This is a genomic window from Streptomyces sp. NPDC054770 (genome assembly GCF_053611985.1).
Window position 1 is genome coordinate 1 of the sequence record NZ_JBSHBL010000028.1, and the last position, 57207, is coordinate 57207.

Below are 57207 nucleotides of genomic sequence, written 5' to 3' on the forward strand. Positions count from 1 at the left end.
CGTCTGATTTTTTTGCCCACCCGCCCACCCGACTCGGTGGGCTGGAAGGCTCGCGTCATGTCCTCAAACGCCGGACGGGCTGAGTTGGTCAGCCCGTCCGGCGTTTGCATGGTCACCTCCTCCGCAGCGTCACCGCCGCCCCCACCGCCGCCAGCACCAGCAGCACCGCCCCCGCGATCGCCGCCCCCTGCATCCCGCTGGTGAACGCCTCCCGGGCGGACCGGGTCAGGGCCTCTCCCGCGGGCCCCGGCAGCCGGCCCGCCGTCGCCAGCGCACCGCCCAGCGTCTCCCGGGCCTCCGCCGGAGCCGTCGCCGGCATCTCGTGGCGGTAGACCGCCGTACCGATCGACCCCAGCACGGCCATGCCGAGCGCACCGCCGAACTCCGCGGCCGTCTCAAGGAGCGAGGACGCTGTCCCGGCCCGTTCCACCGGCGCGGCGGTCATCGCCAGGTCGGTCAGCTGGGAGACGATCGCGACCATCCCGCAGGCGAGGACGCCGGCCCCGGTCAGCACCAGCCACAGCGAGTCGGTGCCGATCAGGGCGAGCAGCACGAACCCCGCCGCCATGGCCGCGAAGCCGCCGGCGACGACGTAGCCGCGGTCGGCGCCCCGCTGCACCAGCTGCGCCGTGAGCGGCCCCGCGCCCCCGATGAACACCGAGGGCAGCAGGCTCCACAGCGCCGCCGCGAGCGGGCTCATGCCGAGGACCGACTGGAGGTACTGCGTGGTGAAGATCGCCGAGCCCATCATGGCGAGCGTGGCGACGAGGTTCAGGACCAGCGCCGGGGTGAAGCCGCGGCCCCTCAGCAGGGCCGGCGGAACCAGCGGGGAGCCGGTGGTGCGCTGGCGGTGGACGAAGAGGGCGGCGAAGAGCAGGCCGACGGTGACCGAGACGACGTAGAGCGGGTGCCAGCCCTCGGAGGGGATCTCCTTGACGCCGTAGACCACGGGGAGCACGGCGGCCATGGAGAGCGGGACGCTCAGCCAGTCGAAGCGGCCGGGGGAGGGGTTCCTGGACTCCGGGAGCAGGACCGGGCCGATGAGCAGGAGCAGCGCCATCGCGGGCAGGTTGACCAGGAAGACCGAGCCCCACCAGAAGTGCTCGATCAGGATCCCGCTCATCACCGAGCCGAGCGCGATCCCGCCGGTCATCACCCCGGACCACAGGCCGATCGCCTTCGCGCGCTGGCCGGGGTCGGTGAACATCGTGCGCAGCAGGGCCATCGTCGACGGCATCAGGGTCGCACCGCCGATGCCGAGGATCGCGCGGGCGGCGATCAGGGTGCCGGCGCTGTCCGCGTACGCGGCGAGCAGCGAGGCGCCGCCGAAGGCCGCGGCGCCGAACAGGAGCAGACGCCGGCGGCCGATGCGGTCGCCCAGCGCGCCCATCGTCATCAGCAGGCCGGCCAGGACGAAGCCGTAGATGTCCAGGATCCACAGCTGCTGGGTGCCGCTCGGGGCCAGGTCCGCGCTGATCGCCGGGAGGGCGAAGTAGAGGACCGAGACGTCCATCGAGACCAGGAGCAGCGGAAGCATCAGCACGCCGAGCGCGATCCATTCGCGCTTCCCGGCCCGGGAGTTGGTCTCACGTGGGGTCGTGCTCGTCGGGTTCGTCATGCCAGGGAATATACGAGCGTCTTAAACGAGTGTCTAGAACGCTTGTATAATTCATCCGTCTAGGACGGTTGTATGGATCCGGGTAGGGTGGTCCGCATGGGACACCGTGAGGATCTGCTGGAAGGCGCCAAGCGCTGCCTGCTGGAGAAGGGGTTCGCGCGGACGACGGCGCGCGACATCGTCAGGGAGTCGGGGACCAACCTCGCCTCGATCGGCTACCACTACGGCTCCAAGGACACGCTGCTCGCCCAGGCCTACATCGCGCTGGTGGAGGAGATGTCCTTCGAGGGCGGCGACGGGGGGCTGACCGGAGCGCCCGGCTCCCTCGAACGGTTCCGCGAGGTGTGGTCGAACATCGTCGACAGCATGCGCGGGCCCGGCTCGATGTGGCGGCTCAGCGTGGAGATCGTGACGATGGGCGACCAGATGCCGGAGGTGCGGGAGCAGTTGGCGCGCGCCCAGCGCGAGGGCGGCCGGGGGCTGACCTCGCTGATGATGGGCGTGCCCGAGGAGGAGGTCTCCGACGAGACCGCCGACACCCTGGGCCGCTTCTACATGACCCTGATGTCCGGCCTCATCTCGCAGTGGACCTTCGACCCGAAGACGGCGCCCGACGGCGACGTGCTCACCGAGGGGCTGCGCCAGATCATCGAGGCCGCCACCCGTACGTGACCCGCCCGGCCCGGGACTCCGCCACGTCCGCTCAGCGGCGGAGGTCGCCTACGGCCGGCACCAGCGCGCCCAGCATCAGCACCGCCGTCACCGCGAAGGCCCACGGGTAGCCGGTCAGCCCCGCGAGGACGCCGAAGCCGGCGGCGCCGACGCCCATCCCGCCGTCGTAGGCGAGATTCCACAGCGCGCTGACCGTGCCGTAGGAGGAGGCGGGGACCCGGGCGTACATCAGGGCCAGGGTGGCGTTCTGCGCGATGCCGAAACCGGCGCCGAACAGGGCGCTTCCCCCGATCACGGCGACCGGGTCGCCCGTCGCGGCGGTGATCAGGACGCCCGCCGCCGACAGCAGCAGGCCGGGCAGGACGAGCCGGGCACTGCCGTGCCGGTCGCCGTGGCGCCCCGCCAGCCAGCGGGTCACGGTCGCGGCGGCCGGCTGCACGAACAGGGCCACCGCGACCACGCCGGAGGACGCCGAGCCGACGGCCAGCGGCAGGAAGGTGACCAGGATCCCGGCGGCCGTCGCGGTGGCCGCGAACACGAGGACCGGCCGCAGCAGGGCTCCGGTGCGCAACCCGGCGACCACACCCACCGGCTGCTCCGACCGCGCGGAGCGTGCGTCCCGGTCCGGCAGCCCGAGCACGGAGGCGATCGCGGCCAGCGCCGCCCCGCCCCCGATCACGGCGACCGTCCCGTATCCCGCGTGCCCGGCCAGCCACAGCCCCAGCGGCAGGGCGACCAGCGACGGCACGCCGGACACCACGCCCACCACCGCCAGCCCCTCGCCCCGGCGCTCCGCCGGGATCAGCGACGCGGTCAGGGCGCCGCCCGCGACGACCGTGAGCGCGAATCCCAGTCCGCGCAGCAGACACACCGCCACGATCCAGACCATGCTCCCGGAGACGGTCAGCACCAGCGCCGGGGCGCCGAGGAGGAAGAGGCCGGCCATCAGGGTCGCCCGGTACCCGTGGCGGGCGACGAGCCGGGGAGTGGCGAGCTCGCCGAGGACCGTGGCGAGCATCAGGGAGCCGGTGGCCAGGCCCGCCGCGCCTTCGCCGCCCGCATCGGCGGCGTAGGCGGGCACGACGGACAGCAGCAGGAAGAAGCTGACGCTCGCGCCGATCAGGCTCACGAAGCGGAGCAGCAGCGCCCGGCTCAGCAGGGGCGGGCGCGGGGACGGGGACGGGGCCAGGACCGGGCGGTTCGCCGAAGTCGTCATGCCGTCGACGCTACGGAGCAACCGGCTCCCGGCTAAGCTCCAATTCCGTGTCCGTTCAGTGGTCCGGTCTGTCGCCCGAGCTCCTACTGACCGTCGACCGCGGGAGCGGGGAACGGCTGTGCGCGCAGCTGGAGGGGCAGCTGCGGGACGCGATCCGCTCGGGCCGGCTCCAGGCCGGCGAGCGGTTGCCGTCCTCGCGTGAACTCGCCCGGCTGCTGGGGGTGTCCCGCGGTCTCGTCCAGGACACCTACGCCCAGCTCCAGGCCGAGGGCTACCTCGTCACCCGGGTCGGCTCGGCCACCCGGGTCGCGTCCTGCGCACAGCCGGCCGCGGCCCCCGCGCCGGCCCCGCCCCACGCCGGCCCCCGGCTGATCGCCGACTTCCGCCACGGCGTCCCGGACCTGGCCTGCTTCCCGGTCGCCGACTGGCTCTGGGCGACCAGGGAAGCGGCCCGCCGCATGCCCACCGCGGACCTCGACTACGGGGACCCACGCGGGAGCCAGGCCCTGCGCGACGTCGTGGCCGGGTATCTGCGCCGGGTCCGCGGAGCCGCCGCCGACCCCGCCCGGACCGTCGTCTGCTCCGGCTACGCCCAGGGCCTGAGCCTCGCCCTGCGCGCGCTCGCCCGCACCGGAGCGGACGTCGTGGCGTACGAGGACCCGGGCGGCCCCGGCACCGCGGAGGCGGCGGCGCAGGCGGCGGGCCTGACGGCCGTACCGGTCCCGGTGGACGAAGCCGGCCTCGACGTGCGGGCGTTGGACGCCACGGGCGCCCGCGCGGTGATCGTCACGCCCGCGCACCAGTGGCCTACGGGTGTGGTGCTGGCCCCCGACCGCCGGCACGCCCTGCTCGACTGGGCGGCACGCAGGGACGCGTACGTCATCGAGGACGACTACGACGCCGAGTTCCGCTACGACCGTGAACCCGTCGGCGCCCTGCAAGGGCTGGCCGCCGACCGCGTGATCTCCGTCGGCACCGTCAGCAAGTCCCTCGCCCCCGCCCTGCGCCTGGGCTGGCTGCTGTGCCCGCCCGCGCTCACCGAACCGCTCACCGACCTCAAACGTGTCACGGACCGCGGCTCCCCCACCCTCGACCAGCTGGCCCTTGCCCGGCTGATCGAGTCCGGGCGCTACGACCGCCATCTGCGCCGCATGCGTACGACGTACGCCGCCCGCCGCACCGCCCTCGTCACCTCGCTGGCCCGGCATGCTCCCGCCGTACGGCTGACGGGCCTGGCCGCGGGTTTCCACGCCGTGGCCCATCTGCCCTCCGGCGCCGACGAGGCGGGGGTGGTGGCGCGGGCCCGCGCCCGCGGGGTGGGCCTGTACGGCATGAGCGCGTGCCGTGCCTCCGGCGCGGTGTCCCCGCCGCAACTGGTCCTGGGATTCGGAAACGTGACGGAACATCGGATCGCGGAGGGGATCGCGGCCGTGGCGGATCTGCTTCGGGCGCCGGGCGGGTGAGGCACGGCTACAGCCGGGCCCTCTTCAGCGCCATGTGCAGCAGCAGGCGGTCCTCGCCGTCGTCCAGGTCGAGGCCGGTGAGCTGTTCGACGCGGGACAGGCGGTAGTACAGGGTCTGCCGGTGGATGCCGAGTGCGGCGGCCGTGCGGCCGGCCTGGCCGGCGTGGTCGAGGTAGACCTCGGCGGTGCGGGCCAGTTCGTGCTGGGCCGGGGTGAGCAGGGGGGCCACGGCGGGGTCGTGGGACGCCTCCGGGGGCAGCGCGGTCAGCAGGCGGTACGGGCCGATGTCCGCCCACTGCGCGACGGGCCCGAACCGCGGTTCCGCCAGCGCGGCCCGGGCGGCGGCCGACGCCTCCTGCCAGACCGCGCCCAGCTCGGCCAGCCCGGTCCGGGCCCCGCCCACACCCGCCGCGCAGTCCGGCGCGGCCGCGACCGGCCCCGCGAACCCCGCGGCCACGGCCGCCGCCGTCCGGGCCCCGGCTCCGCGCGCCGCCGCCGACCGGGCCTCCTCCGCCTCCCTGAGCAGCCGGGCGGCGGCCGTCAGAGCGGGGGTGGCCGTGTCCGTGCTGCGCAGCCGGACCAGTACGGCCAGGCCGTGGCCGGCGGCTCCCCAGGGCAGGGCGCACAGCGCGGTGGCGTGCGGGACCGCGCGCGGGGAGGGGGCGTCGTCCGGGTCGGGGGAGGGCCAGGGGGCGACACAGACCAGCGTGTGCGGGCCGTCCGCGCGGGAGCCCAGGGCCGTACGGAGCTCGGCCACCGCCATGTCCCGCTGCCAGCCGCTCTCCGCGACCAGCACCGCCCGCAGCTCCCGGCCGAGGCCCGCCCCCGCCTGCGCCTCGTCCGCGAGCAGCGCGCCGATCCGCCCGGCCACCCCCATGGCGGCGGCCAGCTGGGCGTCCGTGGGACCCGGATCGGAGTCGAGCAGCCACACATAGCCGAGGACGACACCCCGATGGCGTACCGGAAGGCAGATCCGCCCCCGGTACACCCCGGCCTCCGGGGTCGGCGGGATCCGGACCGGTCCGGTCGCCCGGGTGATGCCGAAGCCCTCGAACCAGGCGCGGACCGCCGCCGTGGAGCGCCGGGTCAGGATCGAGCGGGTACGGACCGGGTCCAGCGCCGACGGATCGAGGTCGCCCTCACTGTCGTACGCCCCGAAGACGATCAGCTCGAAGTCGCGGTTCTCCAGGGTCGCCGGGACGCCCAGCAGCTCCGAGATCTCGTCGACCAGCTCCTGGTAGTCACCCTTGAATTCCGACGTCACCCGGGCATTCTCCCGCAATTCCCGACCGCCTTCATACATATGTCTGAGATCTGCGGAACGGATGCGTGACAGCTGTCGATGGCCCACGATCGGAGGGATCCTTGACTATCACGGTGGTTCCCCGTGCCGTATCCGAATCGTCGGATCGCGGCCTGTCCGGCATGTGTTGTGGAGGTGCCCCGTGCTGGGTCCCGTGATTCTCGCCGCGTCGCGAAGCGACCGGATGCGACGTCTGATCTCGGCGGCCCCGGTGACGAAGCAGGTCGTCGACCGCTTCATCCCCGGCGAGTCGGTCGCCGACATCGTCCCGATCATCGAGGAGCTCACGGGCCGCGGCCTGGAGCTGACGATGGATGTCGTCGGCGAGGACATCACCACCCCCGAGCAGGCCGCCGCCGCCCGGGACGCCTACCTGGCGCTGATCGACCGGCTGCGCGAGCTGGGCCTCGGCGAGCGCGTCGAGATGTCGGTCAAGCTGTCGATGTTCGGCCAGGCGCTGGACGGCGGCCACGAGCTGGCGCTCGCGAACGTCCGCCCGGTCGTCGAGGCCGCCGCCGCGATCGGTACGACCGTCACCCTCGACGCCGAGGACCACACCACCCTCGACTCGATGTTCGCCATCCACGAGGAACTGCGCCGCGACTTCCCGCAGACCGGCTGCGTCATCCAGGCCTACCTCTTCCGCACCGAGGCCGACGCCCGCCGCCTCGCCGCGGCCGGCAGCCGGGTGCGCCTGGTCAAGGGCGCCTACAAGGAGCCCGCCGAGGTCGCCTACCAGCAGAAGAACGAGATCGACAAGGCGTACGTGCGGATCCTGCGGACTCTGATGGAGGGCGAGGGGTACCCGATGGTCGGCTCCCACGACCCGCGCCTCATCTCCATCGCCCAGGAACTCGCCCGGCGCGCCGGCCGCAAGCCCGACGAGTACGAGTTCCAGATGCTGTACGGCATCCGCAGCGACGAGCACCTGCGGCTCGCCGCCGAGGGCCACCGGATGCGCGTCTACACCGCGTACGGCACCGACTGGTACGGCTACTTCATGCGCCGTCTCGCGGAGAAGCCGGCGAACCTGCGCTTCTTCGTCCGCTCGATGATCAGCAAGGGCTGAGCCCACCAAGCCGCGACAGGCCCCAACACCCGCTCACGTACAAGGAGTTACGGATCTCATGGACGCTGTGACCCAGGTCCCCACCCCCGTCAACGAGCCGGTGCACGGCTACGCCCCCGGCTCGGCCGAGCGCGCCCGGCTTGAGGCGAAGCTCAAGGAGCTCGCCGAGAACCCGATCGAGCTGCCGATGACCATCGGCGGCGAGAAGCGGCTCGGCGGCGGCGAGCCCTTCCAGGTGGTGCAGCCGCACAACCACAAGGCCGTCATCGGCACCGGCCGGCACGCCACCCGGCAGGACGCGCAGGACGCCGTCGACGCGGCCCTCGCCGCCGCGCCCGCCTGGCGCGCGATGTCCTTCGACGACCGCGCGGCCATCATCCTGCGCGCCGCCGAACTGCTCGCCGGCCCCTGGCGCGAGACCATCGCCGCCTCCACCATGCTCGGCCAGTCCAAGACCGCCCAGCAGGCCGAGATCGACTCGCCCTGCGAGCTGGTCGACTTCTGGCGGTTCAACGTCCACTACGCCCGCCAGATCCTGGCCGAGCAGCCCCCGGCCAACTCCCCGGGCGTCTGGAACCGCCTCGACCACCGCCCGCTGGAGGGCTTCGTCTACGCGATCACGCCGTTCAACTTCAGCGCGATCGCCGGCAACCTGCCCACCGCGCCCGCGCTGATGGGCAACGTCGTGGTCTGGAAGCCGTCCCCGACCCAGACCCACGCGGCCGTGCTCCTCATGCAACTGCTGGAGGAGGCGGGCCTGCCCAAGGGCGTCATCAACCTCGTCACCGGCGACGGCATCGAGGTCTCGAAGGTGGCGCTCACCCACCGCGACCTGGCCGGCATCCACTTCACCGGCTCCACCAAGACCTTCCAGTACCTGTGGAAGACGGTCGGCGAGAACATCGAGAACTACCGCTCCTACCCGCGTCTGGTCGGCGAGACCGGCGGCAAGGACTTCCTGGTCGCCCACCCGAGCGCCGACCGGGCCGTCCTCAAGACGGCGCTGACCCGGGGTGCCTTCGAGTACCAGGGCCAGAAGTGCAGCGCGACCTCCCGCGCCTACATCCCGGCGTCCATCTGGAACAGCGGCTTCCGCGAGGAGTTCGCCGCCGAGGTCGACTACCTGACCATGGGCGACGTCACCGACCTGTCGAACTTCGTCGGCGCCGTGATCGACGACCGCGCGTTCGCCAAGAACAAGGCCGCGATCGACCGCGCGAAGACCGACCCGTCCTGCGAGATCGTCGCGGGCGGCTCCTACGACGACTCGGTCGGCTACTTCGTCCGCCCGACCGTCGTGGTGTGCGACGACCCGGAGAACGAGGTCTTCCGCACCGAGTACTTCGGCCCGTTCCTCGCCGTGCACGTCTACGAGGACGACCAGTACGACGAGATGCTGACCCAGATGGAGTCGGTGTCGGACTACGCGCTCACGGGTTCGGTCGTCGCGGGCGACCGCGCGGCGGCGGCGTACACGATGGAGAAGCTGCGCTACGCGGCCGGCAACTTCTACATCAACGACAAGTCGACCGGTGCCGTCGTCGGCCAGCAGCCCTTCGGCGGCGGCCGTGCCTCCGGCACCAACGACAAGGCCGGCGCCCCGCAGAACCTGCTGCGCTGGACCCTGACCCGCGCGATCAAGGAAACCCTGGTCCCGCCGACCGACTACGCGTACCCGCACATGGGCTGACCCTCAGCCCCCCGAGCAACGGCCCGGGAAGCCTGACCCACGAGCAGGCTTCCCGGGCCGTTCCCATGTCCTGCCACCTCGTGTGTCCTGCCACCTCGTGTCCGGCCGCACCGGCGTCCGCGGCCTGCCCCCTGTGCCGCCCGGTGGCCCCGTACGACACTGGGGCCATGTCTCTCCGCGTGGCCCACACCGCCGACCTCGACCCCGCCGACCTGCGCGCCGCCCGCGCCCTCCTGCACGAGGCGTTCGGCGGGGACTTCGCCGACTCCGACTGGGAGCACGGACTGGGCGGCCTGCACGCCCTCGTCCACGACGAGTCGGGGCTCGCTGCCCACGGCTCGGTGGTCATGCGCCGGGCCCGGCACCGGGGCCGCTGGCTGCGCGTCGGCTACGTCGAGGCCGTCGGCGTACGGCCCGACGCCCGCCGCCGGGGACTGGGCGGGCAGGTGATGGCGGCGCTGGAACGGGTCGCCGGGCGGGCGTACGACTTCGGTGCGCTGTCCGCCAGTGCGGACGGGGCCCGGCTCTACACCGCCCGGGGCTGGCGGCGCTGGGACGGCCGGGTCTGCGCCCTGTCCCCGGAGGCGGGGATCGTGCGGCTCGCGGACGAGGAGGGGGACGTGTACGTGTGGCCCGGGCCCGCCGGGGACGTCCTCGACCCCGCCCACGAGCTGGTCTTCGACTGGCGCGACGGAGACGTCATGTAACCCGTTCGCCCCATCCGTCTCAACCGTCAAAACCCCAGCTCACGGGCGGGTGACCGGCGTCGCCGTCTCAGATAGTAGGAAGTCCGAGTAATTGTGCAGACAGAAGCGGGCCGCTCCCTTACTTTTGTAGGAGCCGAACGTCTCGCTCGATCAAGCGAATGGCGGTCGTGAGCCGGGCCCCGTGCAGGCAACCCCTGCGGCACCGCTCCCCGCCCCTTCCGGCGTCTCGTATCCCCCCTGCCGTACTCCACGTATGTCGAAGGAGTCGATTCCCATGGCCGAGACGACCGTCCGCCGCCGGGTCCGCCACGTGTCCCGCACGAGCGAGTCCGAGCGCAAGAACGCCGCCGCCGCCCTCCAGCGCGCCCTGGACCGCCGGGACAACGGCGGCGAGACCGGCCACTGAGCCGTTGACGAGAGAGACGTTGACGCACCGCCGGTAACACGTGTAACACCCCCTCGACGGGAGCCGCACCCGCACGGGGTACGGCGCGGCCGGGACAGCCGCGCCGTACCCTGCGGTTCACCGCCCGCGCCGTACCTCGAAGTGGTCGATCCGCGCCCCGCTCTGCGCCAGCGCCGACACCGTCAGCTTCGGGGCCGTACCCGCCTCCGCCTCGACCCTGAGGAAGGAGAAGCCGGCGTACCGCACCCGCGACCACTCCACCGTCTCCGCCACGTTGTGCTGCCCCTTGGCCCAGTGGAAGCTGTCCACCGCGCCGTGCCGGGTGACGTGCCCCTCGTAGCTGTCCCCGACCCCCGAGGGGAACCCGTACAGGTCCCGCCCGCCGCCGCCCGCCGTGACGTACACGATCCCGTCCCGCGTCGGGTCGGTGGCGCCGCCGACCGGGACCGCGCGGCCGACCGTCCCGTCCCGCACCGCGTCCGTGCGCTCGTAGACGTGGTTGTGCCCGTTGATCACCAGGTCCACCTGGTGCTCGGCGAACAGCGGCAGCCAGGCCGCCCGGATCCCGCCGTCGGAGGCGTGCGAGGACGTCGAGTACGCGCAGTGGTGGAAGAAGACGACCACGAAGTCCACGCCCTTCGCCGCCCGCAGCTCCTTCAGCTTCCGCTCCAGCCATGCCGTCTGCCGGCCGCCGCTGTAGCCGAGGTTGGCGGGGATCTCGTAGGACACGTCGTTCGCGTCCAGCGCCACGAAGCCGACGTTGCCGTAGGTGAACGCGTAGACGCCGGGGGCGCCGTGCGGGTCGAAGCCGTTGTCCGGGAGGGCGAAGCGGGCGTACTGGCCGCCGTAGCCGTCGGGGGAGTACCAGGCCTCCATGTCGTGGTTGCCGGTCGTCACCATCCACGGCACCGACCGCGCCACCGGGTCGTTCTGCTTCAGGAACCGGTCCCACTCCCGGGCGTCGTAGCCGTCCGAGGTCTTCCCGGTGCCGTTGCCGTCCGCGTAGCAGATGTCGCCGGCGTGCAGATGGAAGGCGGGGTCCTGCTTCAGCAGCGCGTTGTCACTGGCCTTTCCGGCCCGGCTGACGCCCTGGTCGCCGAAGGCCGTGAACACGAACCGCTCCGGATGCGCGGGCGCGGTGCGGAACGGGGTGATGGCGGAGCGGTGGTCAGGGGCGGCCGGGTCCCAGCCGTCGTGGCCGACGCCGTAGTAGTACGTGGTACCGGGGGTGAGGCCGTCGAGGGCCGCGTGGACGTAGTACTGCTCCACCACCGGGCGCACGCCCCGCACCCCCGGCGTGTGCAGATGCCGTATCTCCGCGGCGACGCGCCGGCCCAGGTCGTCCGGTCGCGTTCCGATCCGCACGAACGGCTTGCGCACCGCGAACGGCACCTGCCAGGAGATCCGCAGCTGCGTCCGCGGATCGGCACCGAAGGCGAGATGACGTCCGAACGGCACCACCGCCGCGCCGCGGACCGCCGAGGTGGCCGGTGCCGGGCTCGCCGACTTCGTCTTCGTCGAGCAGCCGGCGACCAGCCCGCCGCCCGCCACCGCGCCCGCCGTCACCAGGGTGCGGCGGCTCACCAGCCGGGCACGCAGGTACTCGTACTGCTCGGCCATGCTCATCCGGGCGGCCAGCCGCGGCGGGATGCCGAAGTCGGGGATGTCCATAATCGAGAAGCTGCCCAGCGCAGGCCGACACCAGCCGTACGCACGGGTGAACGCCCGTTGACGGAACACCCCCTGTCGTCCGTATGGCGGACACCGCATGTCATCCCATGGGACGAGGGGTAGGGTGCCGGGCATGTCTCGGAGCATCGATCTCGCAGTGATCCCCGGTGACGGCATCGGGCAGGAAGTCGTGGCCGAAGGCCTCAAGGTCCTCTCCGCCGTCCTCCCCGAGGACGTGAAGCTGGAGACCAAGGAGTACGACTTCGGCGCCAGGCGCTACCACGACACCGGTGAGACCCTCACCGACGCCGACCTCGCCGCGCTGAAGCAGCACGACGCCATCCTGCTGGGCGCCATCGGCGACCCGAGCGTCCCCTCCGGCGTTCTGGAGCGCGGCTTCCTGCTGAAGCTCCGCTTCGCCTTCGACCACCATGTCAACCTGCGTCCGTCGAAGCTGCTCCCGGGTGTCGCCACCCCGCTGGCCGGCGAGCCGCAGATCGACTTCGTCGTGGTCCGCGAGGGCACCGAGGGCCCGTACACCGGCAACGGCGGCACCATCCGCAAGGGCACCGAGCACGAGGTCGCCACCGAGGTGTCCGTCAACACGGCCTTCGGCGTCGAGCGCGTCGTCCGGGACGCCTTCGCCCGCGCCCAGGCCCGCCCGCGCAAGAAGCTCACGCTGGTCCACAAGAACAACGTGCTGACCTTCGCCGGGCACCTGTGGACGAACATCTTCAACAAGGTCGGCGCGGAGTTCCCCGAGGTCGCGACGGACTACATCCACGTCGACGCGGCGATGATCTACCTCGTCACCGACCCGGGCCGGTTCGACGTCATCGTCACCGACAACCTCTTCGGCGACATCATCACCGACCTCGCCGCGGCCGTCTCCGGCGGCATCGGCGTCGCGGCGAGCGGGAACATCAACCCCTCCCGCGAGTTCCCCTCGATGTTCGAGCCGGTGCACGGTTCCGCGCCCGACATCGCCGGCCAGGGCAAGGCCGACCCCACCGCCACGGTCCTGTCCGTCGCCCTGCTGCTGCGCCACCTCGGCTACGAGGCCGAGGCCGCCCGTGTCGACGAGGCCGTCACCGCCGACCTCACCGAGCGCCAGGGCAAGCCCGCCCGCTCCACCTCGGAGATCGGCGACGCGCTCGCCGTACGAGTAGCCGGCTGACCCGCCAGGCTTCTCCACAGAACTCCGAAGCCGCCGGGTCGCACACGCACCCGGCGGCTTTCCCATGCCTCCCGCCGGGTGTCACCATCAACCCCGGGTCCGCATTCACCCCGATTCCTTCCGCCCCGGCCCCCGCGCGATAATCGAACGCGGAGCCGCGGTGTGAGGGAATGCTCGGACGTCCTATGACAAGGGTGAGCGCGGCCCCATCACTACAACCGGTGCTGCATCTCCCGGGGGACGACCCCCGGACCCCCGGCCGAAAGACCGCAGCCGCCCCGGCCCCAGCCTGGAAGCGAAGGACCCTACTGATGACGACGCCCACGATCGAGCTCAAGCCGTCCGCGCACCCGCTCGCCGCCGCCGAGCGCGAGGCGATCCTGGCCAGTCCCGGATTCGGCCGCCACTTCACCGACCACATGGTGACGATCAAGTGGACCGAGGGCCGCGGCTGGCACGACGGCCAGCTCGTTCCGTACGCGCCGATCCCCCTCGACCCGGCCACCAACGTCCTGCACTACGCCCAGGAGATCTTCGAGGGCCTGAAGGCCTACCGCCGCCCCGACGGCTCGGTGGCCACCTTCCGTCCCGACCAGAACGCCAAGCGCTTCCAGCGTTCCGCCCGCCGCCTCGCCATGCCCGAGCTGCCGGTGGAGACCTTCATCGAGGCCTGTGACGTCCTGGTCCAGCAGGACAAGGACTGGGTCCCGGCCCACGGCGGCGAGGAATCCCTCTACCTGCGCCCCTTCATGATCGCCACCGAGGTCGGCCTGGGCGTCAAGCCGGCCAACGAATACCTCTTCCTGGTCATCGCCTCCCCGGCCGGCGCCTACTTCCCCGGCGGCGTGAAGCCGGTCTCCATCTGGGCCTCCGAGGACCGCGTCCGCGCCGTCCCCGGCGGCATGGGCGACGCCAAGACCGGCGGCAACTACGCGGCCTCCCTGCTCGCCCAGGCCGAGGCGGCGGCCCAGGGCTGCGACCAGGTCTGCTACCTCGACGCGGTCGAGCACAAGTGGGTCGAGGAACTCGGCGGCATGAACCTGTACTTCGTGTACGGAGACAAGATCGTCACCCCGACGCTCACCGGCTCCATCCTCGAAGGCGTCACCCGCGACTCCCTCCTCACCGTCGCCCGCGACCTCGGCTACGAGTCCGAGGAGGCCCGGGTCTCCATCGAGCAGTGGCAGCGCGACTCCGAGAACGGCACCCTCACCGAGGTCTTCGCCTGCGGCACCGCCGCCGTGATCACCCCGGTCGGCACGGTCAAGCGCACCGGCGCCGAGTGGCAGCAGTCCGGCGGCGAGCCCGGCGAGGTCACCCTCAAGCTCCGCGAGGCCCTTCTCGACATCCAGCGCGGCAAGACGGCGGACAAGCACGGCTGGATGCACCGGCTCGGCTGATCCCGCCCCGAGCCGTACCACCGGTCGATCTTCGGCTCTCCGTTCGACGCGTATCGCCTCCCCCGTGCGGGTATCTCCTGATTCCACGGGGGAGGGAGCACGCATGAGCGGACGATCGCCGATGCCACGGCTGCGCTGGCTGATGCGCACGTTACGCACCCCGCGCCGCCCCCAGAGCCTCACCGTGCTCGCCCTGCTCACGGCCGTCGCCGCCCTGCTGCTGTGGCGGGCCTCGACGATGGGCAACTACGGGCAGAACCTCGCCCTCAACCTCGGCACCGACATCGTCGGCGTGGTCGTCACCGTGTTCGTCATCGGCCCGCTGATATCCCGGGCCCAGGAGGGCCGGGTCCGCGAGCACACCCGGCTGGACTACGAGTGGTTCGCCGCACAGGTGTACGGCTCCACCTCCAACGTGAAGGTCCTGGACACCTTCTCCAACCTGTTCGGGCCGCAGTTCTCCGAACGCCTCTTCCGGGGTGTCAGATCCGCCACCGCGAGCGGCGCCCGGGTGCAGATCCTGCTCCTGGACCCCGACTCCCTCGCGGTGATCCTGCGCGGCCGCGAACTGGGCGAGCAGAGCGCCGACATCCGCCGCGACATCATGCGCAACCTGCGCACCCTGGACGCCTTCGCCCGCCGCCTGGACGCCACCGCCCGGGAACTCCTCGAAGTACGGCTGTGCTCCACCTCCCCCGGTGTCACCCTCTACCGCTGGGACGAGCGCTGCCTGGTCTCCTTCCTGACCGTCGGCCGGCTCTCCGGCGAGGGCGTCCAGCTGGAGGTCGCGGTCCGCTCCCCGCTCGGCACCTTCGTGGAGCAGCGCTTCGACGAACTGTGGCAGCAGGGCAAGCCGATGGAACGGTTCACCCGCCTTCCCGTCACCCTCGTCGACGCCACGGACGGGCGACGGGAGTTCGTCTGCCGCTTCGTCTACCTGGAGGACCGCCTGTACGTCGCGGCCCCCGACCTCGTCACCTACCTGGCCCGCCACCGGCTCGACCAACTCAGCGCCTACAGCGACGCGCTGACCGGGGCCGGCGCGCACGACGTCATCGTCGTCGACGACGAGGGCGAGCTGCATCGACGGCTCATCCATCACTTCGGGGAGAAGTACGATGCGCAGGCGGCCGCCTTCGTGGAGTTGCGGCCGTCCACGGTCCTGGTCTCGGAATGAACAGAGGGCCCCGCCACACATGAGCTCAGCGCACCACCCCCGCTTTCGCGCCTTCACGCCCCGTGACCTGGACGGTCTGCTGCGGCGCATGCCTCTGACGGACGACCAGCGGCTGGCGCTGCGGGCGGTCTCCTCGGTCCTGCCGTTCCGTACGAACGCCTATGTCGTCGACGAGCTGATCGACTGGTCGGCGGTGCCCGAGGACCCGGTCTTCCGGCTGACCTTCCCGCAGGCCGGGATGCTGCCCGCGTCCGATGTCCGCCGGATGGGTGACCTGCTGCTCAGGGACGCGCCGCGGGCCGAGGTCCAGCGGGCCGCGCACGAGATCCGGATGCGGCTCAACCCGCACCCCTCCGGCCAGCTCGACGCCAACGTCCCGGTGCACGAGGGGCGGCGGCTGACCGGCCTCCAGCACAAGTACCCGGAGACGGTGCTGGTCTTCCCGCGCCAGGGCCAGACCTGCCACGCCTACTGCACCTACTGCTTCCGCTGGCCGCAGTTCGTCGGCGAGGCGGACCTGCGCATCGCGACGGACGACATCGCGGCCACCACCGGCTATCTGAAGGCCCACCCGGAGGTCGCCAGCGTCCTGGTCACGGGCGGCGACCCGCTGGTGATGAGCACGGCGGTGCTGCGCCGGTACGTCGAGCCGCTGCTCGCGATCGACACCGTCCGCTCGATCCGCATCGGCACCAAATCCCTCGCCTTCTGGCCGTACCGCTTCACCACCGACCGCGACGCCGACGACCTGCTGCGCCTCTTCGAGGAAGTGGTGGCGAGCGGCCGCACGCTCGCCCTGATGGCCCACTTCACCCACCCGCAGGAACTGCGCCCGCCCGTCGTCCGGGAGGCGATGCGGCGCGTCCGCGACACCGGGGCCGTGATCCGCTGCCAGGGCCCGCTGGTGGCCGGGATCAACGACAGCGCGGACGCCTGGGCCGAGCTGTGGGAGACCACTACCACCCTCGGTGCGGTGCCGTACTACCAGTTCGTGGAGCGGGACACCGGCCCCCAGGGCTACTTCGGCGTCCCGCTGGCCCGCGGCCACGCCGTCTTCCGCGACGCCTACGCCCGGGTCTCCGGGCTCGCCCGCACGGTCCGCGGGCCGGTCATGTCGGCGATGCCCGGCAAGGTCTGCGTGGACGGCGTCGCCGAGGTGGCCGGGGAGAAGGTCTTCGCGCTCCACCTGATCCAGGCCCGCGACCCGGACCTGGTCGGCCGGCCCTTCTTCGCGGCGTACGACGAGGGGGCGACGTGGTTCACGGACCTCAAGCCGGCGTTCGGGGCGAGCCGGTTCCTGCCGGGGCTGGAGCCGGGGTGACGGGTGCCGAACGTTGTCGGGTGCGGCGCCGTCGGGGTGGCGGCCCTTCTGGGGGCTGCGCCCCCAGACCCCCCTTCGGCCTGAACGGCCTCCTCCTCAAACACCGGACGGGCTGAGGGGTGGCGCTGCCCGGCTTTCGTCGCATGGCACCGCACTTAGAACAACATTCAATGTGAGCCATGGCGCGCTGGCCCGCAACCCTTCCGATCAAGGGAATCTCTAGTTAGAGTGGCGATCTAAGTGAAGGGAAAGACATGCGGCTGACCCCCACCGAACGTGACCGGCTGCTGCTCTTCGGAGCCGCCGAGCTGGCCCGTGCCCGCCGCGCCCGGGGCCTCAGGCTCAACGTGCCGGAGGCCACCGCGCTGATCGCGGACACCGTCTGCGAGGCCGCCCGGGACGGCCGCCGGCTCGCGGAAGCCGTCGAGGCGGCCCGCTCCGTCCTCGGCCCGGCCGACGTGCTGCCCGGCGTCGCCGACATCGTCACCGAGGTGCACGTCGAGGCCGTGTTCGACGACGGGTCGAGGCTCGCCGTCGTCACCGACCCGATCTCGGGCGGGGGACTGGGGGAGGACGCGCCCGGCGCGCTGCTGCCGGGGCCCGAGCATGCCGACCCGGAGGCGGTCGTACGGCTGACCGTCACCAACACCGCTGCCGTCCCCGTCTCCGTCACCTCGCACTTCCACTTCTTCGAGGCCAACCCGCGCCTCGACTTCGACCGTGCCGCGGCCTACGGTCTGCGGCTCGCCGTGCCCGCCGGGTCGTCCGTGCGGTTCGGACCGGGGGAGTCGCTGGAGATCGGCCTGGTGCCGATCGGCGGCGCCCGGGTCGCCATCGGCTTCGCCGGACTCGTCGACGGGCCGCTGGACGCGCCCGGCGCCCGCGCGGAGGCGCTGCGCCGCGCCGCCGCCTGCGGATACCTGGGCGTACGACAGACAGAGGAGGCCGGGCGATGAGCCGTCCCGGAGGGCATCCCGCCGAGGCCCGCCGCCTCACCCCGCACGAGTACGCGGCGACCCACGGCCCCCGCGCCGGCGACCGCGTCCGCCTCGGGGACTCGGGGCTGGTGATCCGCGTCGAGGACGACTCCCAGCGCTACGGCGACGAGTTCCTGGCCGGCTTCGGCAAGACGGCCCGGGACGGGCTGCACCTCAAGGCCGCCGCCGTCCGCGAGACCTGTGACGTCGTGATCAGCAATGTCGTCGTCATCGACGCCGTGCTGGGGATCCGGAAGGTGTCCATCGGCATCAGGGAGGGGCGCATCTGCTCGATCGGGCGGGCCGGGAACCCGGACACCCTCGACGGGGTCGACGTCGTGGTCGGCACCGGTACCTCGATCGTGTCCGGCGAGGGGCTCATCGCCACCGCCGGTGCCGTCGACACGCACGTCCACCTGCTGTCGCCGCGCATCATGGAGGCCTCGCTGGCCTCCGGCGTGACCACGATCATCGGCCAGGAGTTCGGGCCGGTGTGGGGTGTCGGCGTCAACTCGCCCTGGGCGCTGAAGCACGCGTTCAACGCGTTCGACGCCTGGCCGGTCAACATCGGCTTCCTCGGGCGGGGTTCGTCCTCGCACCCGGCTCCGCTGGTCGAGGCCCTCGCCGAAGGGGGCGCCTGCGGCTTCAAGGTGCACGAGGACATGGGCGCCCATACGCGGGCGCTGGACACGGCGCTGCGGGTCGCCGAAGAACACGACGTCCAGGTCGCCCTGCACAGCGACGGGCTGAACGAGTGCCTGTCGGTCGAGGACACCCTCCGGGTGCTGGAGGGCCGCACCATCCACGCCTTCCACATCGAGGGCTGCGGCGGCGGCCATGTGCCCAACGTGCTGAAGATGGCCGGAGTCCCCAACGTCATCGGCTCCTCCACCAACCCCACCCTGCCCTTCGGCCGGGACGCGGTCGCCGAGCACTACGGGATGATCGTCTCCGTCCACGACCTGAAGACCGACCTGCCCGGCGACGCCGCCATGGCCCGCGACCGCATCCGCGCCGGGACCATGGGCGCCGAGGACGTGCTGCACGACCTGGGCGCCATCGGCATCACCTCGTCCGACGCGCAGGGCATGGGCCGGGCGGGGGAGACCGTCCGCCGTACCTTCGCGATGGCCGGCAAGATGAAGGCCGAGCTGGGCGCCCCGGACGACGGCCACGACAACGAGCGCGTGCTGCGCTACCTGGCGAAGCTGACCATCAACCCGGCCATCGCGCACGGCCTCGCCCACGAGGTCGGCTCCATCGAGGTCGGCAAGCTGGCGGACATCGTGCTGTGGAGCCCGGAGTACTTCGGGGCCAAGCCGCAGCTGGTGCTGAAGGCCGGCTTCCCGGCGTTCGGTGTCACCGGCGATCCGGGCGCGGCCACCGACACCTGCGAACCCCTGGTCCTGGGACCGCAGTTCGGGGCGCACGGCGCCACCCCCGCCGACATCTCCGTCGCGTTCGTGGCGCAGGCCGCCCTCGACCAGGGCCACGACACCATGCCCACCCGGCGCCGCCGGGTCGCCGTCCGCGGCACCCGCGGCATCGGTCCGGCCGACCTGCGGCTCAACTCCCGTACCGGAGCGGTCGACGTGGACGGGCGCACCGGCCTGGTCACCCTGGACGGCGAACCGCTGCGCTCGGAGCCCGCCGACTCCGTCTCCCTCAACCGCCTGTACTTCCTCTGAGGATCACCGATGACTGCTGCCTCCGACGGCTTCCGGATGCCCGCCGAGTGGACCCCGCACGAGCGGACCTGGATGGCGTGGCCGGGCCCCAACCCCACCTTCGACGACCCCGACGACCTCATCGCCGCACGGATGGCCTGGGCGTCGGTGGCCCGTGCGATCCTCCGCTTCGAACCGGTGACGGTGGTGTGCGGCCCCGGTCAGTCGGAGGGCGCGCAGACGCTGCTCGGCCCGGGCGTGGACACGGCCGAGCGGGAGCTGGACGACGCCTGGATGCGGGACATCGGGCCCACCTTCCTCACCAATGGCCGTGAACTCGCCGCCGTGGACTGGACGTTCAACGGCTGGGGCGCCCAGCACTGGGCCCGCTGGGAGCACGACGCGAAGATCGCCGCGTACGTCTCGGACCTCGCGGGTGCGAGGACGTACGCCTCGAAGCTGGTGAACGAGGGCGGTGCCATCCACGTCGACGGCGAGGGGACCGTCCTGCTGACCGAGACCGTGCAGCTGGGCCCCGAGCGCAACCCGGGCTGGACGAAGGAGGAGGTCGAGGCGGAGATCCACGGGATGCTCGGCACCCGCAAGGCGATCTGGCTGCCCCGCGGCCTCACCGGCGACTACCCCCCGTACGGCTTCGGCACCCTCGGGCACGTCGACATCGTCGCCGCCTTCGCCCGCCCGGGAGTCGTGGTCGCGCACTCCCAGCCGGACCCCGCGCACCCCGACCACGAGGTGACCAAGGAGGTCATCGGCCTGCTGCGGTCCCAGACCGACGCGCGCGGCCGCACGCTGGAGGTGGTCGAGGTCCCCGCCCCGACCGTCCTGGAGGCCGACGGCCACTGGGCCGACTACTCCTACATCAACCACTACCTCTGCAACGGCGGGGTCGTGCTGTGCGGCTTCGACGACCCGCGCGACGAGACCGCCGCCGGGATCTTCCGCCGCCTGTTCCCCGAGCGGACGGTGACGCTGGTGGACGCCCGTACGATCTTCTCCGGTGGTGGCGGTATCCACTGCATCACCCAGCAGCAGCCGAAGATCCAGTTCCAGTCGTAGCCAGTCGTAGTTCGAGGAGCCGACGATGGCCGGTGGGCGCAGACAGGCCCCGCCCCGCGAGGACGTGCTCGCCGCCGCCATGACGATGATCGCCGAACGGGGCCTGGAGAAGCTCACCATGGCCGCGCTCGGCCGCGAGGTCGGGATGAGCAGCGGCCACCTCCTCTACTACTTCCACTCCAAGGACGAACTGCTGCTCCAGGCCCTGGAGTGGAGCGAGGGCCGGCTCGGCGCCGAGCGCGGCCGGCTGCTCACCCGGCGCGGTCCCGCCCGCGAGCGTCTCGACGCCTACGTCGACCTGTACGTCCCCGACGGGCACCGCGACCCGCACTGGACCCTCTGGCTGGAGGTCTGGAACCGCTCGCAGAACGCCGACGAGGCGGCCCGCGACCGGCAGGCCGCCATCGAGGGCGCCTGGCACCGCGACCTGGTGGCACTGCTCGCGGAAGGCGTCTCGCGCGGCGAGTTCCGGCCCGTCGACCCCGACCGGTTCGCCGCCCGGCTGCGCGCCCTGCTCGACGGCTTCTCCATCCACGTGGCGATCGGACTGCGCGGCACCGACCGGGCACAGGTTCTCGGCCATGTGCGCGAGTTCCTGGAAGCGGATCTTCTCGCGGACGCGTGACCTTACGACCGGGTTGTACGCAATATGGGTGATTGACCCGGGTTGGGTGGTGCGGTTTCATCCGAACGGGGTGGATCGGCGTGTTCGTCCATCGCCGGTGACCGACCGTCATCACTCACAGGGGGAACAGATCGTGGACATCAGCACACGGGCCTTACTGGCCACCGCCCTCGTCACCGCCGCGGTGACCCTGGCGGGCACGACGGCGAGCGCCGCACCCGAGGTGCCGTACACCGAGCGCGCTAGCGTCGCCCAGGGCGACGGGCAGCTGCCCGAGGCGTCGTTCGGGGCGGCGGCCACGGACCTGGGCACCGCGTTCACCTCGAACGGGGCCGCCTGGAGCGGGGACACCAACGGGCAGTCCGACGTGTACTACCGGAGCTCGGCCGGGACGTCCGTGGTCAGCTACGCGGCGCAGGCCGGCGGCGGCACGGGCGACGGCCCCTCCTACGAACCGTCGGCCTGTTCCACCGGCCGCTTCATCGCCTTCGTCTCCCAGGCCGCCAACCTGACGACGACCCCGCGCCAGGACCACGAACCGCTGATCTACCTGCGCAACCGCAGCGTCGGCAAGATCAGCCCGCTCCCGCGCAGTTACGACGGTGTGGCGTTCACGTCGATGGGCGAGCCGGCGATCAGCTTCGACTGCCAGTGGGTCGCCTTCGTGGCCACGCTCCCCTCCACGCCCGACCACGTGGAGCAGTCGCGCGTCTACCGCTACCGCGTCTACGACGGCTCGGTCACGCCGGTCAGCCAGGTCTCCGAGGACGGCACGCGCGCCGCCGGCCGGCCCTCGATCAGCGCCGACGGCCGGTACATCGCCTACCAGTACGCCATCCCGCACCCGGGCGGACCGGCCAACCACAGCGACATCTACGTCCGCGACCTGGACACCGGAACGCTGGAGAAGGCGTCCGTGGCACGCGGCGGGGGAGCGGCGAACCGCGAGTCCACCGGACCGTCGCTCAGCGCCGACGGCCGCACCGTGGCCTTCGACTCGTACGCCTCGAACCTCACCCGCGGGGACACCAACGGCAGTGCCAACGTCTTCGTCCGCGATCTCGACCGGGGCCGCACCCGGCTGATCAAGGGCAAGGGCAGGGGCGCCTTCACCTACGGGGCCTCGCTCAGCGCGGACGGGCTCAAGGTCGCCTACGAGTCCGGGCGCCTGGCCGATCCGTCGGCACCGCGCCAGGTCTGGCTCGCCGACCTGGCGGCCGGCACCGCACGGCTCGTCAGCGCGAACACGCGGGGCGGCCCGGGCGACGGCTCGTCGACGAGCCCGTCCATCCGGCCGGACGGACTGGCGGTCTCCTTCGAGTCGTATGCCGACGACCTGGTGACGGGCGACACGAACGGCACCGTCGACGTGTTCGTACGGCACCTGGGCTGACACCTGTGCCGACACCCGGGGACACCCGGGCCGAACTGCGCACTGCTCGCATCCTGAGACGGACGGTGAGCATGGGGGCGGACTGTGCCAGACTGCCTCCGTGCTCTCGTTCGCCACGATTATTGGCAGCAGGCGCGCCGGTCCGCAGTGACCACCACGTACGACCAGGTACGGGTGGCCATCGTCGTCCTCGACCCGCGCGCAGACCTCTCGCACCCGCGAGGGGTTTTTTCGTTTTCCGGCCCACCTTCAGCCGGACGGCGAGCGCGAGGGACCATGGAGGGACGGTGGAGCCGGTCATTCCGGTACGACCGAGATTCGACATCAGGAGCCTTGAGACCATGACCGAGACGGAAACCAACGAGCTGGACGACTCGTTCCACGTCTTCGACACCACGCTGCGCGACGGCGCGCAGCGCGAGGGCATCAACCTCACCGTCGCGGACAAGCTGGCCATCGCACGGCACCTGGACGACTTCGGCGTGGGCTTCATCGAGGGCGGCTGGCCGGGCGCCAACCCCCGGGACACCGAGTTCTTCGCCCGCGCCCAGCAGGAGATCGACTTCCAGCACGCCCAGCTGGTCGCCTTCGGCGCCACCCGCCGGGCGAACGCCAAGGCGGCGGAGGACCCCCAGGTCAGGGCGCTGCTGGAGTCCGGCGCTCCGGTGATCACGCTGGTCGCCAAGTCCCACGACCGGCATGTCGAGCTGGCGCTGCGCACCACCCTCGACGAGAACCTGGAGATGGTCCGCGACACGGTGTCCTTCCTGAAGGACCAGGGCCGCCGGGTCTTCGTCGACTGCGAGCACTTCTTCGACGGCTACCGCGCCAACCCCGAGTACGCCAAGGCCGTCGTACGGGCCGCCGCCGAGGCCGGCGCCGACGTGGTCGTCCTCTGCGACACCAACGGCGGCATGCTCCCCGCCCAGATCCAGGCCGTGGTCTCGACGGTCCTCGCCGACACCGGCGCCCGGCTCGGCATCCACACCCAGGACGACACCGGCTGCGCGGTCGCCAACACCCTCGCCGCCGTCGACGCCGGCGCCACGCACGTCCAGTGCACGGCGAACGGCTACGGCGAGCGGGTCGGCAACGCCAACCTGTTCCCGGTGGTCGCCGCCCTGGAGCTGAAGTACGGCAAGAAGGTGCTGCCCGAGGGCCGGCTCCGCGAGATGACCCGCATCTCGCACGCCATCGCCGAGGTCGTCAACCTCACCCCCTCCACCCACCAGCCCTACGTGGGTGTCTCGGCCTTCGCGCACAAGGCCGGCCTGCACGCCTCCGCCATCAAGGTGGACCCCGACCTCTACCAGCACACCGACCCCGCCCTGGTCGGCAACACCATGCGCATGCTGGTCTCCGACATGGCGGGCCGCGCCTCCATCGAGCTCAAGGGCAAGGAACTCGGCGTCGACCTCGGCGGCGACCGCGAACTGGTCGGCCGGGTGGTGGAGCGGGTCAAGGAGCGCGAGCTCCAGGGCTACACCTACGAGGCCGCCGACGCCTCGTTCGAGCTGCTCCTGCGCGCCGAGGTCGAGGGCAAACCGCGGTCGTACTTCCGCGTCGAGTCCTGGCGGGCCATCGTCGAGGACCGCCCCGACGGCACCCACGCCAACGAGGCCACGGTCAAGCTCTGGGCCAAGAGCGAGCGCATCGTCGCCACCGCCGAGGGCAACGGCCCGGTCAACGCCCTCGACCGCGCCCTGCGCGTGGGCCTCGAGAAGATCTACCCGCAGCTCGCCAAGCTGGACCTGGTCGACTACAAGGTCCGCATCCTGGAGGGCAAGCACGGCACCGAGTCCACGACCCGCGTGCTGATCTCCACCTCCGACGGCAGCGCCGAGTGGTCGACGGTCGGCGTCGCGGAGAACGTCATCGCCGCGTCCTGGCAGGCCCTGGAGGACGCGTACACGTACGGCCTCCTGCGCGCCGGTGTCGAACCGGCGGAGTAGGCCCCCGTTCAGCAGGAGTCCTCGGCGAGCTTCTCGAACTCGCCGAGGCTCATCACCCGGCCGTCGGCCCAGACCCGGCCGGGCCTCAGCTTCGCCAGGTCAGTCGTGCGGAACGTCAGCGTCGTGCTGTATTCGTAGTTGAACTCGCCCTTCATGAAGCCAAGTTGATAGGTGTAGGCGGCCACCGTGCGCTGGGTCCCGGTGTGCTGGGCGTGCCAGTCGGCCGGCGGATCGAAGAGCGGGAAGCTCGCGTCACCGGTCCGCAGCGTGCCGTCGACCCGCCAACCGGACAGGTCGGGCCCGGAGCCGTCCCGGGCCCGGGTGCCGGTCAGCGACAGCCCCTCGATCCGGTCGTCACCGCACGGCCGGATGATCGCGTGCGGCATCCCGTTCGCCCCCACCCGCACCGCGGCCAGCGGCAGTTCGATCGCCCCGCACCCGCTCAACAGCAACGCACCGGCGGCCGTGCCCAGCACGGCCGCCGCCCCCGTGGTACGTCTCATGGCGCTCCTACTGCAGGTGCCACTTCTGGTTGGCGGCGCCCGAGCACGTCCAGATCTGCGCCCGCGCCCCGTTCGCCGACGAGTTGTCCGTGACGTCCAGGCACTTGTTCGCCGCCGTGTTCACCACATCACCGGTCGAAGAGTTGTACGACCACTGTTGCGCACCGGTTCCGTTGCAGTCGTACAACTGCACCTTGGCCCCGTCCGCCGTGGACGCCGACGTCACGTCGAGGCACTTGCCGAGCGCCCGGACCGTGCCGTCGGACTGCACGGTCCACTGCTGGGCGGTGGAGCCGTTGCAGTCGTAGAGCTGGACGGCCGTGCCGTTGGTGGTCGAACCGCCCGCCACGTCCAGGCACTTGCTCGCCAGCCCCACGAAGGCCCCCGTCTGGCTGCCGCCGCCCGACTGGGTGCCGGACCAGGTGAAGGTCGCCGAGGTCTTGCCGGGGAGCGAGTAGGTCGCGTGCTGCGACCCCCAGTTGATGGTCACCGTCTTCGCGCTCGTCGAGTCGTTGTAGGCGATCAGCGCCTTCGAGCCGTCCGGGTTGCGCCAGGCCACGTTCGGCACCGCGGTGGACGCGGTGGAGGCGATCCGCTGCGCGCCCGGCCGGACGAACTTGGTCAGCTGGCCCATGTCGTAGTACTCGACGGTGTAGTCGACCGTCCCGCTGGCGCCGTCCCCGTTGTGGACGGTGACCAGGCCGGTGCAGGTGCCGCAGCCGCCGTTGTGCGGACCCATGTTCTGGTCCACGGCCAGCGACCACTTCGTCACCGACTTCGCCCAGTTGCGGGTGTAGTCGATGATGTTGGACATGTCCTCCTTCTGCTGGTTGGCGACCCAGGTGCCGCCGGAGTGCTCGGTGCCGAAGGCGTCCAGCGTGGGGTACTGGTTGTGCACGGTGGTCTGCTCGGAGACGTCACCGCCGTAGCCGTGCCAGGCGATCCCGCCGAAGTTGGGGTGGTTGCGGATCGCCGCGTCGTTGACGAGCGCGGACGCGTAGGAGTCGTACACGTCCCAGTTCCAGTCGTGCGCGAGGACCTTGGTGGACAGGCCGGCCGACTGGAGCTGCGGCAGCAGGTCGTTCTCCAGGAAGTACTGCAGCCCGGACGCGTTCCAGCTCATCGACGGGTAGCCGGAACAGCAGGTGGGCTCGTTCTGCGGGGTCACGTAGGAGACCTTGACGCCCTGTGCCTGGTACGCCTGGAGGTACTTCACGAAGTACGCGGCGTAGGCGGCGTAGTCCTCCGACTTGAGCCAGCCGCCGTTGAGCGAGCCGCTGTCCTTCATCCAGGCCGGCGCCGTCCATGGCGAGGCCATGACAGTCAGAGAGGGGTTCAGCTGGAGCGCCTGCTTGGTGAGCGGCACGACGTCCGCGAGGTCGTGCGAGATGGAGAAGCTGTTGAGGTTCGGGTCGGTCTGCCCTGCGGGTACGTCGTCGTACGTGTACCCGTACCGAGCCAGGTCCGAGGCGCCCATCGGATTGCGCAGGAACGACAGCCCGATGCCGTTCGTCGGCGAGAACAGCTTCTGCATGGTGGCGTCCCGGGTGGCCTGGGACAGTGCCCCGCTGCTGTTCATCAGCCAGGCCGCGGTGTCCGTGAAGGACGCGCCGCCGCCGGTGAAGGTCTGGTAGCGGGTGTTCTCGTCGACCGTGATGTTCTCGCCGCTGCCGCCGGTCCCGGAGGAGAAGGCGAACGGCGTCTGTGCCTGGAGGCCGCGGGTGACATGGCGGCCGGCGGAGTCGTCGGTGGTGGTGAGGTACGCGGTGACCTGCTCACCGGCCGCGTGCGCCGGTGGTACGACGGCGCTGAAGCCGGCCGCGGTGAGCAGCCCGGCCAGGAGCAGCCGCAGGCTGCGGGGTGTTCTTCTCATCGGCACGTGGGGGGTGCTTCGCATGGGCACATCGCCCTTCCTGACGGGACGTCTTGACGGGGGTGCGAGCCGTTAGTTAACTCACGACGTGATCTAAGCCATGAGTGAACTGTGAGAGCCCCGAGTGAACCAGAGAGTCGAGGGAAGGTCCATGCCAAGAGCCGCCCTGCTCGTCTCCACCGCCCTACTCGCCGCCCTGATCCCCCTCTCGGCCGCCAGCGCGGCCGACGACCCGGCCCCCACTCCCGTCGACCGCTTCGAGGGCGAGGTCCCCTTCGCCTCCCAGCCCGCCGAGGGCATCTTCACCTGGGGCGGCGACAGCGACGACCCGCCCACGCTCCAGTTCGCCGACCGCACCGACGCCCCCGAGGGCGCCAAGGTCCTCTCGGGGACGTACGACATCAGTGGCTACGGCGGCTTCACCCACGACTTCGCCGCCACCGAGCCCGCCCACGACTGGTCCGCCCACAAGGGCATCCGCTTCTGGTGGGACGGCCAGGACAACGGCAAGAAGATCCCCTTCGAGATCAAGGACGGTGGCGCCAACGGCGAGGCCTCGGAGCTCTGGACGACCTCCTTCACCGACGACTTCACCGGCTGGAAGCAGATCGAGATCCCGTTCACGGACTTCGTCTACCGGACCGACTACCAGCCCGTCGGCGGCATCGACCACGTCCTCGGCCTGACCCAGATGTGGGGCTACGCGGTCACCCTCCCCGTCGGTGTCAAGGGCCGGTTCGCCATGGACGACGTGGAGTTGTACGGCAAGGCCGACCAGGCACTGCGCGCCTCCGTCACCACCGACGCGGCCGTCTACCCGGTAAAGGAGGGCGGCACGGCGGCCGTGAAGGTCACCGTCGCGACCACCGGCTCCGCCCCGATCGACGACCCGGTCACCGTCGCCTACGAGTCGACGGGCGGCACCGCCGACGCCGGCAAGGACTACAAGGCGGTCTCCGGCACCCTCACCTTCCCCGCGGGCACGGCCTCCGGGGCCACCCGGACCATCAAGGTGCCGACCCTGAAGGCCCGTTCGGCGCAGTCGGCGAAGACCATCCCGCTGAAGCTCACGGTCACCGGCGCCAAGGCCCCCGCCGAGACCCCGCAGGTCGTCATCGACGCGCACGGACTGCCGTACCTGGACAGCAAGTTGCCGGTGAAGAAGCGGGTCGCCGACCTCCTGTCCCGGATGTCCCTGGCGGAGAAGGTCGGCCAGATGACCCAGGCCGAGCGCGGTGCGGTGGGCACCGGCGGTGACGTCACCGCGTACGACCTCGGCTCCCTGCTCTCCGGCGGCGGCTCGACCCCCACGCCCAACACGGCCGCGGCCTGGGCGCAGATGATCGACTCCTTCCAGCTCCGGGCGCAGGCCACCCGGTTCCAGATCCCGCTGATCTACGGCGTCGACGCGGTGCACGGCCACAACAACCTGGCCGGCGCCACGATCATGCCGCACAACATCGGCATCGGAGCCACCCGCGATCCCGCGCTCGCCGAGAAGACCGGCGCGGTGACGGCCTCCGAGGTCCGCGCCACCGGCATCCCCTGGGACTTCGCGCCCTGCCTCTGCGTCAGCCGTGACGAACGCTGGGGCCGCTCCTACGAGTCCTTCGGCGAGGACCCGGCCCTGGTGAAGTCCATGGAGACCATCATCCAGGGCCTCCAGGGGCGTGCCGACGGGCGCGACCTGAAGGACGACGACAAGGTCCTGGCCACCGCCAAGCACTTCGTCGGCGACGGCGGCACCGCGTACGGTTCGTCCACCACCGGCACGTACACCCTCGACCAGGGCGTCACCACGGTCACCCGGCAGCAGCTGGAGGCCATCCACCTGGCACCGTTCCGGACCGCCGTCGACCGGGGCATCGGCACCGTCATGCCCTCCTACTCCTCCCTGGACATCGTCGGCGACGGCCAGGGCCCGGTGAAGATGCACGCCCGCGCCGACATGATCACCGGGGAGCTCAAGGGCCGGATGGGCTTCCAGGGCTTCGTGATCAGCGACTGGAACGCCATGGACCAGCTCCCCGGCGACTACGACACCCACGTCCGTACGGCCGTCAACGCGGGCGTCGACATGATGATGGTCCCGTACGGCTACAAGGACTTCACGACGTCCCTGACCGACCAGGTCCAGGCGGGCAGCGTCACCGAACAGCGCATCGACGACGCGGTCTCCCGCATCCTCACCCAGAAGTTCAGGCTGGGCCTCTTCGAGCACCCGTACGCGGACACCTCCGGCGCCTCGAAGATCGGCTCCACCGCGCACCGGGCCGTCGCCCGGCAGGCGGCCGCCGAGTCGCAGGTGCTGCTGAAGAACGACGGCGACGTGCTGCCGCTGAAGAAGTCGGAGAAGGTGTACGTCGCCGGCTCCAACGCCGACGACCTCGGCAACCAGACCGGCGGCTGGACCATCACCTGGCAGGGCGCGTCCGGCACCCACACCACCGGCACCACCATCCTCCAGGGCATGAAGAACGCCGGGGGAGACGTCACCTACTCCAAGGACGCCTCGGCGCCGACCGGCGGCTACGACGTGGGTGTGGTCGTGGTCGGCGAGACCCCGTACGCCGAGGGCGTCGGAGACGTCGGCAACGGCAACGACCTGGCGCTGACCCCGGCCGACCAGGCCGCCGTGGACAAGGTGTGCGCGGCCATGAAGTGCGCGGTGCTGATCGTCTCCGGGCGCCCGCAGCTGATCGGCGACCGGCTGGGCGAGATCGACTCCCTGGTCGCGTCCTGGCTGCCGGGCACCGAGGGCGACGGCGTGGCCGACGTCCTCTACGGCAAGCGGGCCTTCACCGGTCAGCTCCCGGTCACCTGGCCGAAGTCCGAGGCGCAGTTGCCGATCAACGTGGGCGACGCGTCGTACGACCCGCAGTACCCCTACGGCTGGGGTCTGACCACCCTGACCAAGGCCCCCAAGGGCGGCGAGGCCACCCTGAAGGCGCTCGGCGCGGCGGCGAGGGCGGCGCAGCGGTCGGGCTCCGACGCGGCCGGCCGCAAGCTGGTCGCCAAGGCGCGGCTGCTGGTCCAGGCGAAGATCGGGCAGTCCGTCACGGCGGCCGTCTCCAAGCCCTTCGCCGACGCCGACCACCTGCTGCTCACCGGCGAGTACGCGGCGGCGGTGCAGAAGCTGACGGAGGCGTACCGGGCAGCGTAGGAGGAACCGCGCTCCCCGGGGGGCTTCAGGGTAGGTTCGAAGCATGAACGCGGTGCGACGGACCACCCGAAGCCTCCCGGGGCTGCTGCTCCTGGCGTGCGCGCTGGCGCTGGTCGCCCTGACCGCGCTCGCCCCGCGGGCCGGTGCGGCCACCGGTGTCTCGGCGGTCGCCGACGCCCTCCGCACGAACCCGGTGTACGTCGACCCGGCGGCCGCCGCCCAGCTCTCCACGGCCGACGCCGACACCCTGGCCCGCCAGATCAAGGACGCGAACAAGCCCCTGTTCATCGCCGTCCTGCCGGCCGACTACCCCACCAAGAACCTCTTCACGGACCTGCGCACCGCCACCGGCGTCACCGGCCTCTACGCGATCCGCCTCGGCGACCGCTTCGACGCCCGCGCCGACTCCTCGGTGTTGTCCCGGACGGCCGTGCAGAACCTGGTCACCAGCGTCCAGGGCGAGAGCGCGAAGACCCAGCTGACCGACTTCACGGACCGTGCCCTGACCAACATGGGCGGCAAGGCGCCGTCGAGCTGGGGCGGCGGCAGCACGGGCGGCTCGGGAGTCTCCAGTACGGCGCTGATCGCGATCGGAGCCGTTGTGGTGGCGGGCGGGGCGGGCGCGTACGCGCTGGTCCGCCGCAACCGCCGACGCCATGAGGAGGAGCAGCGGGCCGCTCTGGACCGGCTCCGGGTGGTCGTGGACGAGGACATCACCGCGTTCGGCGAGGAACTGGACCGCCTCGAATTCCACCCGGCCGAGCCCGGCGCCGACGACGCGATGCGCGCCGACTACGAGCGTGCGCTGAACGCCTACGACCAGGCGAAGTCCGCGATGGCCGACGCCCGCAGACCGGAGGACGTCCGGCCGGTCACCCAGGCCCTGGAGGACGGCCGTTTCTCGCTCGCCCAGCTGGCCGCCCGCCGCGAGGGCCGGCCGCTCCCGGAGCGCCGCCCGCCCTGCTTCTTCGACCCCCGGCACGGCCCCTCGGTCACGGACGCCACCTGGACCCCGGCCGGCGGCGCACCCCGCGAGGTCCCGGTCTGCGCGGCCGACGCCGCCCGGCTGGCCGACGGCCGCGACCCGGCGGTCCGCGAGGTCGACACCGACTACGGCCGCCGTCCCTACTGGGACGCGGGCCCGGCCTACGGCCCCTGGGCGGGCGGCTACTTCGGCGGCGGGATCCTCCCAGGCCTCCTCCTCGGCACCGCCCTGGGCGGCTGGATGTCCGCGCCCGCCTACGCGGCCGACTACGGCACCGGGTACGGCGACTTCGGCGCCGGCGGCTACCAGGGCGGCGACGTCTCGGGCGCGGACTTCGACCCCGGGGACTTCGGTGACTTCGGCGGAGGCGGCGACTTCGGCGGCGGGGGCGGGGACGGCGGGGACTTCGGCGGCGGTTTCTGAGCCACGCCGGCTACTCCAGGCCCCCCAGCCGCTCCATCACACCGGCGGCGAGCAGCAGCACCCCGCGCTCGGTCTCGCTCAACGCCTCGAACGCCCCGGCCAGCCACGCGTCCCGCTGGGCCATGTCGGCCTCCAGCGCCTGCCGCCCCGCCCCGGTCAGGCTCAGCACGGACTGCCGCCGGTCGGACGGGTCCGGCGCCCGTCCGACCAGCCCCTCCGCCTCCAGCTCCGCGAAGACCCGGGTCAGCGACTGCGGCCGCTGCCGCTCGGCGGCCGCGACCTCGCCGGGCGTGGACGGCCCGTGCCGGTACAGATGGCCGAGCACCGTCAGCTGATTGGCACTGAGGCTCCCGTCCCCGCGTTCCTGCCGCAGCCGACGGTTGAACCGGAGGACGGCACGACGGACACGGGCGGCTTCGGCGAGATGTTCCATGGAGAGAATCGTACGCGAATACTTACTACCCTCTACTCGGTTTAGCCCGTACTCTCGGCCCAGTGACCGCAAAACTCATACGCAATGCGTACGAAGCCGGGCTGACGATGACGGCCGTGCTGCTCTCCTGGGGAGCCGCGCTGGCACTGGAGGGGGCCGCCGGGCTGCACACCGACGTGCTGGTCCTCGCGGTCGCCCTCACCCTGACCCTCGCCAACACCCAGCGCACCGCCGACACCCGCCGGCGGCTGATGTCACTGGTGCTGCTGCCCGCGACGGCCGCCGCCTCGGTCTTCGTCGGCCGGCTCCTCGCCTCCCACTACACGGCGGGCGCGGCCGTCTACACGGCCGGGATGGCCCTGGCCATCTGGATCCGCCGCTTCGGCCCGGCCGCCACCAAGGCGGGCACGCTGCTCGCCCTGCCGCTGGTGGCCCTGCTCGTCGTACCCGGTCCGGCCCTGCCGTCCCAGGCGCAGAGCGAGTTGGTGACCTGGGCCTGGTCGGCGCTGATCGGCTTCATGGCATGTTGCTCGGTCTGGCTGGTGCAGGCCCTGGGCGACCGCTACGGCCCCTGGCGCGCGGCCCCGGCCCCCGCCCCTCCCGGCCGCCGCTCCCGCCTCCACCCACGCCCCAGCACCCGCATGGCCCTCCAGATGGCGGCGGCCATCGCATCCGCCTTCGTGCTGGGCCGCTTCCTCTTCGACCACCACTGGCCGTGGGCCGTCCTGACCGCGTACGTGGCCGCGAGCGGCAACCGGGGCCGGACCGACGTCCTGCGCAAGGGAGTCGAGCGCCTGGCCGGGGCCTGCGTCGGCACGCTCCTGGCGACGGGAGTGGCGGAGGCGGGCATCACGGGCCATACCGCCGTGGCCCTGATGTTCGCGGTCCTGACCGTCGCCCTGTGGCTGCGCCCCCTCAACTACGCGTACTGGGCGGCCGGCATGACCACGGCCCTCTCCCTGCTCCTCGGCTACTTCGGCCAGAACGCGGAGTCCCTGCTGCCGACCCGCCTGGCAGCCATCGCGGTGGGCGTGACCCTCGCGGTGGCCTCGGCGTGGTGGCTGCTGCCGGTGCCGGGCAGAAGGGCGACGCCACGCGCCCAGGCCCTACCGAGCGAGACCGGCACGGCCAATGCCCCCCTCGTTCCCGGCAGTTCACCGAAAGACACCGCCCGGTCCAGCTGAAGAGCAAGCCGCCCCTGCTCGACGGAGCCCACCGCGTCGACGTGCAGGTTCGCTCTCCGCTCGACCGTGAGGCCCGCCGTCTCCTGGCGGCGCTCGCCCTGGCGCGTCGCTACGAAGGTGAGTGAGCCAGGTGACCGGCCTAGACTTGAGGATCCGGGAGGGGACCCCACTCCAGGAGGACGCGATGATGCGGCGGACCAGGCTGGTCGGGGAGTCCGAGGACTATCTCGGGGCTCGTGAGGAGCTGCGGCTCGCCGAGATCGAGCTGATGCGGCGCCGGGAGGAGGTCGCGGCGCTGCGGCGGGCGCTTCCGCAGGGGCCGGCCGTCGACGACTACGTCTTCCTCGAAGGGCCCGGCGACCTCGACGCCGGTGACATCCCGGTGCGTGAGGTCGCGTTGAGCGAGCTGTTCTCCGGGCCCGGACGACCGCTGATCGTCTACCACTTCATGTACGGCAAGCTCCAGACCAGTCCCTGCCCGATGTGCACCCTGTGGATCGACGGTTACAACGGCATCGCCCACCACGTGACCCGCAACGCCGACTTCGTCATCGCCGCGGCCGCCGACCCGCCCGCCCTCCGGCAGTACGGCCGTGAGCGCGGCTGGCACCGGCTGCGGCTGCTCAGCTGCGGCGACAGCACGTTCAAGTACGACCTGGGGAGTGAGGACAAGGACGGCGAGCAGGACTCCACGGTCTCCGTCCTCACCCGCGAGGGCGACGGCACGGTCCGGCACACCTACTCCGCCCATCCGCGCATGGCCGACGACATCCAGGAGCGCGGCATCGACCTGCTGACGCCGGTCTGGCACCTTCTCGACCTCACTCCGCGGGGGAGGGGCGACTGGTACCCGACCATCGACTACTAGGACTACAGGACACGCGCAGGACGTCCGGACATGGCTGAGCGCCGCCCTCAGGGGAGTGGAGGGCGGCGCTCAGCGGGCGTGACCAGGGCCGGCGGTCCGGCGCCGCGGGCTCACGCGTTCTTGATCGCCGAGATGTCGAAGTTCAGCTTGATCTTGTCGGAGACGAGGACGCCGCCGGTCTCCAGCGCCGCGTTCCAGCTGACGCCCCAGTCGGAGCGCTTGATCTCGGCCTTGCCCTCGAAGCCGACGCGCTCGTTGCCGAACGGGTCCTTGGCGGCGCCGTTGAACTCCAGGTCGATGGTGACCGGCTTGGTGACGCCGAGGATCGTGAGGTCGCCGGTGATGCGGTAGTCCTCGCCGCCGAGGGCCTCCGCCTCGGTGGAGCGGAAGGTCATGGTCGGGAACTCGTCGGTCTTGAAGAAGTCCGCCGACTTCAGGTGACCGTCACGGTCGGCGCTGCCTGTGGTGATGCTGTCCATCTTGATGTCGAGCGAGGCCGTGGACTTCGACGGGTCCTCGCCGTCCAGGTGCAGGGTGCCCTCGAACTCCTGGAAGCTGCCCTTGACGTTGGTGACCATCGCGTGGCGGGCCACGAAGCCGAGCGTGGTGTGCGCCGGGTCGATCGTGTAGTCGCCGGTCAGCGCGGCCGTGTCGGCGGTCGTGCCGGCGGTGGTCGTCTCGTCGTTCTTGCGGCCGAAGATGCCCATGATGACGTGCTCCTTGGGGGACGGGTCGCGACTTCGAAGCGGGGGATGCGGAAGACGCGGACGTGATGTTTAACGTTCAACGAACTCAACGAAAGACACCGTAGACCTATTCCATTCAACCTTCAACATCATCCACATGCGTGTCGCGCTCATTACTCAGCGTAGGACCGCGCCGCCGGATCCGGGCGGCGGGACCCGCTGGGGAGCGGCTAGGCTCTGTGTGGGTGAACCGCCGTCCGGAGTCCTGTGTCACTCCGCGGGTGGTATGGACCGCCGGTGAATGTGAGGCGTGTCTCAGGTAGTGCCTTTGTGGCACCCCTACAACCCCGAACCCCTCTGAGCAGTCGGAACGGCTGCATGTCGTTCCGGTTCTGTTCAGTGGTTCCAGGAAAACGCGTCGGAGACTGTACGGAGTCGACGTCTCGCATTCCTTGGTGTCCTTCGTAAGGTCACTACATGACCGTTTTGGAAGAGACGACGGGCGAGCCCACCGGTGAACCGACGGACGCGCGCGGGCGGGTCGCCGAGCTGCACGAGATCCGTGCGGCGGCCGTGGCGGGCCCCAGCGAGAAGGCGACCGAGGCGCAGCGCGCCAAGGGCAAGCTGACGGCTCGGGAGCGCATCGAGCTGCTCCTGGACCCGGGTTCCTTCCAGGAGGTCGAGCAGCTGCGCCGGCACCGCGCGGTCGGCTTCGGCCTGGAGGCCAAGAAGCCGTACACCGACGGTGTCATCACCGGCTGGGGCACGGTCGAGGGCCGTACGGTCTTCGTCTACGCGCACGACTTCCGGATCTTCGGCGGCGCCCTCGGCGAGGCCCACGCCACCAAGATCCACAAGATCATGGACATGGCCATCGCGGCCGGTGCCCCGCTGGTGTCGCTGAACGACGGCGCCGGCGCCCGTATCCAGGAGGGCGTCAGCGCCCTCGCCGGCTACGGCGGCATCTTCCAGCGCAACACGAAGGCGTCGGGTGTCATCCCGCAGATCTCCGTGATGCTCGGCCCGTGCGCGGGCGGCGCGGCCTACAGCCCCGCCCTCACCGACTTCGTCTTCATGGTCCGCGAGACCTCGCAGATGTTCATCACGGGACCGGACGTCGTCAAGGCGGTCACCGGCGAGGAGATCACCCAGAACGGGCTCGGCGGCGCCGACGTCCACGCGGAGACCTCCGGCGTCTGCCACTTCGCGTACGACGACGAGGAGACCTGCATCGCGGAGGTCCGCTACCTCCTCTCGCTCCTCCCGCAGAACAACCGCGAGAACCCGCCGCGCGTCGAGTCCACGGACCCGGTCGACCGCCGCGGCGACGTCCTGCTGGACCTCGTCCCGGCCGACGGCAACCGGCCGTACGACATGGCCAAGGTCATCGAGGAGATCGTCGACGACGGCGAGTACCTGGAGGTCCACGAGCGCTGGGCGCGGAACATCATCTGCGCGCTGGCCCGGATCGACGGCCAGGTGGTGGGCATCGTCGCCAACCAGCCGCAGGTGCTGGCAGGCGTCCTGGACATCGAGGCGAGTGAAAAAGCTGCGCGCTTTGTCCAGATGTGTGACGCTTTCAATGTTCCGATCGTCACCTTCCTGGACGTACCGGGCTTCCTCCCCGGTGTCGACCAGGAGCACGGCGGGATCATCCGCCACGGCGCGAAGCTCCTCTACGCCTACTGCAACGCGACCGTGCCCCGGATCTCCCTGATCCTGCGCAAGGCGTACGGAGGTGCCTACATCGTCATGGACTCCCAGTCGATCGGCGCCGACCTCACGTACGCCTGGCCGACCAACGAGATCGCGGTCATGGGCGCCGAAGGTGCCGCCAACGTGATCTTCCGTCGGCAGATCGCCTCCGCCGAGGACCCCGAGGCCATGCGGGCCCGCATGGTCAAGGAGTACAAGTCCGAACTCATGCACCCCTACTACGCGGCCGAGCGCGGCCTGGTCGACGACGTCATCGACCCGGCCGAGACCCGCGAGGTGCTCGCCAGGTCGCTCGCGATGCTCCAGACCAAGCACGCCGACCTGCCGTCCCGTAAGCACGGCAACCCCCCGCAGTAATCCTGCGGAAACCTCTCTCACGGAGACTGACACCCATGAACGTGCCTGACATCCGCGTCGAGAAGGGCAACGCCGACCCGGAGGAAGTCGCCGCCATAACGGCGGTCCTCCTGGCCCGCGCGGCCGCCCGGCCGACCGCCGACACCGAGCAGACCCACCGAGGCCGCGCCAAGGCCGGCTGGCGCCGCCTGGAGCGCGAGAACGGCTTCCGCGCCCCGCACAGCTGGCACGGCTAGGCTGCGCCGCCTGGCCGACAGCACGTAGAAGAAGGGCCCCTCTCCTTGAGAGGGGCCCTTCTCCGTGTGTGCCAAGGGCTGCCGGGCCGGTTCGGCACCGCCGGACACCGCCGTCGGGCCGAGCGCCGTTGCGACGGGAAAAAAGAACTGAGCTGCGGCCGTGGCAAAAAGTTCGGGCCCCTTCGCAGAAGGGGCCCGGTACGCGCCCCTTCAGGGGCGCGGGACTGAATCCATGTGCGGCTCCGCCGCGTGGGCGCGACAGGCCACGGTCCACCCGCAGTCGGCGTACGGCCGGCCGTGGCTGCCCGGTGTCCGGAACTACCGGAGCCGAGCCATCAGGGCATGCTCCACGAGCGTGATCAGCGCCGACTTCGCATCGGCACGATGCCTCGCGTCGGTCGTGATGATCGGGGTGTCCGGGCCGATCTGCAGCGCCTCGCGGACCTCTTCGGGGTTGTAGGGCTGGCTGCCGTCGAAGCCGTTGAGGGCGACGACGAACGGCAGGCCCGAGTTCTCGAAGTAGTCGACCGCGGGGAAGCAGTCGGCGAGGCGGCGGGTGTCGACCAGGACGATCGCGCCGATCGCGCCGCGCACCAGGTCGTCCCACATGAACCAGAAACGGTCCTGACCGGGGGTGCCGAACAGGTACAGGATCAGGTCCTGGTCCAGGGTGATGCGACCGAAGTCCATGGCGACCGTGGTGGTCGTCTTGTCCCCGGTGTGGGTGAGGTCGTCGATGCCGGCAGACGCGGACGTCATCACGGCCTCTGTGCGCAGCGGGTTGATCTCCGAGACGGCACCGACGAACGTGGTCTTGCCCACGCCGAAGCCGCCCGCCACCACGATCTTCGCGGAGGTGGTGGAGCGGGAAGGACCGCCGCTAGAGCTTGCGAAGTCCACTGAGCACCCTTTCGAGCAGTGTCACGTCTGGCTGGCCGCCGGCGTTCTCGTCGCCGCCGGGCTGATGGATGGCGACCAGGCCCGCCTCCGCCAAGTCGGCGACGAGGATCCTGGCCACGCCGAGAGGGATGGTCAGGAGGGCCGAGATCTCGGCCACCGACTTGATCTCCCGGCAGAGGTTGCAGATCCGCTGATGCTCGGGCAGCTGGCCCTGCATCTGGTGCGGCTGCGCGGTGGTGTGCACCAGCGCCTCGATGGCGAGCTGGTACCGCGGGCGGGTCCGGCCACCGGTCATGGCGTACGGACGCACCAGGGGGTTGTTCGACCCCGAAGCCGTGGAAGGCTCGGGGCGGCGCTGCGGCTGCACCGGCTGGATGCGCGGCGCCGGCGGCTGGTCGTACGGCGACGGGCCGGGGCCCTGCGGTGCGTAGGGCTGCCGGTGGCTCGGCGCGGAGGGGAAGTTGTACCGGTTCCCGGAACCGTCGCCCTGGCCCTGCGCAGGCCCGTACGACCAGTTGCCGTTATTAGAACCGCCTGGGGGTGTTGCCACTTTCTCTCCTCCTCCGACCGTGCCGGGCACCCATCCTTGTGGAGCCGCGTCCCGAAACCTTACGGCCCCGGGACGCCAAAACGCACCGCCTGACTGTTAGTTGAGAAGGCTTCCTTGGAGTTCCTGGCGCAGATCCGGGGTAAGAACCGTGCCTGCGCGGTCCACCAAAAGGGCCATCTCGTAGCCAATCAGACCGATGTCGGCCTCCGGGTGGGCCAGGACCGCCAGCGAGGAACCATCGGAAACGGACATGATGAACAGGAATCCCCGCTCCATCTCCACAACCGTCTGATTCACGCTGCCGCCCTCGAAGATCCGGGAAGCCCCGGCCGTCAGGGACGTCAGACCGGAAGCCACGGCCGCGAGCTGGTCGGCGCGGTCGCGGGGGAAGCCTTCGGACATCGCCAGAAGGAGTCCGTCGGCGGAGACCACCACCGTGTGGGACACCCCCGGGGTGTTGTCCACGAAGTTGGTGATCAACCAGTTCAGGTTCTGTGCCGCCTGGCTCATCGGGCTCACACTAACGCTCCTGGTTGTAGGTGCTGTCAGGGCCGAAGCCCTGGCCGTTCGTTTCACTGCCTGCGTTGCGCCCGCGCTCGACGCCGCGACGCAGGTTGCTCAGCCTGCCCCGGATGTCCTCCGGGGCGCGGGAGACCTGTGGGCCTCCCTGAGGGGTGCTCTCGGCGGCTCCCTCGACCAGGTTGGCCTTGGGTACCCGCCGCGGCAGACCGGAGGAGGTGACCCCGCCCGCCTTGGGCTTGCGCAGTGCCGAGGCCTGCTGCCAGCGCTCGTCGTTCTGCGAACGCCAGGAGCTGTCGCCGGCCGGCTCCGGAGCCGGGGCCGCCGGAGCCATCGGTGCCGGCGATGCAGCCGGAGCGTGCCGCGCGGGACCCGCGCCGTTCGGGCCGCCGGAACCCCGGCGGGGCAGCCCGGCGTCGGTCAGCTGGTGGCCGTTGGAGGGGGCCGCTCCCGGACGGTCGAAGCCTACGCGGTTCCGCTCGTCCACGTCACCGGCCTGCGCCGACTCCGCTTCCGGAGCGTACTGGGCCGGGTAGCCGTTCGTGTAACCGTCCTGCTGCGGCCAGTCGTCCTGGTAGGGCTGCTCGCCGAAGGCCGGGAACGCCTCGGCGGCAGCGGCCTGCGCGGCCGCGGGCTCCTCCTGGACCGGCTCCGGATAGGAAGGCTCCGGGTAGCCGCCGTTGACCGAGAACGCGTCGGGCGAGAACGTGTCGTTCTGCGGCAGGCCGCCGTTCGGCGCGTAGTACTGCTCGTCGTACGTGCTCTGCGGCTGCTCCTGGTACGCCGGCTGTCCGTCGTAGCCCGTGGGCTGCTCCTGGAAGCCCGTACCGTTCGTGCCGTAGCCCTGCCGGCCGCTGTCGAACTCGTCGACGTACGCCGGGATCTCCGAGGTCTCCTGCGGGGCCTGGGGGGCCTGCGGGAGCTCTGTGCCCTGCGGGGGCTGCGCCTGGGCCTCCAGGGCCGCACGACGCTCCTCGCGCATCAGGGAGCGGCCCACGGGGTCCAGGTCGCGGATGTCGTCCGGGACCTCGATGTAGCGGCTGTCGTCGAAGCCGAGCTCGGCCGCCGTACGCATCGGCTGGAGCTGCGGCTGGCTGAAGCTCTCGGCCTGGAACTGCTGCTCCGGGATGATCTGCGAAACCGTGAACTCGTCGCGGTCCAGCTGCTGTTCGCCGCCACCGCCGTGCGTGATCGCGTCCGGCAGCATGACCAGCGAGGTGGTGCCGGCCTGCTCGCCGGAGGGGCGCAGCTGGACCCGGATGCCGTGCCGGTCGGACAGCCGGCCGACCACGAAGAGGCCCATGCGCTGGGAGATCGCGGCGTCCACGGTCGGCGGGTTGGCCAGCTTGTGGTTGATGTCCGCGAAGTCCTCGGCGGTGAGGCCGATGCCCTTGTCGTGGATCTCGATCATGACGCGGCCGTCGGGGAGACGGGTCGCGGTGACGCGGACCTTGGTCTGCGGCGAGGAGAACGTGGTGGCGTTCTCCAGGAGCTCGGCGAGCAGGTGCACGAGGTCGGTGACCGCGCGGCCGTGGATCTCGGCCTCCGGGACGCCGGAGAGTTCGACGCGCTCGTACTGCTCCACCTCGGAGGAGGCGGCGCGCAGCACGTCGACCAGCGGGACCGGCTGGTCCCAGCGGCGGCCGGGCTCCTCGCCGGCGAGGACCAGGAGGTTCTCGCCGTTGCGGCGCATACGGGTCGCGAGGTGGTCCAGGCGGAAGAGGTTCTCCAGCTGGTCCGGGTCGGCCTCGTTGTTCTCCAGGTCGGTGATGAGGGTCAGCTGGCCCTCGATCAGCGACTGGTTGCGGCGCGAGAGGTTGGTGAAGATCGCGTTGATGTTGCCCCGCAGCAGGGCCTGCTCGGCGGCGAGCCGGACGGCCTCACGGTGGACCTGGTCGAACGCGCGGGCGACTTCGCCGATCTCGTCGGTCGAGGTGATCGGGATCGGCGCCACCCGGGTGTCGACCCGGCCGGGGTCGGTGCGGGAGAGCTGGTCGACCAGCATCGGCAGGCGCTGCTCGGCGATGCCGAAGGCGGCGTTGCGCAGCTGGCGCATCGAGCGGGACATCTGGCGGGCCACCATGCCGGCCAGGATGAACGCGGCGAGCAGCGCGACCATGACCGCGGCACCGGTGATGAAGGCGTCCCGCTTGGCGTTGTCGGCGATGTCGGAGGCCTCGCTCACCGCCTTGTCGGCCATGTCCGACTCGATCGTGCGGTAGGCCTGGTACTTGAGGGTGTTGACCGTCCACCAGTTCTCGGCGGTGACGCCCTGGGCGGCCAGCGCCTGACGGGTGCTGGGGTCGGTGTTCGGCAGCGTCGCCAGCGCCGAGACCATCGCGTTGTCCTTGGACGGCGGGGCCACGTAGTTCGGGTCCTTCGCCTTGGCCTGCTGGACCAGCGTCGCGCCCTCGGTCTTGATCTTCTTCTCGAGGTCGGTCAGCTTCTGCGCGTCGGCCTCGGTACCACCGCCGACGTACTCCTCGACGGCGATGCCCTCCAGGTAGGCGTACGAGGAGAGGGCGACCCGCTGGGTGGCCAGGTTGCCGGCGTCCGGACCGGGCTTGACCAGCAGGTGCATGCCGATCGACCGCTCCAGCGACAGGGCCGCCTTGGTGAGCGAGATGGCGTAGACGGTACGGCCGTAGGAGGTGATGTTTCCGGTGCCCAGACCGAGCTCGTTGGCGAACTCCATCAGCGGGTGGGCGACCTGGGTGTAACCCTCTTCCGTCTTCACACCGCCGAGCGTGCTGGTGTACGCGGCGGCGCGCAGGTTCGTGAGTTTGGGCTCCGCCTCGCGGAACAGCTTCAGGCGGCGCTCCAGGCCCGGCTTCTGCGGCATGTTCTGCGCGGCCGCGTCGAAGGCGTCGGCGGCCTTGTCGGTCGCGGCCCGCGCCTGGGTGACCGTCGCCTTGTCCTTGTCCAGGAGCAGCGGTGCCGCGCTGACGTCACGCTCGTTGTAAAGGGCGTCGCCGTAGGTGAGGGCGGCGCGGACCAGGCGCGCGGTGTTCTCCGCGTCCCGGGCCTCCTGCCAGGTGTCGATCGAGCTCTTCACCTGGAAGCCGCCCATGATCAGGCCGACGACCACGGGTATGAGCAGGATCGCGTTCAGCCTGGTCGGCACTCGCCAGTTCCGCGGCGAGAAACGGCCGCCGCTCTTCGCGGGCGCGGCCGGTGGTTCCGCGGCTGGCACAGGGGTGGGCGCCGCAGCGCGCGGCGGCGGGGTGAAGTTGCCCCGTGCCGACGGCTCGGGACCGTTCTTGCTTCGCCTCACTCGACCAACAACCTCTCGGCGGCGGGCACCTGTCGTCGTGCCGCAGTCTCTCAGAGCCCGGTGTGTCTCAGACCACTACTCAGTACGTCTTTGACTATTGGGCAGTTCAGGCATTCCAGCACGTAGGCCGGTGCACTTCCAAACAGTCCATTGGGGCAGAGAGCGTCGATGTAAGCCCCAGATAAAACGGTCATAAAGAGCGAGCCCCGCCAAAAGGCGGGGCCATTGTGAGCGCAGCGGCACCGCGTGACCGCGACGCGTGGCGATACCACCGGATTCCTCTGCCGAAACGTTATGAACACCGGAGCCGACCGTGTCAAAGGCCACAGTCGGCTCCGGTTTCCGTACGGCAACTGCCGTACATGATGACGGACTTGGATACGGCGCCCTGGCTACCGCAGGCGCGCCATGAGGGCGTGCTCCACCAAAGTGATCAGCGCGCTCTTCGCATCGGCGCGGTGCCGGGCGTCGGTCGTGATGATCGGCGCGTCCGGTCCGATCTGCAGTGCCTCGCGCACCTCTTCGGGTGTGTAGGGCTGGTGTCCGTCGAAGCCGTTGAGGGCTATGACGAACGGCAGACCGCTGTTCTCGAAATAGTCGACCGCCGGAAAGCAGTCGGCCAGGCGCCGGGTGTCCACGAGCACCACCGCGCCGATCGCACCCCTGACCAGGTCGTCCCACATGAACCAGAAGCGGTCCTGGCCGGGCGTGCCGAACAGATACAGGATCAGGTCCTGGTCGAGCGTGATACGGCCGAAGTCCATGGCCACCGTGGTGGTGGTCTTGTCCCCGGTGTGGGTCAGGTCGTCGATGCCCGCCGAGGCGGACGTCATCACGGCCTCCGTGCGCAGCGGGTTGATCTCGGAGACCGCTCCCACGAACGTGGTCTTGCCGACGCCGAAGCCGCCCGCCACCACGATCTTCGCGGAGGTCGTGGCCCGGCCTCCGTCAGAGCTTGCGAAGTCCACTGAGCACCCTTTCGAGCAGCGTCACGTCCGGTGCGCCGCCGTTGTTCTCGTCGCCGCCCGGCTGGTGGATGGCGACCAGGCCGGCCTCGGCGAGGTCGGCCACCAGGATCCGGGCCACACCGAGCGGCATGGCGAGCAGCGCCGAGACCTCGGCCACCGACTTCACCTCGCGGCACAGGTGGCAGATGCGCTGGTGCTCCGGGAGCAGCCCCATGAGTGCTGCCGGGTCGGCCGTCGTGCTGATCAGCGCTTCGATGGCGAGCTGGTAGCGCGGCCGGGTCCGGCCGCCGGTCATCGCGTAAGGACGTACCAGCGGCTGGTCGCCCTCGTCCCCGTACGGCTCCGCGTACGGGTCATGAGAGGCGGTGGGCGGGGTCATCGTTCCTCCGGGCGGGACAGCAAGTCGGTCAGTCGTGCCGTCGGACGTGGCCGGTGGGGGGAATGTGGCGGCCGGACGGTGATTTGGTGAGGTGGGTTGGATCCGGGCGGTCAGTGGAGCAGACTGCCTTGCAGTTCGGCACGCAGGTCGGGCGTGAGTACCGCGCCCGCGCGGTCGACGAGCAGCGCCATCTCGTAGCCGACGAGACCGATGTCGCACTCCGGGTGGGCCAGAACGGCGAGGGACGAGCCGTCGGAGACGGACATCAGGAAGAGAAAGCCGCGTTCCATCTCGACGACCGTCTGCGCCACGTTGCCGCCCTCGAAGATCCGGGAGGCCCCGGCGGTCAGCGAGGTGAGCCCGGACGCGACGGCGGCCAGCTGGTCGGCACGGTCACGCGGGAAACCTTCGGACATCGCCAGAAGGAGACCGTCGGCGGACACGACGACGGTGTGGGACACACCGGGGGTGTTGTCCACGAAGTTGGTGATCAACCAGTTGAGGTTCTGTGCCGCCTGGCTCATCGGACTCAACTAACGCTCCTGCTGGTGAGTGGGGCTCGGGAAGCTGCCGGTCTGCGGGCCGGTGCCGGCCTGCCTGCCCTGCGCGATACCCCGACGGAGATTGGTCAGCCGGCCGCGGACGTCATCAGGCGCACGCGAGACCTGCGGACCGGTGTGGTGCTGTTGCTGCTGCGCCGTGCCCGGGACGAGGTTCGCCCGGGGCACCCGGCGCGGCAGACCGGAGGTGGTGACACCGCCCGCCGCCGGCTGCCTTACACGCTCCGCCTGCCGGACGAGGTCGTCGTTCGGAGAGGTGCGCCAGGCTGCCTGGGCGGGACGCTGGGGGGCCGCGGCCGCGGGGGCCGGCGGCTGGGAGGGCACCGGCGGGACCGGCGGAACGGCCGCCGGGCCGTTGCCGTTGCCGTTGCTCTGGGCACGCTGCTGCTGCTCCTGCTGCTGACCGCCGTGGAACCAGTTGGTCTCCAGCGTGTCGTACAGCGGGGTACGGCCGTCACCGGGGCCGGTGGCCGGCGGCAGTGCCTCCGGCTCCTGGCGGACCGGCGGCGCGGGCGGGACCGGCGGACGCTGCGGCGCACCGTAGTCGACGCCGCGGCCGTTGGTCCCCGGACGCTCGAACTGACCGGTGTTGTGCTGGCCGTTGCCGCCCTGACCGTTGGCCGGGTAGCCGTTCTGGCGGCCGGGCAGGGAGTGCTGTCCGGTGGAGCCGTCGTAGGACGGCGCGGCGAACTGGCCGGTGGAGCCGTTGTCGTAGGCCTGCGGGGCGGCGAACTGCCCGGTGTTCTGGGAGCCGTTCTGCGGCCCGGTCGGCGCGCCGAAGACATCGGAACGAACGAACTGGCCGGAGTCCTGCTGGCCGTTGACGTTCGGACGCGGGAAGGAACCCGTGTCGTGCTGGCCGTTGACGTTCGGGCGGGGGAACGAGCCGGTGTCGTGCTGGCCGTTCAGGTTCGGGCGCGGGAAGGAACCGGTGTCCTGCGGGCCGGTGGTGCCCGGCCGCGGGAACGAACCGGTGTCCTGCGGGCCCGTCGTGCCCGGCCGCGGGAACGAGCCGGTGCCCTGCGTGCCGTTCGGCGTGTTGAAGTCCGGGCGCGGGAACTCACCGGTCGCCGGAGCCTGCGGGATCGCCGGCATCTGCGAGGTGGCGCCGAGGCCCTGCCGGTCGTCGATGCGGGGCATCGGCGCGGTGTGGGTCGGGTCCTGCTCGTCGTGGCCGCGCGGGGTGTCCAGCGAGGCGCGGGAGAGCGGCGGCTGGGCGTTGTCGTCGCTCCAGCTGGGCCGGCCCTGCGGGTTGCCGCCGGGCAGTTCGGCCCGCGGGCCGCCGCGCGGCGGCAGCGGGGGCTGACGGCCCGTGTCGGAGGAGTTCGCGGAGCGCTGCGGCGGGACCGGGGCGCGGTTGCCGAAGGCGTCCTGGCCGCCGAAGGAGTCCTGCGGGTTGCCGAACGCGTCCTGGTTGCCGAAGGCACCGGCACCCGCGTTCGGCCGGCCCTGCTGGCCGCGCGCGCCACCCGGCGCACCGGGACGGCTGCCGTTCGGACCCGCGCCGGGCAGCGCGGCCCGGGGACCCTGGCCGGCGCCGACCTGGCCGCGCGGACCCGCACCGGCACCGAGCAGCCCGCCACCGGAGGGGGCGCCGGAACCGAGGGCACCACCGCGTCCGCCGGCCGTACCGGCACCGCCGCCGAGCGCCGGGGCGGGAGCACCCGCACCGAGCGAACCGGCGCCGCCGCCCTGGCCGTTGCCCCGCCGGGCCGCGGCCGCACCGGCCGCTGCCTGCGCGGCGGCCGGACCGCCGGACGGCGCCGGGGCGCCGGGCTTGCCGGGAGCGGGCTTCTTGCCGCCCTGGGCGACGTCGACCGGGAGCATGACCAGCGCGGTCGTACCACCGGAGTCGGACGGGCGCAGCTGGATGCGGATGCCGTGCCGCTGGGACAGCCGGCCGACCACGAACAGACCCATGCGGCGGGAGACCGAGACGTCCACGGTGGGCGGCGAGGCGAGCCGCTCGTTGATCGCGGCGAGGTCCTCGGGGGAGAGGCCGATACCGGTGTCGTGGATCTCGATCAGGACGCGGCCGTCGGGCAGCGCGTGACCGGTGACCTTGACCTTGGTCTGGGGCGAGGAGAACGAGGTGGCGTTCTCAAGGAGCTCGGCGAGCAGGTGCACGAGGTCGTTGACCACGCGGCCGGCCACTTCGGTGGTCGGCACGGCGGCCAGCTCGATGCGCTCGTACTGCTCCACCTCGGACGCGGCGGCGCGGAGCACGTCGACCAGCGGGACCGGGCGGGTCCAGCGGCGGCCGGGCTCTTCACCGGCGAGAACCAGAAGGTTTTCACCGTTACGGCGCATACGCGTCGCGAGGTGGTCGAGCTTGAAGAGGGAGGACAGCTGGTCCGGGTCGGCCTCGCGGGACTCCAGTTCGGAGATGAGCGAGAGCTGACGCTGGATGAGGCCCTGGGAACGACGCGAGAGGTTGGTGAACATCGCGTTGACGTTGCCCCGCAGCATGGCCTGCTCGGAGGCGAGGCGGACCGCCTCGCGGTGCACGTCGTCGAAGGCCGCGGCCACCTGGCCGATCTCGTCCCGGGAGTGCACACCGACCGACTCCACGGACGTGTCGACGTCCTGCGGGTCGGACTCGGACAGCTGCTTGACCAGCTCGGGCAGGCGGTCCTGGGCGACCTTGGTGGCGGTCTCCTGGAGGCGGCGCAGCGAGCGGATCATGGAGCGGGCCACGATGAAGGCGCCGACCAGCGACACACCGAGGACCAGCAGGATCAGCGCACCGGAGATGATCGCTTCCTGCTCGGAGGAGGCCCGCAGCTCCCGGGCCTTCTGCTCCATGTCCTCGAGCAGCGTGTGCTCGATCTTCTTCATCTGGTCGATCTTGGTGGAGCTGTCGTCGACCCAGTCGAGGTACGAGCGCTTGCTGAGCTCGTTCAGACCGTTCTGGGCGCCGAGCGCACGCTTGGCGTAGGTGTCCGCGGACTCGATCGTCGGGTTGTTCCCGTCGATCGGGCTGAGCAGGTCGGCCGCGTTGCCGGCGTAGATCTTCCGGAAGATCGTCAGCTCGGAGGTCTCGCTCTCCTGGGCGGACTCGCCGTACAGGCGGTCGTTCTCGGAGAGGTCGCCGGTGCTCGTGCCGTTGGCGGGCAGGGCCGCGGCGATGACGGCGCGCTGCACGGACGCGTACTCCTTGGCGGTGGAGAACGCCGCCAGGGCGCGGGTGCGCTGGATCATCTCCGGGTTGCTGGAGGCCTGCGCCATGTCCTGGGAGAGGTCGATCAGCTGGGTGATCAGCCGGTGGTAGGCCTCGACCGTCTGGGTCGAGTTCTCCTTCTGCTGATAGGCGTCCTTGCGGATCTTCGCCAGGTCGTCCAGCTGGCCGGCCAGACCGACGAGGCTGTCGCGGACGCCCTGGAGCTGACCGTTCTTGCTCGCGGTGTCGATTTCCTCGGAGGCGTTGAGGAAGTTGTCGCGGGCGCGGTCGGTCTGGTCCTCGAGACCCTTGATCGCGGGGTTCGTGCTCGACCCGCCGTGCGCCAGCGGACCGGCCGTCTTGTCGCGCTCGGTCTGGAGCGCGGTGGCCAGCTCGGTCGCCTGCGTGGTCATGTCCGTCAGCAGCTGCATGTTGTCGAGCTGCTGGATGTCGTTGAGCGAGTCGTTGATGCGCACCGCGCCCAGCGTCGTCGCCGCCACCACGGGGAGCGCGAGCAGCGACACCAGGCGCGTGGAGATACGCCAGTTGCGCAGGGCTATGCGCGAGCCCGGGTTGGACGGACCCCTCGGGGGCCTGACGGTCGGAGTCGGTGCGGCGGCCGGCTGGGTGCCCGAAGACGCAGACACGGCGGGGCGCCCGGAGCGCTCACCGCCGTCACCACCACCGCCGGCCGGGGCCGGGCCCGGGTTCTGGGCGTGCTGGGGCGAGGAACCGCGGTCGGTCCCGCCGTGCGCCTCCGGCTCCGCCGAAGCGCTGCCATCCCTCTTGAATCGTCCCTGCACTAGCGTCGCAACCTCTGGACCAGGCGCCCCTCCGGAAACGGAAGGACACGGTGTCGGCGTGGTACGGAGAGCGCCCTGAATACGCCCCCTGATGGTCGTGAGTTTGACCGGCGCTGGCTCCCCCTGTCTCGCCGCCACACTCGGCGCTGCTGTGCGCCCTGCGCGCCGGCTCGATCCTGCGGCGGTCCGTGGAATTCCAGCACAGTGCCGGATCTCCAACAAGGGCCGTGGACCGAGCTGTGACCTCCGTGACAGCGTGTGAGTGACACGTTACGAGATGTGGAAGCCGATCGCGTACATAACGGACGTATGCCTGTCAGTCGATGGCGTGGGGACCGTGTCCCAGTCGCCATGATCAGGAGCGGAATGACAGCTTCAGTTCGCCAATGTCCGTTTCGTTGCGGTGAGTTGTCGGCCGGAAATGACCGCTTTGGGCCTCGCTTCGTGAGCAAACTCACACGCCCGTCACAGCCTCCTGGCGGCTTCCGCCGGGAATTCGATGTTTAGCCTGGCGCTTTACAAGAGGGAAGTCTCTGCCAACCCACACACGACGGGGTCCACTGCAACCGTGAAGACGACGATGATGTTCCGCAACATAGCCAACCCCCGGCGCACCACCCTCGCCCACCTCAAGGACGCCGAGGAGCTGCAGACCCCCGAACTGCCCGAGCACTCCCTCGACCTCCCCGCCCAGACCGCCAACCCCCGGCGCACGATCCTCATGGAGATCCCGGTGGGGACCTCGGTCGCGGAGTAGTACGGGACCCGGCCGCCGTTCACTCACCCACCCGGTCACCGGGTTATTCCGCGGCGGCCACCCCTTGCCGCGTTAGCCTGGAGCGTCAGACTCCAGCCGGCTCAGTGAGGGGCGCAAGGATCCCGTGCGCATCGCCAGGTTCTCCATCGACGGGAACGTCGCCTTCGGCGCCGTCGAGGGCGACAAGCAGGACGAACTCGTCCTCGACATCATCAAGGGCATTCCGTTCGCGGACTTCGAGCTCTCCGGTACGAAGGTCCCGCTGAGCAAGGTCCGCCTGCTCCCGCCGGTGCTCCCCAACAAGGTCGTCGCCTACGGCCGCAACTACGCGGAGCACGCGAAGGAGCTGGGCAACGAGGTCCCGGACGCCCCCTTCGCCTTCTTCAAGCCGTCCACCTCGGTGATCGGCTCCGGCGACGAGATCCAGTACCCCTCCTTCTCCCAGGACCTCCACCACGAGGCCGAACTGGCCGTGGTCATCGGCCGCATGTGCCGCGAGGTCCCGCGCGAGCGCGTGGCGGACGTGATCCTCGGCTACACCTGCGCCAACGACGTCACCGCCCGGGACGTCCAGAAGCGCGAGAAGCAGTGGGCCCGGGCCAAGGGCTTCGACACCTCCTGCCCGCTCGGCCCCTGGGTGGAGACGGACCTGGACCTCGCCACCGCCTCCGACCTGACGATCCAGCTCACGGTCAACGGCGAACAGCGCCAGCTCGGCCGGACCAGCGAGATGATCCACTCCATCGCGGACCTGATCGTCAACATCACCGAGGCCATGACGCTGCTCCCTGGCGACGTCATCCTCACCGGCACCCCGGCAGGGGTCGGCCCCCTCAGCGTCGGCGACGAGGTCGCCGTCACCATCGAAGGCATCGGCACTCTCACCAACAAGGTTGTCAAGCGTGGCTAGCGCACCCGTCCGCGTACGTTTCTGCCCCTCGCCCACCGGTAACCCCCATGTGGGCCTGGTCCGCACCGCCCTGTTCAACTGGGCGTTCGCCCGGCACCACCAGGGCACGCTCGTCTTCCGCATCGAGGACACCGACGCGGCCCGCGACTCCGAGGAGTCCTACAACCAGCTGCTCGACGCGATGCGCTGGCTGGGCTTCGACTGGGACGAGGGCCCCGAGGTCGGCGGCCCGCACGCGCCCTACCGCCAGTCGCAGCGCATGGACATCTACAAGGACGTCGCCGCCAAGCTGCTCGACGCCGGCCACGCCTACCACTGCTACTGCTCCCAGGAGGAGCTGGACAGCCGCCGCGAGGCCGCCCGCGCCGCCGGCAAGCCGTCCGGCTACGACGGCCACTGCCGCGACCTCACCGCGGAGCAGGTCGAGGAGTACAAGGCCCAGGGCCGTACGCCCATCGTCCGCTTCCGGATGCCCGACGAGACGATCACCTTCACGGACCTGGTCCGCGGCGAGCTGACCTTCACCCCGGAGAACGTCCCGGACTACGGCATCGTGCGCGCCAACGGCGCCCCGCTGTACACGCTGGTCAACCCGGTCGACGACGCCCTGATGGAGATCACCCACGTCCTGCGCGGCGAGGACCTGCTCTCCTCCACCCCGCGCCAGATCGCCCTCTACAAGGCGCTGACCGAGCTGGGCATCGCCAAGCAGACCCCGGCCTTCGGCCACCTCCCGTACGTCATGGGCGAGGGCAACAAGAAGCTCTCCAAGCGCGACCCGCAGTCCTCCCTGAACCTCTACCGGGAGCGCGGCTTCCTGCCCGAGGGCCTGCTCAACTACCTCTCGCTGCTGGGCTGGTCGCTCTCCGCCGACCAGGACATCTTCTCCGTCGACGAGATGGTCGCGGCCTTCGACATCGCCGACGTGAACCCCAACCCGGCCCGCTTCGACCTGAAGAAGTGCGAGGCGATCAACGCCGACCACATCCGGCTGCTGGACGTGAAGGACTTCACCGAGCGCTGCGCCCCCTGGCTGAAGGCCCCCTTCGCCCCCTGGGCCCCGGCGGACTTCGACGAGGCGAAGTGGCAGGCGATCGCCCCGCACGCCCAGACCCGCCTGAAGGTCCTCTCGGAGATCACCGAGAACGTCGACTTCCTGTTCCTGGCGGAGCCGGCCGAGGACGAGGCGTCCTGGACCAAGGCGATGAAGGAGGGCAGCGACGCCCTCCTGGCCACGGCCCGCGAGAAGCTGGAGTCCGCCGACTGGACCTCTCCCGAGTCCCTCAAGGAGGCCGTCCTGGCCGCCGGCGAGGCCCACGGCCTCAAGCTCGGCAAGGCCCAGGCCCCGGTCCGGGTGGCCGTCACCGGCCGCACCGTCGGCCTGCCGCTCTTCGAGTCCCTGGAGGTCCTGGGCAGGGAGAAGACACTGGCGAGGATCGACGCGGCCCTGGCGAAGCTGGCCGCGTAACGCCGGACCATGCGTGAGGGGCGGCACCCGGAACTTCCGGGTGCCGCCCCTCGGGCGTTCGTACTCGCTCATGACCGCGGTGTGCCAGTCTGTGAGGGTGATCAGAGCCGTGGTGTGGGACGTCGACGACACTCTCTTCGACTACACGAGTGCCGACCGCGAAGGCATGCGGGCGCACCTGGTGGCGGAGGGGCTGCTCGCGGGGTGGGGGAGTGCGGAGGCCGCGCTGGTGCGGTGGCGGGAGATCACCGACGCCCAGTGGGCGCGATTCTCCGCCGGCGAGGTGTCCTTCGAGGGGCAGCGCCGCGACCGGGTCCGGGTGTTCCTGGAGACGGAGCTGACCGACGCCGAGGCCGACGACTGGTTCCGCCGGTACCTGACGTACTACGAGGCCGTCTGGGCCCTCTTCCCGGACGTCCTGCCCGCCCTGGACGCCCTCGCGGCCGGGTACCGGCACGCCGTGCTCTCCAACTCCAGCCTGCACGTCCAGGACCGCAAGCTGCGCACGCTCGGTGTGCACGACCGCTTCGAGGCCGTCCTGTGCGCCGCCGAACTGGGCGTCTCCAAGCCCGCGGCCGGCGCCTTCCTGGCGGCCTGCGAGGCGCTGGAACTCCCCCCGCACCAGGTCGCGTACGTCGGCGACCACCCGGAGATCGACGGGCGCGGCGCCGCCGACGCCGGGCTGCTGTCGGTGTGGATCGACCGCCACGGACTGTCCGCGGGCCCGGCCACCAGCGCCGACGACCCGGTCGGCCCGCACCGGATCGCCTCCCTCGCCGAACTGCCCGCGATCCTCCGCGCCGATACCCGTTTTGGAGCCCCGTCCACCTTCAGGTAATGTTCTTCCTGCGCCGCCGGGGAGCGGGCCGAAAGGCCGGAACCGGAGGCGCGAAACTAGAACAAGGTCCCCTCAGGGGCTTGCGTTCCAGTGGCCTATGGTGTAATTGGCAGCACGACTGATTCTGGTTCAGTTAGTCTTGGTTCGAGTCCAGGTAGGCCAGCTCGCAGAGCTCATCTGCAAAGCCCCCGTTGTGTAGCGGCCTAGCACGCTGCCCTCTCAAGGCAGTAGCGCCGGTTCGAATCCGGTCGGGGGTACGGAGATCTTCCACGGATGATCGCTAGGGCCCCCGTTGTGTAGCGGCCTAGCACGCCGCCCTCTCAAGGCGGTAGCGCCGGTTCGAATCCGGTCGGGGGTACGAACTGGTCTAAACCATCATTGGTCTATGGTGTAATTGGCAGCACGACTGATTCTGGTTCAGTTAGTCTTGGTTCGAGTCCAGGTAGACCAGCTCGGATCTGCGGCGGTGCAGTTTTAAACGCTCGTAAGATCCATGCCCCCGTTGTGTAGCGGCCTAGCACGCCGCCCTCTCAAGGCGGTAGCGCCGGTTCGAATCCGGTCGGGGGTACATGAAGAAGGCCCTCCGCTTCGGCGGAGGGCCTTCTGCGTATGCGTACGGCGTTCTACTCGAAGCCGTAACGCCGGGCCGACTCCTCCTCCTGGGCCAGCCGGTGCAGTGCCTGGAGCATCGGCTCCACCAGCACCGCACTGGCCACCGCGGCCTCCGCCTTCTCCTCCTCCGACGGATGCGTCTCCAGGAAGTCCAGATCGGCGACGGCCGCCTGGTACATCAACTTCGCGCGCGGTACGAGGAGTTCGGCGTCCCAGTCGTAACCGAGCCGGCGGAACGCGGCCAGCGCGACCACCAGCCGGCGGTATGCGGGCGAGATCGTCGTCAACTGTTTGGCGTTCTCCCAGCCGAGGGTGTCGAGCAGGGCGTCGGCCTCCCGGTGCGCGGCCCGCACGTACTCGTCGTCCTCGTCCGGCTCCGGCAGCTGCGGCAGCGCCCACAGGGCGGCGCCCACCCGGATCGTGCGGCCCAGTGAGTCGTCGTCGACATGCCCCAGCACCTCGCGGACCGTCGCCACGGGGATCCGCCCCACCTGGATCATCGCCCGCACCAGCCGCAGCCGCCGCAGGTGCTCCTCGTCGTACTCCGCGGTCGTGGCGTTGACCTGGCGGCCCGGCGGCAACAGGCCCTCGCGCAGGTAGTACTTGATCGTCGCGGCGGACACCCCGCTGCGCTCGCTCAACTGGGCAAGCCGCATGTCTTGCGCGCCTCCTTGGTAAGTGCCACTATCCAAGCATCAGCAGAAGGATAGTGCTGCTATCCGACAGGCTTCCGGGGGTGTCGTTCCTCATGTTCGCCAAACCGATTCCGGGCCGTACGACCGCTGCTCGCGAGGGCGACGCGGTGGTCCTGCTCATCGGCATGCGCATCAACCACTTCTGGGCGGTCCACCAGTGGCTCCCGGTCATGCTGTCGATGTTCCGCATGCTGAAGGAGCTGGCGCGGGACCCCGGCCGGGGGCTGCTCGGCCGCGTCCTGCTGACGGCCTCGCCGCGGACGTACTACGTCGTCCAGTACTGGGAGTCGAAGGAGAAGCTGTACGCGTACGCGAGTTCGCCGGAGATGCTGCATCACGGGATGTGGAGCATCGTCAACCGCAAGGAGCGCGAGGGGAAGGTCCGCGGCCACGTGGGCCTGTGGCACGAGACGTACGTGGCGCCCGAGGGCGGGTACGAGTCGGTCTACTTCGACATGCCGGAGTTCGGCCTGGGCGCGGCGAGCGGAGTGCTTCCGCTGGAGCGCCGGGGACGCTACGGGAAGGACCGGTTCGCTTACCGGAGCGCCCCGTAGGGGCGCGGGGAACTGCGCGACCAGCCACGACGGCGCGGCAGACGGCGAACGGCCGGTGGGGGCAGACGCTGCGCCGTGGGAGCTTCGGGCGCGGGGCGAGTGCGGGTAGTCCGTGGCTGGTCGCGCCCACGCGGCGGAGCCGCATATCGATACAGTCCCGCGCCCCTGGGTGGGGAGAGTCCCCGGCGGAAAAAGTCCCGCCCTCTGAGAAGAGGCCTGCCGCGGCGTTGGGGCCGGCCTCTTTCTCGGGGGGCTGCCGGCTCTCAGCCGGAACGGCGCAGTGCCTCGGAGAGGCGGCCTGCCGCGTCGATCACGGCCTGGGCGTGCATGCGTCCGGGGTGGCGGGTCAGGCGCTCGATCGGGCCGGAGACGGAGACGGCCGCCACCACCCGGTTGGAAGGGCCGCGCACCGGCGCCGACACCGACGCCACCCCCGGCTCCCGCTCGCCGATGGACTGGGCCCAGCCGCGGCGGCGGACGCCCGAGAGGGCCGTCGCCGTGAAGCGGGCGCCCTGGAGGCCGCGGTGGAGCCGCTCGGGCTCCTCCCAGGCCATCAGGATCTGCGCCGAGGAGCCGGCCTTCATGGTCAGCGTCGAGCCGACCGGGACCGTGTCCCGAAGCCCGGACAGCCGTTCCGCCGCGGCCACGCAGATCCGCATGTCGCCCTGGCGGCGATACAGCTGTGCGCTCTCCCCGGTGATGTCACGGAGGTGCGTGAGCACCGGGCCCGCCGTCGCGAGCAGGCGGTCCTCGCCGGCCGCCGCGGCCAGTTCCGCGAGTCGCGGGCCGAGAATGAAACGGCCCTGCATGTCGCGTGCCACCATGCGGTGGTGTTCCAGAGCCACGGCCAGCCGGTGGGCCGTGGGTCGTGCCAGTCCGGTGGCTCCGACCAGACCCGCGAGGGTGGCCGGACCGGACTCCAGAGCGCTGAGGACAAGGGCCGCCTTGTCCAGAACGCCGACGCCGCTACTGTTGTCCATGCAACGATACTCACGTCTCACTCTGTGAAACGCAAGTTCAATTTTCCGTGGAACGCGCCACCCTGGAATCACACAGTGGCCCGCAGACCAACGGGCCCGGCGGCGGACGCCCGGAACCACGACTTCAGGGGCCCGGAGGACGGGCAGCCGCTTCCTCAAGATCTCTAGTTGGGCCGGTGCACGTCTGCCGGCCGGAGGGAAAGCGATGGGTAGGACACTCGCGGAGAAGGTCTGGGACGACCACGTCGTCCGGCGCGCCGAGGGCGAGCCCGACCTCCTCTTCATCGATCTGCACCTGCTGCACGAGGTGACCAGCCCGCAGGCCTTCGACGGGCTGCGCCAGAACGGCCGCCAGGTGCGCCGCCTCGACCTCACCATCGCGACCGAGGACCACAACACCCCGACCCTCGACATCGACAAGCCCATCGCGGACCCCGTCTCCCGCGCCCAGCTGGAGACGCTGCGCAAGAACTGCGCCGAGTTCGGGGTGCGCCTGCACCCGCTGGGCGACGTCGAGCAGGGCGTCGTGCACGTCGTCGGCCCGCAGCTGGGCCTGACCCAGCCCGGCACGACCGTCGTCTGCGGCGACTCGCACACCTCCACGCACGGCGCCTTCGGCGCGCTGGCGTTCGGCATCGGCACCTCCCAGGTGGAGCACGTGCTGGCCACCCAGACGCTGCCGCTGGCCCGCCCCAAGACCATGGCCATCACGGTCGACGGCGAGCTGCCCGAGGGCGTCACCGCCAAGGACCTGATCCTGGCGATCATCGCCAAGATCGGTACCGGCGGCGGCCAGGGCTACATCCTGGAGTACCGCGGCTCCGCCATCGAGAAGCTCTCGATGGAGGCCCGCATGACCATCTGCAACATGTCGATCGAGGCCGGCGCCCGCGCGGGCATGATCGCCCCCGACGAGACCACCTTCGCCTACCTCAAGGGCCGTGCCCACGCCCCCGAGGGCGAGGACTGGGACGCGGCGGTCGCGTACTGGAAGACGCTGAAGACGGACGCGGACGCCGAATTCGACGCCGAGGTGCACATCGACGCCGCCGCGCTCTCGCCGTTCGTCACCTGGGGCACCAACCCGGGGCAGGGCGCGCCGCTTTCTGCGGACGTCCCCGACCCGGCTTCGTACGAAGACGCTTCGGAGCGCTTCGCCGCCGAAAAGGCCCTGGAGTACATGGGGTTGGAGGCCGGTCAGCCGCTGCGCTCGATCAACGTGGACACCGTCTTCGTAGGCTCCTGCACCAACGGCCGGATCGAGGACCTGCGCGCCGCCGCCGAGATCCTCAAGGACCGCAAAGTCGCCGACGGCGTACGGATGCTGGTCGTCCCCGGCTCCGCGCGGGTCGGCCTGCAGGCCGTCTCCGAGGGCCTGGACGTGGTCTTCAAGGACGCCGGCGCCGAATGGCGGCACGCGGGCTGCTCGATGTGCCTCGGCATGAACCCCGACCAGCTGGCCCCCGGTGAGCGCTCCGCGTCCACCTCCAACCGCAACTTCGAGGGCCGGCAGGGCAAGGGCGGGCGTACCCACCTGGTGTCGCCGCAGGTCGCGGCCGCTACGGCCGTCCTGGGCCACCTGGCCTCGCCCGCCGACCTGTCCGACGCCGACGTTCGCACGCCCGCTGGAGTCTGATCAGCCATGGAAGCATTCACCACGCACACCGGCCGGGCCGTCCCGCTGCGCCGCTCCAACGTCGACACCGACCAGATCATCCCTGCTCACTGGCTCAAGAAGGTGACCAGGGACGGCTTCGAGGACGGTCTGTTCGAGGCCTGGCGCAAGGACGAGAACTTCATCCTCAACCGCCCCGAGCGGCAGGGTGCCACGGTCCTGGTCGCCGGCCCCGACTTCGGCACCGGCTCCTCCCGTGAGCACGCGGTCTGGGCGCTCCAGAACTACGGCTTCAAGACCGTGATCTCCTCCCGCTTCGCCGACATCTTCCGCGGCAACTCGCTGAAGAACGGCCTGCTCACGGTGGTCCTGGACCAGAAGATCGTGGAGGCGCTGCAGGAGCTCTCGGAGAACGACCCGCAGGCCGAGATCACCGTCGACCTGGAGGCCCGCGAGGTACGCGCCGAGGGCGTCACCGCCTCCTTCGAGCTGGACGAGAACTCCCGCTGGCGGCTGCTGAACGGCCTGGACGACATCTCCATCACCCTCCGGAACGAGGCCGACATCGCCGCCTACGAGGCCAAGCGGCCGTCGTACAAGCCGCGGACGCTCCAGGTCTGAGCCGGAGCCCGCTTCGGCCGGGAACCACCACATCTG

General features: G+C 71.0%; 47 protein-coding genes and 5 tRNA genes. 34 read left to right on the forward strand and 18 right to left on the reverse strand.

The genetic code is table 11. The annotated features are described in order from the left end of the window. Positions 1-112: 112 nt before the first annotated feature. Positions 113-1618 carry an MFS transporter gene (locus tag ACWGKQ_RS23820; protein WP_453293959.1) on the reverse strand — a complete coding sequence of 502 codons (1506 nt, stop codon included), beginning with the start codon at positions 1616-1618 and terminating at the stop codon, positions 113-115. 96 nt (positions 1619-1714) lie between these two features. Between ACWGKQ_RS23820 and ACWGKQ_RS23825 the strand changes: the two genes are divergently transcribed. Next, positions 1715-2290 (forward strand): TetR/AcrR family transcriptional regulator, encoded by a 576-nt coding sequence (locus tag ACWGKQ_RS23825; RefSeq protein ID WP_453293960.1) that lies wholly within the window; start codon positions 1715-1717, stop codon positions 2288-2290. Between the two features lie 31 nt (positions 2291-2321). Here ACWGKQ_RS23825 and ACWGKQ_RS23830 read toward each other — a convergent pair whose 3' ends face one another. Beyond that, on the reverse strand, positions 2322-3506 hold the full coding sequence (locus ACWGKQ_RS23830) for an MFS transporter (protein ID WP_453293961.1): 1185 nt from the start codon (positions 3504-3506) through the stop codon (positions 2322-2324). A gap of 47 nt (positions 3507-3553) precedes the next feature. Here ACWGKQ_RS23830 and pdxR point away from each other — a divergent pair, with 47 nt between their 5' ends. Further along, entirely contained in the window at positions 3554-4969 is a 1416-nt protein-coding gene (gene pdxR, locus ACWGKQ_RS23835; protein ID WP_453293962.1) for a MocR-like pyridoxine biosynthesis transcription factor PdxR, read from the forward strand. Positions 4970-4976: 7 nt separating this feature from the next. Here the strand turns inward: pdxR and ACWGKQ_RS23840 are convergent, their stop codons facing one another. Next, the gene (locus ACWGKQ_RS23840) at positions 4977-6272 is read right to left on the reverse strand and encodes a PucR family transcriptional regulator (protein WP_453293963.1); all 1296 of its coding nucleotides are present in this window, start codon (positions 6270-6272) and stop codon (positions 4977-4979) included. Positions 6273-6414: 142 nt separating this feature from the next. On the opposite strand from ACWGKQ_RS23840, the gene ACWGKQ_RS23845 reads away from it, so the two are divergent. The 4 genes from ACWGKQ_RS23845 to ACWGKQ_RS23860 all read left to right on the forward strand — a co-directional run bounded on the left by ACWGKQ_RS23845 (position 6415) and on the right by ACWGKQ_RS23860 (position 10144). Further along, positions 6415-7341 carry a proline dehydrogenase family protein gene (locus ACWGKQ_RS23845; RefSeq protein WP_453293964.1) on the forward strand — a complete coding sequence of 309 codons (927 nt, stop codon included), beginning with the start codon at positions 6415-6417 and terminating at the stop codon, positions 7339-7341. A 58-nt stretch (positions 7342-7399) separates the two neighbouring features. After that, complete coding sequence (gene pruA, locus ACWGKQ_RS23850; protein ID WP_453293965.1) at positions 7400-9031, forward strand: L-glutamate gamma-semialdehyde dehydrogenase; 1632 nt, start codon at positions 7400-7402, stop codon at positions 9029-9031. A 167-nt stretch (positions 9032-9198) separates the two neighbouring features. Further along, positions 9199-9738, forward strand: coding sequence for a GNAT family N-acetyltransferase (locus ACWGKQ_RS23855; RefSeq protein ID WP_453293966.1), 540 nt, complete (start codon positions 9199-9201; stop codon positions 9736-9738). A gap of 274 nt (positions 9739-10012) precedes the next feature. Further along, positions 10013-10144, forward strand: coding sequence for a hypothetical protein (locus ACWGKQ_RS23860; protein WP_089098576.1), 132 nt, complete (start codon positions 10013-10015; stop codon positions 10142-10144). 117 nt (positions 10145-10261) lie between these two features. On the opposite strand, the gene ACWGKQ_RS23865 is transcribed toward ACWGKQ_RS23860, so the two are convergent. Continuing rightward, positions 10262-11815, reverse strand: a complete 1554-nt coding sequence (locus tag ACWGKQ_RS23865; RefSeq protein ID WP_453293967.1) for a purple acid phosphatase family protein — start codon at positions 11813-11815, stop codon at positions 10262-10264. A 133-nt stretch (positions 11816-11948) separates the two neighbouring features. Between ACWGKQ_RS23865 and ACWGKQ_RS23870 the strand changes: the two genes are divergently transcribed. From ACWGKQ_RS23870 to cimA, 10 genes are all read left to right on the forward strand, one after another. After that, on the forward strand, positions 11949-12992 hold the full coding sequence (locus ACWGKQ_RS23870) for a 3-isopropylmalate dehydrogenase (RefSeq protein ID WP_453293968.1): 1044 nt from the start codon (positions 11949-11951) through the stop codon (positions 12990-12992). A 311-nt stretch (positions 12993-13303) separates the two neighbouring features. Continuing rightward, entirely contained in the window at positions 13304-14392 is a 1089-nt protein-coding gene (locus tag ACWGKQ_RS23875; protein WP_453293969.1) for a branched-chain amino acid aminotransferase, read from the forward strand. A gap of 103 nt (positions 14393-14495) precedes the next feature. Continuing rightward, entirely contained in the window at positions 14496-15569 is a 1074-nt protein-coding gene (locus tag ACWGKQ_RS23880; RefSeq protein WP_453293970.1) for a hypothetical protein, read from the forward strand. Positions 15570-15657: 88 nt separating this feature from the next. Beyond that, a complete protein-coding gene (locus ACWGKQ_RS23885) occupies positions 15658-16890 on the forward strand; it encodes a KamA family radical SAM protein (RefSeq protein WP_453293971.1) in 1233 nt (410 codons plus the stop codon). Positions 16891-17144: 254 nt separating this feature from the next. Beyond that, positions 17145-17846 carry an urease subunit gamma gene (gene ureA, locus ACWGKQ_RS23890; protein WP_453293972.1) on the forward strand — a complete coding sequence of 234 codons (702 nt, stop codon included), beginning with the start codon at positions 17145-17147 and terminating at the stop codon, positions 17844-17846. Continuing rightward, a complete protein-coding gene (locus ACWGKQ_RS23895) occupies positions 17843-19555 on the forward strand; it encodes an urease subunit alpha (protein WP_453293973.1) in 1713 nt (570 codons plus the stop codon). Before ureA ends, ACWGKQ_RS23895 begins: the two co-directional genes overlap by 4 nt. Before the next feature lie 9 nt (positions 19556-19564). After that, positions 19565-20611 carry an agmatine deiminase family protein gene (locus ACWGKQ_RS23900; protein WP_453293974.1) on the forward strand — a complete coding sequence of 349 codons (1047 nt, stop codon included), beginning with the start codon at positions 19565-19567 and terminating at the stop codon, positions 20609-20611. 25 nt (positions 20612-20636) lie between these two features. Continuing rightward, complete coding sequence (locus ACWGKQ_RS23905) at positions 20637-21236, forward strand: TetR/AcrR family transcriptional regulator (RefSeq protein ID WP_453293975.1); 600 nt, start codon at positions 20637-20639, stop codon at positions 21234-21236. Between the two features lie 133 nt (positions 21237-21369). Continuing rightward, positions 21370-22629 carry a TolB family protein gene (locus tag ACWGKQ_RS23910; protein WP_453293976.1) on the forward strand — a complete coding sequence of 420 codons (1260 nt, stop codon included), beginning with the start codon at positions 21370-21372 and terminating at the stop codon, positions 22627-22629. A gap of 341 nt (positions 22630-22970) precedes the next feature. Next, on the forward strand, positions 22971-24581 hold the full coding sequence (gene cimA / locus ACWGKQ_RS23915; protein ID WP_453293977.1) for a citramalate synthase: 1611 nt from the start codon (positions 22971-22973) through the stop codon (positions 24579-24581). Positions 24582-24589: 8 nt separating this feature from the next. Here the strand turns inward: cimA and ACWGKQ_RS23920 are convergent, their stop codons facing one another. Continuing rightward, positions 24590-25084, reverse strand: coding sequence for a hypothetical protein (locus tag ACWGKQ_RS23920; RefSeq protein ID WP_453293978.1), 495 nt, complete (start codon positions 25082-25084; stop codon positions 24590-24592). A gap of 7 nt (positions 25085-25091) precedes the next feature. Then, the gene (locus ACWGKQ_RS23925) at positions 25092-26957 is read right to left on the reverse strand and encodes a ricin-type beta-trefoil lectin domain protein (RefSeq protein WP_453294040.1); all 1866 of its coding nucleotides are present in this window, start codon (positions 26955-26957) and stop codon (positions 25092-25094) included. 151 nt (positions 26958-27108) lie between these two features. On the opposite strand from ACWGKQ_RS23925, the gene ACWGKQ_RS23930 reads away from it, so the two are divergent. Then, positions 27109-30120 (forward strand): glycoside hydrolase family 3 protein, encoded by a 3012-nt coding sequence (locus ACWGKQ_RS23930; protein ID WP_453293979.1) that lies wholly within the window; start codon positions 27109-27111, stop codon positions 30118-30120. Positions 30121-30163: 43 nt separating this feature from the next. Beyond that, positions 30164-31528: a hypothetical protein gene (locus ACWGKQ_RS23935; protein ID WP_453293980.1), complete on the forward strand. Its 1365-nt coding sequence runs from the start codon at positions 30164-30166 to the stop codon at positions 31526-31528. Between the two features lie 10 nt (positions 31529-31538). Here ACWGKQ_RS23935 and ACWGKQ_RS23940 read toward each other — a convergent pair whose 3' ends face one another. Then, positions 31539-31961 carry a MarR family winged helix-turn-helix transcriptional regulator gene (locus ACWGKQ_RS23940; RefSeq protein WP_453293981.1) on the reverse strand — a complete coding sequence of 141 codons (423 nt, stop codon included), beginning with the start codon at positions 31959-31961 and terminating at the stop codon, positions 31539-31541. Between the two features lie 62 nt (positions 31962-32023). Here ACWGKQ_RS23940 and ACWGKQ_RS23945 point away from each other — a divergent pair, with 62 nt between their 5' ends. Both ACWGKQ_RS23945 and ACWGKQ_RS23950 read left to right on the forward strand, forming a co-directional pair. Further along, on the forward strand, positions 32024-33145 hold the full coding sequence (locus ACWGKQ_RS23945) for an FUSC family protein (RefSeq protein WP_453293982.1): 1122 nt from the start codon (positions 32024-32026) through the stop codon (positions 33143-33145). Positions 33146-33275: 130 nt separating this feature from the next. Beyond that, positions 33276-34013 (forward strand): DUF899 family protein, encoded by a 738-nt coding sequence (locus ACWGKQ_RS23950; protein ID WP_453293983.1) that lies wholly within the window; start codon positions 33276-33278, stop codon positions 34011-34013. A 110-nt stretch (positions 34014-34123) separates the two neighbouring features. On the opposite strand, the gene ACWGKQ_RS23955 is transcribed toward ACWGKQ_RS23950, so the two are convergent. Further along, positions 34124-34720: a YceI family protein gene (locus ACWGKQ_RS23955; RefSeq protein ID WP_453293984.1), complete on the reverse strand. Its 597-nt coding sequence runs from the start codon at positions 34718-34720 to the stop codon at positions 34124-34126. Positions 34721-35176: 456 nt separating this feature from the next. On the opposite strand from ACWGKQ_RS23955, the gene ACWGKQ_RS23960 reads away from it, so the two are divergent. Together ACWGKQ_RS23960 and ACWGKQ_RS23965 are read left to right on the forward strand one after the other, a co-directional pair. Beyond that, positions 35177-36772: an acyl-CoA carboxylase subunit beta gene (locus tag ACWGKQ_RS23960; protein WP_453293985.1), complete on the forward strand. Its 1596-nt coding sequence runs from the start codon at positions 35177-35179 to the stop codon at positions 36770-36772. Between the two features lie 35 nt (positions 36773-36807). Then, positions 36808-37008 (forward strand): acyl-CoA carboxylase subunit epsilon, encoded by a 201-nt coding sequence (locus tag ACWGKQ_RS23965; protein ID WP_046729245.1) that lies wholly within the window; start codon positions 36808-36810, stop codon positions 37006-37008. Between the two features lie 318 nt (positions 37009-37326). Here ACWGKQ_RS23965 and ACWGKQ_RS23970 read toward each other — a convergent pair whose 3' ends face one another. From ACWGKQ_RS23970 to ACWGKQ_RS24005, 8 genes are all read right to left on the reverse strand, one after another. After that, positions 37327-37908, reverse strand: coding sequence for a GTP-binding protein (locus ACWGKQ_RS23970; protein WP_123973912.1), 582 nt, complete (start codon positions 37906-37908; stop codon positions 37327-37329). Next, complete coding sequence (locus tag ACWGKQ_RS23975; RefSeq protein WP_406440957.1) at positions 37889-38458, reverse strand: DUF742 domain-containing protein; 570 nt, start codon at positions 38456-38458, stop codon at positions 37889-37891. Before ACWGKQ_RS23975 ends, ACWGKQ_RS23970 begins: the two co-directional genes overlap by 20 nt. Before the next feature lie 96 nt (positions 38459-38554). Beyond that, the gene (locus ACWGKQ_RS23980) at positions 38555-38968 is read right to left on the reverse strand and encodes a roadblock/LC7 domain-containing protein (RefSeq protein ID WP_093825739.1); all 414 of its coding nucleotides are present in this window, start codon (positions 38966-38968) and stop codon (positions 38555-38557) included. Positions 38969-38978: 10 nt separating this feature from the next. Beyond that, the gene (locus ACWGKQ_RS23985) at positions 38979-42251 is read right to left on the reverse strand and encodes a nitrate- and nitrite sensing domain-containing protein (protein WP_453293986.1); all 3273 of its coding nucleotides are present in this window, start codon (positions 42249-42251) and stop codon (positions 38979-38981) included. 392 nt (positions 42252-42643) lie between these two features. Further along, entirely contained in the window at positions 42644-43219 is a 576-nt protein-coding gene (locus ACWGKQ_RS23990) for a GTP-binding protein (RefSeq protein ID WP_046729249.1), read from the reverse strand. Then, positions 43200-43598: a DUF742 domain-containing protein gene (locus ACWGKQ_RS23995; protein WP_019058642.1), complete on the reverse strand. Its 399-nt coding sequence runs from the start codon at positions 43596-43598 to the stop codon at positions 43200-43202. The genes ACWGKQ_RS23990 and ACWGKQ_RS23995 overlap by 20 nt, the downstream gene beginning before the upstream one ends. Before the next feature lie 110 nt (positions 43599-43708). Beyond that, positions 43709-44122 carry a roadblock/LC7 domain-containing protein gene (locus tag ACWGKQ_RS24000; protein ID WP_003973453.1) on the reverse strand — a complete coding sequence of 138 codons (414 nt, stop codon included), beginning with the start codon at positions 44120-44122 and terminating at the stop codon, positions 43709-43711. A gap of 9 nt (positions 44123-44131) precedes the next feature. After that, complete coding sequence (locus ACWGKQ_RS24005; RefSeq protein WP_453293987.1) at positions 44132-48121, reverse strand: nitrate- and nitrite sensing domain-containing protein; 3990 nt, start codon at positions 48119-48121, stop codon at positions 44132-44134. 568 nt (positions 48122-48689) lie between these two features. Between ACWGKQ_RS24005 and ACWGKQ_RS24010 the strand changes: the two genes are divergently transcribed. The 9 genes from ACWGKQ_RS24010 (at position 48690) to ACWGKQ_RS24050 (ending at position 52662) form a co-directional block, all read left to right on the forward strand. Further along, positions 48690-48878, forward strand: a complete 189-nt coding sequence (locus tag ACWGKQ_RS24010; protein ID WP_453293988.1) for a hypothetical protein — start codon at positions 48690-48692, stop codon at positions 48876-48878. Positions 48879-49002: 124 nt separating this feature from the next. Continuing rightward, positions 49003-49788: a fumarylacetoacetate hydrolase family protein gene (locus tag ACWGKQ_RS24015; protein WP_453293989.1), complete on the forward strand. Its 786-nt coding sequence runs from the start codon at positions 49003-49005 to the stop codon at positions 49786-49788. Continuing rightward, positions 49772-51256: a glutamate--tRNA ligase gene (gene gltX / locus ACWGKQ_RS24020; protein ID WP_453293990.1), complete on the forward strand. Its 1485-nt coding sequence runs from the start codon at positions 49772-49774 to the stop codon at positions 51254-51256. Before ACWGKQ_RS24015 ends, gltX begins: the two co-directional genes overlap by 17 nt. Positions 51257-51326: 70 nt before the next feature. After that, positions 51327-52094 (forward strand): HAD family hydrolase, encoded by a 768-nt coding sequence (locus ACWGKQ_RS24025; protein WP_453294041.1) that lies wholly within the window; start codon positions 51327-51329, stop codon positions 52092-52094. Between the two features lie 91 nt (positions 52095-52185). Next, a tRNA-Gln gene (locus tag ACWGKQ_RS24030) sits at positions 52186-52257 on the forward strand. Positions 52258-52278: 21 nt separating this feature from the next. Further along, positions 52279-52351 (forward strand) — tRNA-Glu (locus ACWGKQ_RS24035). A gap of 28 nt (positions 52352-52379) precedes the next feature. After that, positions 52380-52452: transfer RNA gene (locus tag ACWGKQ_RS24040), tRNA-Glu, on the forward strand. 21 nt (positions 52453-52473) lie between these two features. Next, positions 52474-52545, forward strand: a tRNA-Gln gene (locus tag ACWGKQ_RS24045). 44 nt (positions 52546-52589) lie between these two features. Next, positions 52590-52662 (forward strand) — tRNA-Glu (locus ACWGKQ_RS24050). A 55-nt stretch (positions 52663-52717) separates the two neighbouring features. Here ACWGKQ_RS24050 and ACWGKQ_RS24055 read toward each other — a convergent pair. Further along, positions 52718-53362: a MerR family transcriptional regulator gene (locus ACWGKQ_RS24055; protein WP_453293991.1), complete on the reverse strand. Its 645-nt coding sequence runs from the start codon at positions 53360-53362 to the stop codon at positions 52718-52720. A gap of 92 nt (positions 53363-53454) precedes the next feature. Between ACWGKQ_RS24055 and ACWGKQ_RS24060 the strand changes: the two genes are divergently transcribed. Further along, positions 53455-53955, forward strand: a complete 501-nt coding sequence (locus ACWGKQ_RS24060; protein ID WP_453293992.1) for a DUF4188 domain-containing protein — start codon at positions 53455-53457, stop codon at positions 53953-53955. Between the two features lie 263 nt (positions 53956-54218). Here the strand turns inward: ACWGKQ_RS24060 and ndgR are convergent, their stop codons facing one another. Continuing rightward, positions 54219-54935, reverse strand: coding sequence for an IclR family transcriptional regulator NdgR (ndgR, locus tag ACWGKQ_RS24065; protein ID WP_046590279.1), 717 nt, complete (start codon positions 54933-54935; stop codon positions 54219-54221). A 205-nt stretch (positions 54936-55140) separates the two neighbouring features. On the opposite strand from ndgR, the gene leuC reads away from it, so the two are divergent. Both leuC and leuD read left to right on the forward strand, forming a co-directional pair. Next, complete coding sequence (gene leuC, locus ACWGKQ_RS24070) at positions 55141-56571, forward strand: 3-isopropylmalate dehydratase large subunit (RefSeq protein WP_453293993.1); 1431 nt, start codon at positions 55141-55143, stop codon at positions 56569-56571. Positions 56572-56577: 6 nt separating this feature from the next. Continuing rightward, positions 56578-57171, forward strand: coding sequence for a 3-isopropylmalate dehydratase small subunit (gene leuD / locus ACWGKQ_RS24075; protein ID WP_453293994.1), 594 nt, complete (start codon positions 56578-56580; stop codon positions 57169-57171). The last annotated feature ends 36 nt before the right edge of the window (positions 57172-57207 follow it).

What these genes read in the sequence shown, in the direction of transcription:
- ACWGKQ_RS23820 (WP_453293959.1), bottom strand. Translation starts at nt 1,618, where the DNA reads ATGACGAACCCGACGAGCACGACCCCACGTGAGACCAACTCCCGGGCC.
- ACWGKQ_RS23825 (WP_453293960.1), top strand. Translation starts at nt 1,715, where the DNA reads ATGGGACACCGTGAGGATCTGCTGGAAGGCGCCAAGCGCTGCCTGCTG.
- ACWGKQ_RS23830 (WP_453293961.1), bottom strand. Translation starts at nt 3,506, where the DNA reads ATGACGACTTCGGCGAACCGCCCGGTCCTGGCCCCGTCCCCGTCCCCG.
- ACWGKQ_RS23840 (WP_453293963.1), bottom strand. Translation starts at nt 6,272, where the DNA reads ATGTATGAAGGCGGTCGGGAATTGCGGGAGAATGCCCGGGTGACGTCG.
- pruA (WP_453293965.1), top strand. Translation starts at nt 7,400, where the DNA reads ATGGACGCTGTGACCCAGGTCCCCACCCCCGTCAACGAGCCGGTGCAC.
- ACWGKQ_RS23855 (WP_453293966.1), top strand. Translation starts at nt 9,199, where the DNA reads ATGTCTCTCCGCGTGGCCCACACCGCCGACCTCGACCCCGCCGACCTG.
- ACWGKQ_RS23860 (WP_089098576.1), top strand. Translation starts at nt 10,013, where the DNA reads ATGGCCGAGACGACCGTCCGCCGCCGGGTCCGCCACGTGTCCCGCACG.
- ACWGKQ_RS23865 (WP_453293967.1), bottom strand. Translation starts at nt 11,815, where the DNA reads ATGGACATCCCCGACTTCGGCATCCCGCCGCGGCTGGCCGCCCGGATG.
- ACWGKQ_RS23870 (WP_453293968.1), top strand. Translation starts at nt 11,949, where the DNA reads ATGTCTCGGAGCATCGATCTCGCAGTGATCCCCGGTGACGGCATCGGG.
- ACWGKQ_RS23875 (WP_453293969.1), top strand. Translation starts at nt 13,304, where the DNA reads ATGACGACGCCCACGATCGAGCTCAAGCCGTCCGCGCACCCGCTCGCC.
- ACWGKQ_RS23880 (WP_453293970.1), top strand. Translation starts at nt 14,496, where the DNA reads ATGAGCGGACGATCGCCGATGCCACGGCTGCGCTGGCTGATGCGCACG.
- ACWGKQ_RS23885 (WP_453293971.1), top strand. Translation starts at nt 15,658, where the DNA reads ATGCCTCTGACGGACGACCAGCGGCTGGCGCTGCGGGCGGTCTCCTCG.
- ureA (WP_453293972.1), top strand. Translation starts at nt 17,145, where the DNA reads ATGCGGCTGACCCCCACCGAACGTGACCGGCTGCTGCTCTTCGGAGCC.
- ACWGKQ_RS23895 (WP_453293973.1), top strand. Translation starts at nt 17,843, where the DNA reads ATGAGCCGTCCCGGAGGGCATCCCGCCGAGGCCCGCCGCCTCACCCCG.
- ACWGKQ_RS23900 (WP_453293974.1), top strand. Translation starts at nt 19,565, where the DNA reads ATGACTGCTGCCTCCGACGGCTTCCGGATGCCCGCCGAGTGGACCCCG.
- ACWGKQ_RS23905 (WP_453293975.1), top strand. Translation starts at nt 20,637, where the DNA reads ATGGCCGGTGGGCGCAGACAGGCCCCGCCCCGCGAGGACGTGCTCGCC.
- cimA (WP_453293977.1), top strand. Translation starts at nt 22,971, where the DNA reads ATGACCGAGACGGAAACCAACGAGCTGGACGACTCGTTCCACGTCTTC.
- ACWGKQ_RS23920 (WP_453293978.1), bottom strand. Translation starts at nt 25,084, where the DNA reads ATGAGACGTACCACGGGGGCGGCGGCCGTGCTGGGCACGGCCGCCGGT.
- ACWGKQ_RS23925 (WP_453294040.1), bottom strand. Translation starts at nt 26,957, where the DNA reads ATGAGAAGAACACCCCGCAGCCTGCGGCTGCTCCTGGCCGGGCTGCTC.
- ACWGKQ_RS23930 (WP_453293979.1), top strand. Translation starts at nt 27,109, where the DNA reads ATGCCAAGAGCCGCCCTGCTCGTCTCCACCGCCCTACTCGCCGCCCTG.
- ACWGKQ_RS23935 (WP_453293980.1), top strand. Translation starts at nt 30,164, where the DNA reads ATGAACGCGGTGCGACGGACCACCCGAAGCCTCCCGGGGCTGCTGCTC.
- ACWGKQ_RS23940 (WP_453293981.1), bottom strand. Translation starts at nt 31,961, where the DNA reads ATGGAACATCTCGCCGAAGCCGCCCGTGTCCGTCGTGCCGTCCTCCGG.
- ACWGKQ_RS23955 (WP_453293984.1), bottom strand. Translation starts at nt 34,720, where the DNA reads ATGGGCATCTTCGGCCGCAAGAACGACGAGACGACCACCGCCGGCACG.
- ACWGKQ_RS23960 (WP_453293985.1), top strand. Translation starts at nt 35,177, where the DNA reads ATGACCGTTTTGGAAGAGACGACGGGCGAGCCCACCGGTGAACCGACG.
- ACWGKQ_RS23965 (WP_046729245.1), top strand. Translation starts at nt 36,808, where the DNA reads ATGAACGTGCCTGACATCCGCGTCGAGAAGGGCAACGCCGACCCGGAG.
- ACWGKQ_RS23980 (WP_093825739.1), bottom strand. Translation starts at nt 38,968, where the DNA reads ATGAGCCAGGCGGCACAGAACCTGAACTGGTTGATCACCAACTTCGTG.
- ACWGKQ_RS23995 (WP_019058642.1), bottom strand. Translation starts at nt 43,598, where the DNA reads ATGACCCCGCCCACCGCCTCTCATGACCCGTACGCGGAGCCGTACGGG.
- ACWGKQ_RS24000 (WP_003973453.1), bottom strand. Translation starts at nt 44,122, where the DNA reads ATGAGCCAGGCGGCACAGAACCTCAACTGGTTGATCACCAACTTCGTG.
- ACWGKQ_RS24025 (WP_453294041.1), top strand. Translation starts at nt 51,327, where the DNA reads ATGACCGCGGTGTGCCAGTCTGTGAGGGTGATCAGAGCCGTGGTGTGG.
- ACWGKQ_RS24055 (WP_453293991.1), bottom strand. Translation starts at nt 53,362, where the DNA reads ATGCGGCTTGCCCAGTTGAGCGAGCGCAGCGGGGTGTCCGCCGCGACG.
- ACWGKQ_RS24060 (WP_453293992.1), top strand. Translation starts at nt 53,455, where the DNA reads ATGTTCGCCAAACCGATTCCGGGCCGTACGACCGCTGCTCGCGAGGGC.
- ndgR (WP_046590279.1), bottom strand. Translation starts at nt 54,935, where the DNA reads ATGGACAACAGTAGCGGCGTCGGCGTTCTGGACAAGGCGGCCCTTGTC.
- leuC (WP_453293993.1), top strand. Translation starts at nt 55,141, where the DNA reads ATGGGTAGGACACTCGCGGAGAAGGTCTGGGACGACCACGTCGTCCGG.
- leuD (WP_453293994.1), top strand. Translation starts at nt 56,578, where the DNA reads ATGGAAGCATTCACCACGCACACCGGCCGGGCCGTCCCGCTGCGCCGC.